Source organism: Solibacillus cecembensis (genome assembly GCF_050272495.1).
GTDB lineage: Bacteria > Bacillota > Bacilli > Bacillales_A > Planococcaceae > Solibacillus > Solibacillus cecembensis.
The window spans coordinates 1-49,776 of record NZ_JBNNMF010000028.1 but is presented as its reverse complement, the minus strand read 5'-3'; the positions used below and the strand labels follow the sequence as shown (position 1 = coordinate 49,776).

The following is a 49,776-nucleotide window of genomic DNA, read 5'->3' as shown; positions in this document are numbered from 1 at the left end:
GTCACACCCGTTCCCATACCGAACACGGAAGTTAAGCTCTTTAGCGCCGATGGTAGTTGGGGGCTTCCCCCTGTGAGAGTAGGACATCGCTAGGCGTACATAGTAATATTCCGAAGTAGCTCAGTGGTAGAGCAACCGGCTGTTAACCGGTTGGTCGTAGGTTCGAGTCCTACCTTCGGAGCCATTCTTCTTGGAGAGTTGTCCGAGAGGTCGAAGGAGCACGATTGGAAATCGTGTATGCGGGTAACACTGCATCAAGGGTTCAAATCCCTTACTCTCCGCCAGACTATAACATTTTCAATTGGCCCGTTGGTCAAGCGGTTAAGACACCGCCCTTTCACGGCGGTAACACGGGTTCGAATCCCGTACGGGTCACCATTTAATATATTTAGTATCCAGCACGGAGGATTAGCTCAGCTGGGAGAGCATCTGCCTTACAAGCAGAGGGTCGGCGGTTCGAGCCCGTCATCCTCCACCATAAAAAAATAGTATTATCGCGGGGTGGAGCAGTGGTAGCTCGTCGGGCTCATAACCCGAAGGTCACAGGTTCAAGTCCTGTCCCCGCAACCAAAATGGTCCCGTGGTGTAGCGGTTAACATGCCTGCCTGTCACGCAGGAGATCGCCGGTTCGATCCCGGTCGGGACCGCCATTTATATTTTATACATAAATATGGGTCAGTAGCTCAGTTGGTAGAGCATTAGATTGAAGCTCTAAGTGTCGGCGGTTCGATTCCGTCCTGACCCACCATATTTACTAAATTAATTTGCCGGTGTAGCTCAGTTGGTAGAGCAACTGACTTGTAATCAGTAGGTCGAGGGTTCGACTCCTTTCGCCGGCACCATTACTCGGTGGGGTAGCGAAGTGGCTAAACGCGGCGGACTGTAAATCCGCTCCTTAGGGTTCGGCGGTTCGAATCCGTCCCCCACCACCATTTTTAATCGCAGGGGCATAGTTTAAAGGTAGAACTACGGTCTCCAAAACCGTCAGTGTGGGTTCAATTCCTACTGCCCCTGCCAATTAAATAAAAAATAAACAAAATAATATAGTGGCGGTTGTGGCGAAGTGGTTAACGCACCGGATTGTGATTCCGGCATTCGTGGGTTCAATTCCCATCAGTCGCCCCATTTTTTATTTAGATTTAAGACGTAAAGTTTATAATATAGTGGCGGTTGTGGCGAAGTGGTTAACGCACCGGATTGTGATTCCGGCATTCGTGGGTTCAATTCCCATCAGTCGCCCCATTTTTTATGAAATACATATTAACTTTATTGGGGTATAGCCAAGCGGTAAGGCAACGGATTTTGATTCCGTCATGCCCTGGTTCGAATCCAGGTTCCCCAGCCATTTTTTTGCGGAAGTAGTTCAGTGGTAGAACACCACCTTGCCAAGGTGGGGGTCGCGAGTTCGAACCTCGTCTTCCGCTCCAAAAATACAAATATATATATGGCGGCATAGCCAAGTGGTAAGGCACAGGTCTGCAACACCTCTACCACCGGTTCAAATCCGGTTGCCGCCTCCATATAATTCAAATCGGATATTCCGGTTTTTTTTATTCCTTTTTTTGCTTTGCCGGTATGGCGGAATTGGCAGACGCGCGCGACTCAAAATCGCGTTCCGTGAGGAGTGTCGGTTCGACCCCGACTATCGGTATCATTAGGTTAATTTACGTTACGATTAACAAGTTAAAAAAGCTCATAAACCCTGATATGATGGGGTTTATGGGCTTTTTTCATTTCCTGAGAATACGATAGAAAACGATAAGAATTGATTTTATTTTACACAAGCTGTTATTCAAAGAGGTTTGTATACAGTGTGATCTATTAGTTAATATGAATATATCAATTTCTCTAAAAGTCCCCAATTTTGACGATTACAATTTGAAATGTTTTTTTTTCAACCTTATTTGTAATATGATTAGATTAGTAAAAAGGTGCCTGATCATAAAGTAAACCAATCGGGCTATTAAGGACTGTGTATCTCCCATTTATGCTTCTTGCTACAAATAAGTCTAGCTCGAGGGAGTTATACTACCCATTATTACGGTATAAATATTAATAATAAAAGTGATTTTTAAGGTCAAGGAAAGAGGCGCATTATGAACAAACCATCCATTTATGGATTAACATTAGATCAATTGAAGGAGTGGCTTTTAGCACATGGTCACAAACCGTCTAGAGCATTACAAGTGTGGGATTTACTTTATAGAAAACGTGTAACGGATTTTTCTGACATGAAGGAGGTAAATCCGGAATGTGTTCAATTATTGGCGGATAACTTTGTGATTCAAACATTAACACAACACATTAAGCAAGAAGCCGCAGACGGAACGGTTAAATTTTTATTTAAATTACAGGATGGTAGTTTGATCGAGACGGTCATGATGCGACATAAATATGGGTTATCTGTTTGTGTTACGACACAAGTAGGCTGTAACATTGGCTGCAGTTTCTGTGCGAGCGGATTATTAGCAAAAAGTCGCGATTTATCAGCTGGAGAAATTGTCGAACAGATTATGAATGTTCAACTTCATCTCGATCAATTAGAAAAAGACGAACTTGTAAGTCATATCGTCGTAATGGGAATTGGCGAACCATTTGATAACTTCAATAATCTATTAGATTTCTTAAATGTTGTTCTGGACCATAAGGGACTTGCGATTGCAGGTAGAAGAATTACTGTTTCGACAAGTGGAATCGTTAATAAAATTTATGAATTTACGGATGCGGCAATCCCTGTAAACTTAGCGATCTCGCTACATGCACCAAATAATGAGCTGAGAACACGTATTATGAAAATAAATCGTGCCATGCCGATTGAAAAATTAATGGCATCCCTGAAATATTATTTAGCCAAAAATAACCGTAGAATTACGATAGAATATATTTTACTGAAAGATTTAAATGATCATAAAGAGGAAGCGGAACAACTTGCTGAACTTCTCAGTGATATTAAAGACCAATTGTATGTAAACTTAATCCCGTACAACCCGGTGGATGAACATAGTCAATATCAAAGAAGTGAGCAGGAATCGGTGTTAGCTTTCTATGATACGTTAAAAAAGAATGGCGTCAATTGTAAAATTCGTCAAGAACACGGTACGGATATTGATGCAGCTTGTGGACAGCTACGAAGTAACCAGCTTAAAAAAGGTACCCAGCAGTAAGTGATAAAGTGAACAATCAATCAGTGGGGGTTTTGACACGTAGGACGTGCTAATGCCCGTTATTGCGGGATAAATTGAATACAGAACTACTTAATTTGCAATTTGGTGAATTGTGATGATAATAACAATGGCTATAAACGAAAAGTTCCTATTAATTAATTTCGGAAATTGTGGAATATCAAAAATATTAATATGCTTTTTTATAGCAATACTTACATAACGGTAGAAGCCATATAGAGCTAATATTAATGACGAAGAGTTTTAATAGAAAAAAGCATCGAATCATATGATTCGATGCTTTTTACCATTTCACTTCTTATTTCTTTTTATCAATTACTACATGTGTTAATGTATCTTCGGCAAAATCAATGTCAAATGCTTTTCCGAAGCCTACAACATAGCGTCCTTTTAATGGTGTCAGTTCAAAGAGGGAGAAATCTAATGTGCGTAATAACTGCATCATTTTCTTGCTGTGAACCGTATCGAATGCTTCAAATATTTCTTCATGTCCTTCATTACCTAAGTTTTTAGGGGCACATTGAAAGCGAGCTCGTTCTGTTGCAAAGTGGTTTTGTGTAACTGCTTCATCTGCTACAAGTAATACATCGATTATTTCGTTTTGCTCAAGAAGTTGGTGATGTTCTGCGATATGACTTACATAAACATAAAATTTATTATTTACTTGGACAAATGCTGCTGAGCTGCTAAATGGTTGACCTTCTGGTGTAACAAAGCTTAATAATATACTTTTCTTGCGTTGTAAAAATGCTTCATAGTCTGCACGGATTTGATTTAAATCAATTGTTGTTTTCATATTCATTCTCCTAACTTCTTACGGTATTTTTTAATTGAATGCGAGGGGCAGTATCCCAAACGACATGCTGTATTTCTGCCTCCATTTTATATGTGGACTGGATCATCTGTTCAGTCATTACTTCCTCAGGTGTGCCTTTTTGTACGCAGTGACCATCTTTAACAACGACAATTCGATCACTATAGCTAGATGCTTGATTAAGGTCATGAAGCACCATAACGACAGTCAAACCGGTTTCACGATTCAGCTCACGGACGAGTTCTAAAATTTCATGCTGATGGGCAATATCTAAATACGTTGTTGGCTCATCAAGTAATAAAATTTCGGGCTTTTGAGCTAAAGCCATGGCAATCCAAGCACGTTGAGATTCGCCACCAGATAGGGTAGCAATGGATTGATCTTGGTAATGGGTTAAATGTGTTTTCTCAAGTGCCCAATCGACTATAGCGTAATCTTCATCGTTTAACCGTTCAAACCACTTTTTATGTGGATAGCGACCATAGGCTACTAAATTTCGAACCGTAATATCAGAAGGGGCTTGATTACGCTGACTTAATATACACATTTTCTTTGCTATTTCTTTTGATGCTAAAGTGCGCATATTTTTTTGGTCGAACGTAATCGTACCTGAGCAATACGGAAGCATGCGGGCAACGGCTTTTAAAATAGTTGATTTACCTGAGCCATTTGGTCCAATGATCGATAAGATTTCTCCTTTTTGAACATCAAATGAAAAATTATGGACAACTTCTTTTTGCTCATAACGAATGGAAAGCTGTTCAATTTGTAACATTAAAACGCCTTCTTTCTCATTAAGTATAAAAAGTAAGGACCACCAATAATAGCCATAATAATCCCTGCTGGAATATCGAGGGGAGCAAATAAAGTTCGCCCGACTGTATCGGCCACTAATACAAGGATAGCCCCCATAGCCATACTCATTGGCAGCATATATTTATAATCTGAGCCAACTAATAAACGCGCCATATGCGGAACAATTAAACCAACAAAACCAATCATCCCGATGGCTGCTACTGAAATGGCTGCTAAAAATACAGCTAAAATAGATAGAACAATACGAATCCGTGTTACATTTTCCCCTAAATTGACGGCTACTTGGTCTCCTAGACGGATAATATTTGCTTTTCTAATAGCGAATATTGATAAAATCCACCCAATAATGGCGTATACATAAATCATTTGAAGTGCAGAATGACCCTTTGCTGCTAGGCTACCATTTAGCCATTGGACAGCTGAAGGAAGACGGTCACTATACATAATTGATAAAAAGCCAATAATCCCACCACATAAGGCATTGACTGCCACACCAGATAAAATAATGGTGATTGGGGTAATCCCAGACTTTCGCCATGCAAGTGCGTATACAATGCTTGCAGCAATAATGCCACCAACAAATGCGGCAATAGGAACGAGCTGTATATATTCTGGTTTTGCTAGCATAATAAGTAATACAAATGCAGCGGCACCACTTGTCACGCCAGTAAGGCCGGGATCTGCAAGTGGATTGCCCATAACGGCTTGTAGTAATGCGCCTGAAATTGCGATGTTGGCTCCAATTATTAGTGCTAATAAAACACGTGGAAGACGAATATCCCAAACAATTGTCGTAAAAATCCCATCTTCACGGCCATTCACAAGTGTTTTTAAAATATCTGGAATAGAAATATGTACGCTTCCAAATCCAATAGAGACAATTGTAAGTAGAAGTGCTAATACAAAGGTAATGATAACAATTGCTCGGCTTCTTGTTGACTTTATCATGAAATTTTCCTCATTCTATTGATAGAAATAATCAGCAATTGTTGTTAATGCTGTGTCGACATTCGCAATGGATGTCACCCCGAAAATACTGTAATCAAGGAGGTGGATTTTATCATTTTTATAGGCTGATAATTGTGTCCATGCACTATTTTTAGCAATTTCCTGTTTGAATTTATCTTCATTTGCTCCGTGATCACCTGAAGCTAACACAAAAATCATATCAGGATCGGCAACAACAATTTCTTCTAAATTAAGTGTTGAGTATGTTGAATCTGTTTTTAAAATAGATGTCGCGATATTTTCTGCGCCGAGACGCTCTACTAGGCTACCTAAATAAGATTTATCGTTCATTACCATAAATGAATCCGATGTACCAATTACTAACATAACAGAAGGCAGTTCTTTACCAGCAGCTTGTTTTTCTAATTCTTGCTCTTTAGCTACAATTGTTTGCATAATTTCATTCATTTCTTTTTCCTTGCCGAAATATGTACCTAAAACTTTAAAGCTTAATTTTAAGTCTTCATATGAATCAGTTGGTAAATAAGCTGTAGGTAAATTCATACCTTCTAAAGCTTTATCAAGCGATTCTTGTAATGATGCAGCACCGACAATTAATTCGGTTTGTAGATTTGAAATGACTTCTAAATCTGGAGCCATTGGTGAACCTACTCGAGTAACAGAGTCAAAATCAGTTGGAATTGGATTTGTTGAAGTCGGAACACCTACAGGAACAATGTTTAATAGGTGAAGCATTTCTGTTAAAGGAACCGAAGTTGTAACAATTTTGCCCGGTACCGTTTTAGGAAAAGCGGCTAAAGCTTCTTGGAAAGCTTTTTCGTCTACACCATCTTCAAACGTGTTTGTGCTTACATGATTTTCTTTCGTTTGTTGTTCTTGTGTATTTGATTCAGCCGATCCCACATTATCTATTTCATTTTCAGAACAGCCATAAAGGGCCAAAGTAAGTGCTGCTACCATACTGATACTTGCAAACCTTTTCATAATTACGCCTCCATTAATTGATAATGATTTTCAATATCAATTAATATTAGCAAAGACAATTGAGAATATCAATATGTAATTGAGAATTATTTTCAAAGAGTTCAATTTACGAAAGGAACTATTAGATATAATCGAGACAAAAGTAAAAACTTTTTGTGATTTACAGAATTATTGGATAGTGAAAGACAAGTTTGTGCATTATACTATTTAGAAATAAAGTGTATAATTTTCAGTGAAGCGATTATTTTTCAAGAAATTTTTGTTATAGCTTTTTGTAGCGAAATACGTAGATTTCCGATAAAATTAAGGTAGATATTAAAGGAAAAAAATAGTGAATATATATTGGAATTAAAAAAAGATTAAGCGGCGTTTTTAATACAATAACAAGTACATAAAGCAAAGAGAGAGTAGGGAAATGAATGGCAAGTGTGAATACAAATATGAAGTGGATTGAAGCGGCAAGTTATGAAGAAATGAGCAAAATGGGTGCGGCTATTTTTAAAGAGCAATTAAAGCAAGTGAAGACAAGTGTTTTTGGAATGGCAACGGGGAGTACACCTGAAGGCTTATACAAAGAGTTAGTAAAGGCGTACGAAGCTGGAGAATTATCATTTGCTGAGGCAAAGTCATTTAACTTAGATGAATATATTGGGATTACACCTGAAAATAAAGCGAGTTATCATTACTTTATGGATGAAAATTTATTCGCTCATATCGATATGAAGCGTGAAAATATTCATGTGCCAGCGGGTAGTTCAGAGGATATAGAAAAAACGGCTACAGATTATGATGCGGCAATTGCTACTGCGGGTGGTATTGATATTCAATTATTAGGAATTGGTGTGAATGGTCATATCGGATTTAATGAGCCGGGCACAGCGTTTGAGTTAGGGACAAATGTGGTCGAACTCACACAATCAACACGTGAGGCCAATCAAATTTATTTTGATTCAATTGATGATGTTCCAACACATGCAATTACGATGGGGATTCAAACAATCATGAATGCCAAAAAAGTAGTGCTTTTAATTTCAGGTGCATCAAAGCAAGAAGCGTATGAACGTTTACACAGTGGTGAGATCACAACGGACTTCCCAGCAAGCGCGTTACACAATCATAAAGATGTGACTGTCATTTATACAGGCGTAAAATAATAACAGTGAAAAAGGAGTGCCTCAATATGCACTCCTTTTCTTATTCGATTATTTAACTATGATACAATAGCCATGAAAGTAAAAGGAGGCAATCATTATGAAAATTCGTCCTGCCAGATTACAAAATGGGGATACTGTAGGGCTTGTTGCACTCAGCAGCCCTTTAAATATGGATAGTCTTGGGCAACAATTAGCATTTTTAGATGAATTAGGATTACGCTATAAGCTAGGAAATACGATACAGCCGTATGAAGGCTATTTAGCGGGTACGGATGCAGAGCGTGTACAAGATTTACATGCGATGATTCAAGATCCAGAAGTGAAGGCCATTTTTTGCGTAAAAGGTGGTTACGGCTTAGGTCGAATTATTGATAAAATTAGCTACCCATTAATTGAAGAAAATCCGAAAATTATTTGGGGCTTTTCAGATGTGACACTTCTACATACAGCGGTCAATGACTATGCAAACTTAGTAACATTCCACGGACCGATGTTAGCTCGCTCTAAAGGGGAGTTAGATACATTATCGAAAAAAATGTTCCAACAGCTTTTCACGCCGATTGAAATTCAGTATGATGAACAAATTTCACCGTTACGTACCATTGTTGAGGGCACGGTTAGAGGCGAAATGATAGGTGGTAACTTAAATCGTATTGTTAGTACGATAGGTACGAAGTTTGAACCAGATATGCGCGGGAAAATCCTTTTATTAGAAGATATTGGGGAGTCATTGGAGCAAATTGACGGGATGTTGAACCATTTGCGTTTAGCAAGAAAGCTCGAGCAAGTTGCTGGATTTGTTATTGGGAATTTTAAACTGCCCAATCCAACTGAAACAGAGGAAGATGTTATCCAATTGTTAGCGCATTATTTAAAACCGCTGAACAAACCGGCTTTAGCAGGCTTCCAAATCGGTCACTGTGAACCAAATATAGGAATCCCACTCGGTGTAGATGTCATATTAGATGCTAATGAAAAAACATTGCGCATATTACCTGGTGTAGAATAACTCTTAATTTTTCCTATTTAGCACATAAGAAAGGACCTACCTCACAGTGTGTGGTAGGTCCTTCTCAATAACGAGTGTAAAAGGAAAATCATCATCTAATTGTTGTTTGCTTTTACAATAGTTGGTCATTGGTAAAAGGTAACAGCGGTAAATGTTAAAAAGTAATTGGTTTTCTCAGCTAGTTTTGCTTGAAAGGCAAAGGATACACTCGTTATTTCTCGGTTTGGAGTCTCACCGCACCGAGTAGGAATTAATAATTATGCCTCGGCATAATTGCGTCTAGAATCGGCTTTGTGCTTAGGCCTGCACGATGCAGGTCAGTTAGCCGTTGTCGCATGGATGCGACGTACTTAGGCTAACATCCTTAAAAGAACTCTTTTCCGATTCTGTGACATCCACCGGAGGTTTAACTTTTTTCAGCAGTTGTCCAAACAACTGCTGAAAAAAGTTTAAAAATATTTGCTATCATCAAATTCAATTTCAACTTGATAGTTTTTTGCATTAATTAAGTTGGATAAACGATGCGCTTCTTTTTCAAGTTCATTTGATTGATTGCGATAGTGCGTTGGGTCAAAGAGTGCAACATTATAAAGAACTGTTTCACCAGAGCTGTGATAATAGGATTCTTTTTCAGACATCCCAAGCTGCTTGCAAAAAGCCGCTTCTGCACGTAATTGTATCGCGAGTTCAATGGCTTCTACAACAGGCATGACCTCATCTTTGAATGAAATCGTATTGTCAATGTTTGCACGATAAATAAGAGCATCTAGCTTACGAGAATCTTTTCGAATATCCTTTAGCTCTGCTTCGATCATTTCAAGCGAATATTCAGGTTTAACAGGCTGTTCCCCTTTTTCAATAATCGTATGAGACACTTGGTGAACAGAGGAAGTCAATTCTTGAATCTTTTTCGTTAAAATACTTTTTAACTTTACAGCTTCTGCTAAATTAATTGCCATCTAAATCACTCCTTAATATGTAATTGATTGGTTGTGAATGGATAGCAGAGAGACTTTAAAATCCCCGCCATTTACTTGTGTAAACATTTTACCAGCTGATGCAAGCAATTGCTCACATTCATCGGCAGATAATGAAGGACGTAAATAAAATATTTGCAGCGCATCCGTTGTTTTTTCGGTAACCGCTGTGCGACTTGAATCTACAAACGGACTGCCAAAAGCGCCTAGCTCATCTTTTGAGTAAAGAATGTTTGTTAATGCATTGTACCGACCATTCAACCCTTCATAGCCTGTATTTTCATCCCCTAGTGCGATTTCGATTTGACCTTGAATATTCGCCACATCGTAAATACCAATTGGAATTTCATATTGCAATGAAAAGAAATTATTCAAATCAACAGCCGAATGAAAAGGGGTTAAATAATTTTGCTTTGCGATACGGCGCATAAGGCTTTCCGCGGAATGACGGTAGCGGTTTGGATCTGCACCAAAAAACTTCCAAAGCTTGCGCCATTCTTGAATGCCAGGGCGTTCGGTTAATGGACTTTCTTGCAAGTCTAAAAATAAATGCTCTTGATAAAGCTGTGTGCGCCCTTTAATCATTTGAGGAGATTCTGCCACAACAATTTTGTTATAATGAATAAGACCAATTTTGAACTGGTCATTCATAGTGAATAGTGATTGATTGATTGTAATATTCATATACATCACCTGTTTAATTTATAGTTAACTAATTGTACCATTTGTAAGGAGAGAATAAAATGAAAGTCCATCAGCTTCAGGCTGAATTAATCGAATATGCAAAATCAATCGGTGTCGATAAAATAGGTTTTACAACTGCTGCTCCTTTTCATGAGCTGAAAAACCGTTTGCGCCGTCAGCAAGAGCTTGGCTTTCAGTCAGGTTTTGAGGAGTCTGATGTGGAGCTTCGTACAGAACCTTTACAATTACTGGACGGAGCAGAAAGTATAGTGGCAATTGCACTTGCATATCCTTCGCGTATGAATGATGCTCCTCAAGGAAAAAAGGGAGCGCGCAGAGGAATTTTTTGCCGCGCATCTTGGGGTGTTGATTATCATACGGCAGTACGCGAACGGCTTCAATTGATTGAGGCTTGGCTGCAAGAACGTGTGCCTACTGTGAAAACGAAATCCATGGTTGATACAGGGGAGCTTGTGGACCGTGCCGTTGCACAGCGCGCGGGAATTGGTTGGAGTGGGAAAAATTGTTCGATTATTACACCTGAATTCGGCTCCTATGTTTATTTAGGCGAAATTATGACGAACATCCCGTTTGCACCAGATACGCCGATGGAAGATGAGTGCGGGGAATGTACGCTATGTATCGATGTTTGTCCAACAGGCGCGATTGTAGCACCTGGACAGCTGAATTCCCAACGTTGCATCGCCTTTTTAACACAAACAAAAGGCTTTTTGCCGGATGAATTTCGTGCAAAAATTGGGAACCGAATATATGGTTGTGATACTTGCCAAACTGTTTGCCCGAAAAATAAAGGGAAGCTCAATTGGATTCATGATGAATTTACACCCGATCCAGAGCTAGCCAAACCTTTACTGCAGCCGTTATTAACGATTTCTAATAAAGAATTTAAAGCGAAGTTCGGTCATGTATCGGGTTCTTGGCGTGGGAAAAAACCCATTCAACGAAACGCGATTTTAGCGTTGGCTCATTTTAAGGAAGAAAATGCAGTGCCTGATTTAATTGAGCTCATGATGAAAGATACACGTCCTGTTATACGCGGTACTGCTGCGTGGGCAATCGGTAAAATTGGGTCAGAAGGTGCGAACGATGCATTACTGGCAGCTCAAATGAAAGAACAAGACGAAGAAGTGCTAGCAGAAATTGATAAAGGGCTAGCCATGTTAAAAAATGCAGAGAGAAGGATATAAGAGTGCCAAATCATATTGTTTTATATCAACCAGAAATTCCAGCAAATACAGGAAATATTGCAAGAACATGTGCCGGGACAAATACATCGCTACATTTAATCCGTCCATTAGGCTTTTCAACAGATGATAAAATGTTGAAACGTGCTGGACTCGATTACTGGGAGCATGTTAATGTCGTGTACCATGATTCATTAGAGGATTTTATTGAATATAGTAAAGACGGCGATGTTTATTTAATTGAAACGTATAGCGATGAGCCGTTTACAACACATGATTTTAGTGATGTTACACGGGATATTTACTTTATGTTCGGCAGAGAAACGACAGGATTACCAAAAGATTTCGCCGAGCAGCGTGCCAATATGTGCTTACGTATTCCACAGAGTGATCATATTCGTTCGTTGAATTTATCGAATACCGCAGCGATTGTCATTTATGAAGCATTACGTCAGCAAAATTATCCAGGGTTAAAATAAAAAGGAAAGGCATGGGTAGCAATTAATTTTGCTCCTCATGCCTTTTGTTTTAACGCATTTTATTTTCAATTGCTTGAGAGATCTTTGCTGAAATATTATCATTTTCAAATAATGTTAAGCGGATAAAACTTTCATCCATATCGAAAGCTTCAGATAAGAAACTGCCTAAACCACGGGCACGGCGATCCACTTGCAATAAAATTTCCACGGATTTTGATGATTGATTTAAGAAAATTACTTCAAGTTCGTCTAGATACCGGCGATACGTGTTATTCGTCGGTGTAAATTCAAATTCTTGTACAATCGGCGTGCGGTTGCGTAAAGAGTTTGGCGCTTGCTCATTATCTACTTTGCGAAGACGGAAACCCATATTTTGAATAGCAGATAATACGCTACTAGCCAAACGTGTAGGTTGGATATCGATAAAATCCTTATCTGTTGGGTCAACTGCATTTTTAATATCTAAGCCTGTATGGATCCAAACGCGGGATTGTCCAGTTGTCACAGGAATAGCTGCTGGTAATTCAAAAGAGAATGGGATTTCGCGTTTTTCATTTGGTTGGATTGTAAAGGGTTCATTAATTTTATAATTCATTAATACCGCATTGTCCGTAACTTTTTTATCGTTAATTTCACGCGTGAAGTTCGTATATAAAGATAAATAAATCGCATCAATTTGCTGCTCGATATTGCCCCCGACGATCTCAACAATACCTGTAATATTTTCGTTAATTGTATAGCTTGACTTATGCAGCTTGGTATCCACCGTTGTTGCGCCGATACCAACACTTGCTAAAACTTTATTAAAAAGTGACAAAAAAATTCCTCCAATCAGTCTAATTACTTTTATATACGGTGAATGGAGGAAAAAGTTTCAAAAAAATTTATTCTCCCTCAATTGTGAAAAGAATACGTAAGCCGTTTGGATCAATGGTAGAAAATGCTTGTTGTCCACCGAATTTTGGCGCGGCTTCGTAAGTTTCAACGTGATAGCCATTTGTTTCTAAGTCTTGTTTTACTTTAGCGGCAGCTTGTCCATCATTTAATACGATAGTAAATGAATTTAAGCCAACCATGTTTAATGTAGGAGCTTGTCCATTAGCACTTTGCCATGTGTTTAACCCAAAATGATGGTGATATTGACCTGTTGAAATGAATAATGCTTGAGCTCCGTAACGCGCAACAACATGATAACCTAACACATTTGTATAAAAAGCTTCAGATTTTGCAAGATTAGCTACGGATAGGTGAACGTGACCCATTACCGTATCTTTAGGGAGTCCATCCCATTGTTTATCTGCTTCTGCTAAAATTGGTTGGAAGTTGAGATGATCTGTCGTCATTTGTACGGAACCATCTACGTTCCAAGTCCACTCAGATTCATCGCGGTCCACATAAATTTCAATGCCATTTCCATCGGGATCATTTAAATATAGTGCTTCTGAAACATGATGATCAGATGCGCCAAGACGAACATTTAAATCAACAAAATGCTGAACGATGTTTCCTAAATCTTTACGAGTAGGTAATAGTAAAGCAAGGTGGTAAAGTCCCGTGAAGCCATCGCGTAAAGGCTGCGCATTTTGTACTTCTACTAAAGAAACTAAACTTATTTTGCCATCGACTGTTAAATATGCTGTATCGGTAGTTTGCTCAAGGATTTTAAAGCCAATGATTGTTGTATAATATTCGATAGAACGTGCCAAATTCGAAACTTTTAATTGGACATGTGATGTGTACATATTTGGTTTTTTATGAAAATGTTTTTGCATGAGTAGTTCTCCTTTGAATTTAGGTTGTATTTTATAACTAACTTACTTTATGTAACTAATATAATGGATAGTTATAAAAAAATCAAATATAAAATTCAAAAGTGATTTTTAACATCAAAAAGGACAATCGCAGCTTACTAGCGATTGTCCTTTCGTGAAAGCTAATCAATTATAATTAGTTTTCTTTTGAGAATGGTTTGCCATCATAACCAGCAGTGAAGATTGCAGTTAAAAATGCTACGCAAATACCCAAAATTAAAATTAATCTCATGGAAGAATCCTCCTCATGTTTATACTATTTCTCTAATCAGTATAGCTTAAACTATTTTGATTTACTACCTAATATTGTGGCAGAAATGGTTCGAAAAAGAAAAAAATGGGAACATTAATAGTAGGGAGGCGGTACTATGAAAAATCAAGATGAGATTGTAAATGGCAATATGGCGAATACATTAGAGGAATTAAAAATGCTTGGAAAACAAATGGAGCATATGCGAGATGAGCAACAATTAGAAGAACATAATCGTATACCAGATCCGCAACAATTTGATAATGAAGAGAAGACGAAAGAAAAATAAGGAAGAGCAGCGCATCGGTTTAGTAGCTAATGCGCCGCTCTTTTTATGTTAAAACCTTATCCAATCACCTAATGGGTTAATCAAAGTGGTACTTCATAATCTTTTAAGTCTTCACGCAGCTTGGCTTTTAAAAATTTCCCAACGGATGTTTTTGGAATGTCGTTTAAGAAAACGACATCATCTGGTAGCCACCATTTCGCAAAATCACTTTCAAGATGCGCGATTAACTCTTCTTTTGTTGCATGTGCATCTGCTTTTAATACAACACATGCAAGTGGACGTTCTTGCCATTTTGGATGTGGTACCGCGATAACAGCCGCTTCAAAAACAGCTGGATGAGACATGAGGGCATTTTCTAAATCTACCGAAGAAATCCACTCGCCACCGGATTTAATTAAATCTTTTGTACGATCCGTAATTTTAATATAGCCTTCTTTTGTTAGGACGGCGATATCTCCTGTATAGAGCCAGCCGTCACGGAATGCCTCATTTGTACGTTCATCTTTATAATACTCCGAAGCAATCCAAGGACCGCGAATTCGTAGTTCACCCATCGTTTGCCCATCCCATGGAACTGGACCATTTTCATTCACGACATCTGTCTCAATTAAGGTAGAAGTTAAACCTTGTGTTACACGTAAATCCAATAATTCATCTGCTGAGTAATTGTCCATTTCAGATGTTGGGTGTGACATACTTACTAACGGCGAAGTTTCAGTCATGCCGTATGCATTTACATATGGAACGCCTAATTTTTCATTAAATGCATGAATTAACCCTTTTGGTGAAGCGGAACCACCAGAAATAATTTGGCGAATAGACGATAAATCACGCGGCTGTTTTTCTTGTTCTGCAAGTACGCCAAGCCAAATTGTTGGAACACCAGCAGCGAGCGTCACTTTTTCTTGTTCCATTAAATCGAGTAGTAAGGCTGGTGTGAACATAGGTCCTGGTAGTACAAGATTTGCGCCATAGTTAATGGCAGCAAAAGGTAAGCCCCATGCATTGACATGGAACATAGGCACCACTGGTAATGCAACATCATTTTCCTTGAGCGCAAAGGATTCGGCAAGGCCAAGCGCGATACTATGGAGTACAATACTGCGATGTGTATAAATAACACCTTTAGGCATACCTGTTGTTGCAGATGTATAGCACATACCTGCTTGCGTGTATTCATCAATATCTTCAGGAAACTCGAAATTTTCATCGGCTTCTTGAAGTAGTTGTTCATAGTTATACACATTTGGGAAACTAGATGTTGGGACTTCTAAACTGTCGCCCATTATGACAATATGTTTCACCGATTTTAAGTGCGCTAAAGCAGGCTCAACTAATGGAAATAGATCTTCATCGATTAATAAAATTTCATCTTCAGCATGATTAATGATGTACACAATATGTTCCGGAGCTAAACGAATATTAATGGTGTGTAAAATAGCACCACTACATGGGATCGCAAAATAAGCTTCTAAATGACGGTGGTGATTCCAACCGAACGTACCAACCTTTGTCCCACGTGTCATGCCCAAATTTGTAAGTGCATCCGCTAAACGGCGTGTACGTTTTACGTAATCTTTGAAGGCAATACGATGTGTTGTTGTTGGACTTGTTCGCGAAATAATTTGCTTGTTTGGAAAATAACGTTCTGCACGTTTTAAAAATCCTGTCAAAACTAACTGCGTATCCATCATAGTAAACCAGCTCCTCTACCATTGTTAGTCAAATAGAAAAAGTAGTACTCATGTTGAAGAAAGAATTTTCTGTAAGTTCAATTATACTAAATTATGTATTTATTTTCTAGTAAACTACGAAAAACCGTCTAAATTTATTTTTAGACGGTTTTTAGAAATGCGCATTACTATTGAATTTAATGTGGCAAGAAAACAAGCTGAATAACGAATAAAATAGCAAATATATAAAGGAGAGGATGAACTTTTTTTCCTTGTCCTTTAACAACTTGCAGTAAAGGATAAGAAATGAAGCCAAGCGCAATCCCGGTTGAAATACTTGCTGTTAAAGGCATCGTTAAAATAACTAAAAATGCAGGGAAAGACTCTTCGAATTTATTCCATTCAATATTTTTTACGACACCAATCATTAAACTTCCGACAATAATTAGTGCAGGAGATGTAATGGCTGCAACACCAGAAATGGAAGCGACTAATGGTCCAAAAAAGGAGGCAATAAGAAAGAGTCCTGCAACCGTCAATGAAGTTAAGCCAGTTCGTCCTCCAGCAGCTACACCGGCTCCGGATTCTAAGAAAGCAGTTGTAGGGCTTGTTCCTAACATTGAACCAGCAGTTGTTGCGATTGAATCAGCGAGCAATGCTTTACGAGCGCGAGGAAGCTTGCCGTCTTTTAAAATGCCAGCTTGCTTTGCTACCCCGATCATTGTTCCAGTCGTATCAAATAAAGTTACTAAAATAAATGAGAATACAACGCCGTATAAACCGAATTGAACGACTTGACCAAATGCTTCAATCGGGTTCCAAACTAAAATCCCTTCTGGCAAATGTGGAATGGCTACAACTTTATCAATATGAAGCTGACCGGTCATAAGAGCAACAATGGACGTTGCAATCATCCCAATAAATAAAGCGCCATTCACATTTAACGCCATGAGAATAACTGTTATCGCTAACCCAAAGAGTGCAAGTAATACTGGACTGGAGCTTAAATCACCAAGAGCGACTAAATTCGACTCGTTTGCTACAACAATTTTAGCCATGCGAAGTCCGATAAATGCGATGAATAAGCCAATCCCGGCTGTAATCGCCAACTTCAAGTTTTCTGGTATAGCTGTAATTAACTTTTCACGAAAAGGAGTTAAGCTCAGTAAAATGAAAATAATCCCGGCAACAAATACAGCTGAAAATACTGTAATATAATCAATTTGCCCATTGGATGAAAGAACGACAGAGGTAAAATAAGCATTCAAGCCCATACCAGGTGCAATGGCAATGGGATAGTTTGCAAAAATGGCTAACCATACGGTACCAATGACTGCTGAAATAATAGTCGCCATAAATACTTGATCAATCGGTACGCCAGCATCCGCCAAAATAATGGGATTGACCACGATAATATAAGCCATCGTTAAAAATGTTGTTAACCCAGCAAATAATTCTGTTTTAACAGTAGTATGATTTTCCTTCAATTTAAACATAAAATCCTTCTTTCTAAAAACGAACATTAGTAAAAACATATTATATATTATTCGTATTCTACCCGAAAAGCAAATTTTTATGCTTATTTCTTATAGATGGAATAAAAGGTTATAATGGAAATATTCTAATAGTTGGGGGATTTAAATGAATTTACAATCGACACGCACACTTACTAATGGTGTGGAAATGCCACTTGTAGGGTTAGGCGTATTTAAAATGACAGACAAGGAAGAAACGTTACAAGCGATTTCAACGGCACTTCAATTAGGTTATCGTGCAATTGATACGGCAGCACTTTACTACAATGAAGAAGAAGTAGGAGAGGCGATTCGTCATTCAGGTGTAGCACGTGAAGAAATTTTTGTAACGACGAAAGTATGGAATAGCGACCAAGGCTATGACAATACGCTCCGAGCATTTGAAACATCGTTAAAGAAGCTTAATATGGATTATGTCGATCTTTATTTAACACATTGGCCTGTTTTGGATAAGCTTGAAGATACGTATCGTGCGATTGTGCGTTTGTATGATGAAAAATTAATTCGTGTACCAGGCGTTTCAAACCACCATGAACATCATTTGCAAACATTATTAAACAATGCAAATGTAGCGCCAATGGTCAACCAAATTGAGCTGCACCCTTATTTAAATCAAGCGCCATTACGTGCGTTTTGTAAGGAACAAAATATTGCAGTAACGGCATGGTCACCACTAGGGCGCGGTAATGTGCTGAACGATGCAACAATCCAAGCAATTGCTAAGCAGTATGAAGTGACACCAGCGCAAGTAATTTTACGTTGGCATTTACAACAGGATGTCATTATCATTCCAAAATCGGTAACACCTTCGCGCATTAAGGAAAATGCAGAGCTATTCCATTTTGAATTATCTAATGAAACGATGGCACAATTAGATGCGCTTAATCGCAACGAACGATTTGGTCAAGATCCAGATAACTTTAAATTTGATTTCTAATCGAAAATAAAAAGAGGGAATCGCATAATAATTAGCGATTCCCTTTTTCCATAATCAGTTATGCGTCTTTTACAACAATAAGTTTATTTAAAAACGGATGGTCGAATTCTAGTTGGATAGCATGAAGCTCATAACCACCATAGTTTGTTTCACGTGCGCCGTACATAATGTCGCCAACAATTGGGTGACCTAAATGCGCCATATGCACACGAATTTGATGCGTGCGGCCTGTTTCTAATACTAAGTGAACAACGCAAGTGCCTTTATAGCGATTGATTACCTCATAGTGCGTAACGGCGTGCTGTCCACTATCTGAAACGACACGGCGAGAGCTATGATGACGGTCTTTACCAATTGCTGCATTAATCTTTCCGCTGTCAGAACGAATATTGCCTTGTACTTCAGCAGCGTAAGTTCGAGTTATAACTTTTTCTTCAATCATACGGTCAAAAATGGATTTTGCAATCGGGTGCTTAGCAATAAGTAGCAACCCTTTCGTACCTTGATCTAAACGGTGTACGTGCTCGGCATATTGCCCGCCTTGATCTTGAATATGCTTCATCACATGGTTCATACATGTGTTCCAGTCTGATTCCTCATTCGGGTGTGTCGCCATTCCTTTAGGTTTAGAAACGATTAAGCAATGCTCATCTTCATAGCGAATCGTAACATCACAGCTGTCAGTTGGCATATAGTTTGATGTAGGCATTTCAAATGCGAAATTTAAAATTGTGCCTTCTTTTAAAGGGTCTTTCCATAGTACTGGTTCCCCATTAACTGTTACAGCTTTCGCCATGCGCAGTTCATGCACAATTTTCTTTCCTAAGCGCCAATTCGAGCGTAGTAAATCTTCTACCGTAAGTCCTTCTTGTACAACTTCATATGTGAACATATTTTTCCTCCAAATGAAAAATCGTGCTCGGTCAAGAACACGATTTTTCTAGTTTTCTTATTTTAATACAGTATCATTGAAAAATTGTTTTGTCGTTTCATCTGGTGCATCACCTGTTGAACGGGCATATTCTTTACCATCTTCAAAGTAAATTAATGTAGGTGTTGCTTCAAGTGCATATTTTTCCCATTGTTCTGGGTACTCAAGTACGTTTAATTGATTTACTTTTACATCTAATTCTTCTGCGATTTTCATTAGTTTCGGTGTATAGTTTTTGCAGTGTGAACATTCCGGACTAAAGAAGTAGCCCACAACCCCTTCACCAGACTCAATTTTTTTAGCTAATTCATCCGGTAAAATAATATTTTGATAGTTTTTATCGCTTAATTGATCAATTGTAGATTGTTTTAAATCTTTTGTTCCGTATGGATTGTCTTTTAATTTTTCTTCGTTTGACATATTTGTTAGGACAATAATGGCAACGAATAAAATAACGATAATCCCACCGAATAGGGCTAATTTTTTCATTTTATTTTTCCTCCTTGATTACTTTTAACATGTAAAAACTAAGTGCTGCGATTAATACGAAAGCAGTTAGTGCTAAAAACGGAATGGTAATAAAGCCAAGCCAGTTAATATAATAACCTGTACATGGTACTTGTCCACATGATGGTGCACTATCTTGCAAGAACGTGATTTTTTGTATGCCGTAGTGATATAAAGACGTTGCAGCGCCGATACATGCAAATACAGCAGTTGTTAATGCGATTTTAGCATTTTTTTGTATGATCGCAATGGTAGAAACAAGGACAATTGGGTACATAATAATGCGTTGATACCAGCAAAGTTCACAAGGTACGTAGCTTCGAATTTCAGAAAAATACAGAGAGCCAAGTGTAGCCGTTAGTGCAACAACCCAAATCATTAGTAGGGCATTTTCTAGTTTTTTTGTCATAAACAGACTCCTAATATTCAATTTAACCCTATTTTATTATAGTTTGAATTCGAAAAGAAGTAAATTGTTAAGATTAGTGGATAGAACTAACAGAGAAAATAATTTACTAATCCCCAACATTCATTCAAAAGTATGAGGAAGAAAGCGATGCATCAGAGAAATGCTCAATGTTATGATAAAGGAAATAGAATAAAGGGCGGAATTCGAAGTGAATAATGAACATTCAAATATTACTATTTTAAAAGAAATTGCAGAATTATTAAATGATGAAACAGAAATGGTTCCGATGTTAAAGGGTGCATTATCCAAATTTTTAAATGGCACGAAATTTGATACAGGCTGGATTTTTTTTATCGATGGTAAAGGGAAACCTGATCTGATTGTGAAGCAAAACTTACCGGATGCCTTAGCATTTAATGAGTGCCAGCATTTAAAACGAGGCGGTTGCTGGTGTGTTTCGCGCTACCGTACTAATAAGTTGGACAAAGCTTCGAATATTATCGAATGTCAACGAATTGAAGCTGCGATTGAAGCAGATGTAGGAGACAACAATAATATTACACATCATGCAACGGTGACATTGCAATCTGGACAAGAACGTTTTGGATTATTGAATGTCGCTTCTCGCAATACCGTTCGTTTTTCGGAAGAGGATTTAGATTTACTTGAATCGGTTGCATTTCAAATGGGTTCGGCAATCAAACGAATTTATTTAACAAATGAACAGCAAGAAATTGCCCTTGTGCAGGAGCGAAATCGCCTCGCACGTGACTTACATGACTCTGTTAATCAGCTCCTCTTTTCGGTTACGTTAACTGCAAGAGCAGGCATTGAGATGAGTGAACAAGTTGAAATTAAAGAAACATTTAAAGATATTCAACAATTGACACAAGAGGCGCTAACAGAAATGCGCGCATTGATTTGGCAATTACGTCCGAGAGGGTTAGAAAGCGGATTAATCGAAGCCATTAAAATTTATGCAGAAATGCTCGGTCTTCAACTTTCTGTAAATGTGTCAGGCGTTATACAATTTCCGTCACGAATAGAAGAAACGCTATTTCGCATTACACAGGAGGCGCTGAATAATATTCGTCGTCATGCCGGTGTGAAGTCAGCACAGCTTTATGTAACGGTTACAGCAACGGATGTATTACTTGTCGTGAAAGATAAAGGGCGCGGTTTTTATATGGAAGCCCACAATGAAATACCATCACTTGGACTACAGTCAATTAAAGATCGTGCCAATGCAGTTGGTGGCACAGCAGATTGGGTGAGTGAAATTGGCAAGGGGACGGAGCTTTTAATCCGTTTACCATACTAGGGGGAGCATATTATGATTCGAGTGTTAATTGCAGATGATCATCACGTTGTTCGCAGAGGACTTCTCTTTTTTTTAAAAACACAAAAGGATATTGAAGTGATTGGTGAAGCAAAAAATGGTCTAGAGGCAGTGGAGCTTGTTGAACAATTGAAGCCAGACATCGTATTAATGGATTTGGTTATGCCAGAAATGGATGGTATTCAAGCAACGAAGCGTATTAAAAAGAAATGGCCAAAAATAGAAGTGCTAATGCTGACGAGTTTTTCGGATAAAGATCATGTTTTACCAGCGATGGAGGCGGGGGCATCAGGTTATCAATTAAAGGACATCGAGCCAGATGATTTAGTTGAGTCTATTCGTCAAATTATGCGCGGGGAAAACACTTGGCATCCAGAAGCATCAACGCAGCTAGAAGAAGGGTTACGCGAGGATGAAAATAAACCACATGTTTTAAATCCGTTAACGCCGCGCGAGCAAGATGTTTTAGCTGAATTGACAAAGGGCAAAAGTAATCGAGAAATTGCCTCTGCACTTTATGTCACAGAGAAAACGGTTAAAACGCATATCTCCAACATTTTCACAAAGCTTCAAGTACAAGACCGCACACAGGCCGCGCTTTATGCAGTAAAGCATAATTTAACCGCATCTAGTGAAGGATGAAATGTTCATAATAAACAAAAATGCCCAATTGAAAGTTCAATGGGCATTTTTGTTGTGAAAATTTAGAAGTGGTAATCTTCCTCAGTAGCCTGCTTCAGGTCATGAGGCTCAATATGGACGAGCACCATACAATAAGGGTTGAAAAGTTTGACGGTATGTTCAATTTTTTCTGTAATATCATGACTTTCTCGAACATTTAAATCAGGATTCACGGTTACGGTCACATCAATAAAACTCATATTGCCATGAGAGCGTCCTTTTAAATCGACGAGAGAGATGACTTCTTCAACATTTTCGATAAGTTTCCATAATGTTTCCGCTTCATCAATATCAAATGCATCAGTCAAAGTTTGAACAGCTTCCCAAAAAATTTCGACTGCTGTTTTAATAATAATGATGCCGACAATTAACGCTGTAATTTTATCAAGAATCGGTACGCCGAAAATAGCACCGAATATCCCGATTGCTGCACCAATACTGACAAGTGCGTCGGATCGATTATCGTAAGCGGCAGCCTTGACAGCGGAACTTTTAATACGATTAGCTAATGCCAAATTATAACGATACACACCATACATAATGATCGCACTAAAAATAGCGACAAAAGCTGTTAGAAGAGAAGGGACTTCATGTGTTGGATTCCATAAGTTTTTAATCGTGCTCGTAATTACTTGTAAACCTACGACCATCATTATAAATGAGGCGACAAGAGAAGCAACTGTTTCTGCACGTAAATGTCCGTATGGGTGATTGGAATCGGGTGGCTTTTGAGAAATTCTTAAACCGACTAGGACCGCAATTGATGCGATAATATCCGTTGTATTATTTAAACCATCGGCCATCAGCGCGGATGAGGTACCGATATAGCCGACAATTAATTTCATCGTACTTAAAAAAATATAAGTGGCAATCGAAAGCCAAGCTCCTTTTTCACCAGCGCGTAAGTTTGTATACAGCTCCACAATGTTTCCTCCTAGCAAAACTTCTTTTCAACATAAAACGACACCCCTTTAGATGAAAAGGAGTGTCGAAAATTATTTGTTTTGTTCTTCTTCAATCAATAAATCAGATTTTGATAGCTTTGATACTTCTAAATAAAGAATATGATGACCGTCTAATTCTTTAACGGTAAATTGGTAACCTTGTTCTTCCAGTGTTTCACCTTCGACAACATCAAAGCGTTGTGTCATGAACCAACCACCAATTGTATCAATATCATCATCTTCAATATCAATCCCTAAAATATCGTTTACTTCTTGTAATAACATTTTAGAATCAAAAATATAGTGATTTTCGGCAATTTCTTGTACTTCGGGAATTTCATCTTCGTCAAACTCGTCCTGGATATCTCCAATGATTTCTTCGATAATGTCTTCAATTGTTACTAAACCAGAAGTCCCGCCGTATTCATCCATTAAAATTGCCATATGGATGCGTTCACTTTGAATTTTTAATAATAGATCACTAATCGGAATTGTTTCGATGACACGAATAACGGGCTGCATATATTCTTCTACTTTTTTGTCGCCATTTGTAGAATCTTTAATGTATGCCGTTAGTAAATGCTTCATGTTTACAAGCCCGATAACATGGTCTTTATCCCCATCTGTGATAGGGTAGCGCGTATATTGTTCAATTCCCATCAATTCGAAAACTTCACGTATTGTTTGATTTCGTTCAATACTAATAATCTCAGTTCGAGGTACCATAATTTCCTTTGCAATCCGGTCAGAAAATTCAAAAATACTGTTTACATATTCGTATTCTGAATGATTGATTTCTCCACCTTTAAAGCTGTCTGATAAAATCATGCGAAGCTCTTCTTCCGAGTGGGCTTCTTCACTTTCAGAAACCATCTTCAAGCCGAATAGTCCAGATAATGCGCGTGCTGAACCATTTAACGTACGAATAAATGGATACATAATATTGTGGAACAAAATTAATGCACCTGAAAGCTTTAATGTAACAGCTTCTGCTTTTTGAATTGCAAGAGTTTTCGGTGCTAACTCCCCTACGACAACATGTACAAATGTTACAAGTGAGAAGGCAATAATAAATGAAAGAACAGATGTAATATTACCGCTTAAATTAAATAGTTCAAAGATGGGGTGAAGAATGATTTCAAATGTCGGTTCTCCAAGCCACCCTAGTCCTAGTGCGGTAATGGTAATTCCAAGTTGACAAGCTGATAAATACTCATCTAAATTTGCAATTACTTTTTTAGCACGTATTGCCTGTTTGTTACCATCAGCAACGAGCTGATCAATTCTTGTTGTTCTTACTTTAACTATTGCAAACTCGGTTGCAACAAAAAATGCCGTAGCGGCAATTAAGATAGCAAATGCTATCAACCTAATGGTTAGTTCGATACCTATGTCTACGTCCAAATATATTCTCTACTCGCGGCGCAAATGAGCGTGGCAAATAAAGAGTACACCTCCTAAGATTAAAAATTTGTAATACTACAATGATAAAATATATTTGGAAAAAAAACAAATTATGTATTCAACTTTAGTAAAGCTTATTTATATTTTGTGTAAAATAACGTGATTAGTCTCGCACAATTCGACAATATTTATACAAATGTTATGAAATTTTGTCGTTGAATAATCGGTTTATTTGAAATATTGAATTATTATTTCGGATATGATATTGTGAAAAAGTAGAAAATAGTAAAGAAATCTTTGGGAAAGGCATTAACAAATAAAATGCCAGCACAATTGCCAATCCCATTTAGCAGGTTCCTTTGTTATTCACTTGAACGCGCATAAAAAAAGGGAGCACCTCACTACTTGAGATGTTCCCTTTTTTACTGTACAAAAGAAGAAAATAATGTTCGGTCAGTTAATAGATTCGCATTTATTCATAAACGTGAAATAGCATTAGTTCATGAATCATCTTTTCCACAGACGCTAATTGTTCCTCACTTGGCGTAGGTCCAATAAATTGAATGCCACCATCTTTATAATATTCGGCATTGTATCGTTGCTGTTGAAAAAAGAATTGGATAGACCAACCGGGAATTTGACTATTTTTGAATAACGGTTTATAGCTAAAATGTTGTATCATGAAACTTCCCTCCCTATTTAATCGTACAAGAAAGGGATACATAGTTGCAATAGTTCAAATATAAATCAACATCTAGATGCGATTATGCAAGGTTTAGTAAATAACGCAGTATAAATTATTAAGAAAGAAAGAGTGAGGTAGATGGGTCATTTTATTTCGTTGCTATTGTTATTAGGTGTTGTGGGGGCCGTTGTTGGCGCTGCTACAAACTATATGGCCATAAAGATGCTGTTTCGTCCGTACAAACCGATCTATTTTAAAAAATGGCGTTTACCATTAACACCAGGGCTTATTCCAAAGCGCCGTGAAGATTTAGCGGTACAGCTTGGCAAAACCGTTTCGGAGTATTTATTAACACCAGAAACAATTAAAAAGAAGTTTTTATCAAAAGAAATACGAGAAAATGTGTTAACCTTTGCTCAAAATAAAGTGGAACAGGAAATTTTCACGAATGATAAAACATTAAATGATTGGTTAAAAATTGTTGGCTTTGAGCATTTACCAAAAACAGCGGAAGGTAAATTGGATGTCCTTATTTTCAATCAAATTGAATCAGTCAAGCATACATTATCTTCAAAGGCGATTCGTGAGCTTTTGCCTGCTGATTTAGAGCCTGTTCTTGATCGCAAAATTGAGGAAGCAGTTACACAAATTTTGGATAAGGGTGAAGATTATTTTTTATCACCTGAAGGAACGCTGACGATAAAAAATATGCTCGATGATTTTTTATCATCTAAAGGCTCATTCGGTGGCATGGTGCAAATGTTTTTAGGAGACTCCCATTCACTTGTTGATAAAGTACAACGAGAGCTTGTGAAGTTTTTACAAGCACCTGGCACGAATGCGCTGCTCGTTCGTATTTTTACAGCAGAATGGGAAAAAATTAAAAATCGTGCAGCGATGGACTTTATGAAAGATGTAAACTTTGATACGATTGTTACGAGCATTCAAGATTATGCAAAACGTGAGCTAGCACTTGAATCCCGCCTAGATAAGACAATTGAAGACTACTGGCCAGATGGAAAAGAGTGGGCAACAGATGATTTGCTCCCAAAAGTTATAGATAAAGTATTTCTTGCAGCAGAAGGTAAAATTGAAGACGTATTAAAACGTTTGAACTTAGCTGGAGTTGTGCGTGAACAGGTTGATTCGTTCCCAATTGCAAAGCTGGAGGAGCTCGTGTTAGGCATTATTAGCAAAGAGCTTAAGCTAATTACTTGGCTTGGTGGTATTATTGGTGGTCTTGTCGGAATTATTCAAGCGATTATTGTCTTTTTGACGAATTAAAATGAAGAGAGTAGGATTAATCAAATGGTAAATATTTATGATGATATTAATAAACTGGAAGCAACTTTCCGTAAGACAACGGAATTTGAAAAACTAAAAGTAGCTGTAGAAGCGGTTCGTGAAGATGAGGCAGCAACGGCACTATTTACAAACTTCCGCGATGTGCAAATGAAGTTACAACAAAAGCAAGCAACAGGCGAAGAGATTTCTGAAGAGGAATATGTTTTCCTGCAAAAAACTGCTCAATTGGCACAGCAAGATTTAAAGATTTTAGCGATGTTAGAAGCTGAAATGGCATTAAGCACAGTGATTGAAGAAATAAATCGCATTATTACACAACCAATCCAGTCACTTTACGACGGACTATAAAAAAGAGGGTTCACACAATGGTGTGAGCCCTTTTTGATGGAGATAACTATTTTTGTGTGCGAACACTTGCTGATTGAAATAAATTTAGTTTGTGGTTGGGGAAATTTTATTGAACTTATATAGCATAAGCATTCAATGTCAAATTCACATTATTTTTGATACAATAAGAAGGATTTAAAGAAATGAAAGTAGTGAATATAAATGAAAGCAATTCATATAAAAGAACAATTGAAAGAGGATTGGCATAGAGTCTTCAACCATATCGCCAATCTTTTTTATGAAGATTCTGTTATTCAATTTGAGCATGAAGGTTCAGACATGTCATTGCAATTTGACCATTCAACGGATGCCCAACATACGATTCGGACATCGGCAAAGCTTGAAGTAGACGGACAAATGTATACCAGTCAATATGCCATTGATTACTCAACAGAGGGAACAGAAAAAGAGCGAAATATTCGTATGAAGCGTGCTCTTTCACACGTTATGTTAGATGTGTTGGAGCAATATTCAGGCATGACGCAACAGTGGGGGATTTTAACGGGGATACGTCCAACAAAGCTGTATCACAAATACCGAAAATCTGGCTTGGATCATGCACAAATTGCGACGGTTTTAAAAGAGGATTTTCGAATTTCGGATCAAAAAATCGGGCTAATGGAAGCCATTGTTGAACGCCAACTAAAGGTCATTCCAGATTTAGATGAAATCGGTCAAGAAATTTCTATCTACATCGGTGTGCCATTTTGTCCGACGATGTGTGCCTACTGTACGTTCCCAGCGTATGCGATTCAATCCAATCGGAAAGCGGGGCGCGTAGATAAATTTATTGATGGCTTGCATATTGAACTACGTGAAATGGGCAAGTGGCTAACAGAAAAGAATATGCGTATTACGTCCATTTATTGGGGGGGAGGAACACCTACATCAATCGAGGCACATGAAATGGATGCCCTTTATAAAACGATGTTCGAAGCTTTCCCGAATCCTGACTCGATTCGCGAAATCACAGTTGAGGCAGGTCGTCCAGATACGATTACACCGGAGAAAATTGAAGTACTGAAAAAATGGGGCATAGACCGCATTTCAGTAAATCCTCAAAGCTATACGCAAGAAACATTAAAGGCAATCGGACGCCATCATACAGTAGAAGAAACCGTTGAAAAGTTTTGGTTGTCTCGTAATTCTGGGATGAATAATATAAATATGGATTTAATTATTGGCTTACCAAATGAAGGTATTGAGGAGTTTCAGCATTCACTAGAAGAATCGGCTAAAATGCAGCCAGAAAGTTTAACTGTGCATACATTAAGCTTTAAACGTGCTTCTGAAATGACACGAAATAAAGATAAGTACCGCGTAGCTGACCGAGATACTGTCGGTAAAATGATGGAGATGGCGACAAATTGGACTGCTGAAAATGGCTATGTTCCATATTATTTATATCGTCAAAAAAACATCTTAGGCAATCTTGAAAACGTTGGTTATTGTAAACCGGGCGAAGAATCGATTTATAATATTGTTATTATGGAGGAAGTGCAAACGATTTTAGGTATTGGTTGTGGTGCTTCATCGAAATTTATTCATCCAGAGACGGGGAAAATTACGCAATTCCATAATCCAAAGGACCCTGCTGCTTATATTATGACATTTGAAGAAGCCATCGCGAAAAAAATAGCGATTTTAGATGAGATTTACTCTAGCTAAAAATATCAAATATGCGATTTAGGCAGTTTCAAACTCGCATATTTGACCCTTGCTATCATAGTCACGTTGGAGGTTTTTTATGAAAAGAGCGTTAATAGTAATTGGATTGATTACTATACTTTTTGGAACACTCATTTACTCTAATAAACTGTATTATCCATCACTTCCAATCGAAAATATGAGCAAAAAAGAAGTGATAAAAAAATTAAACGGCACGGATCAAGAAATCGTTCCATTAACGAATGAGAATGACAAACAATGGTTTATTATAAGTGAACGAAATATATCCGAAGCCGATGAAATGATTAAGGAAATGGTTATTCAAAATGGCTGGACTATCACACAAAAAGAAGGCAGCGGACTGTTTTTTGAAAAACAAGGGGAAAATTTGATTGTAACTACACAAAAGTGGACGGGGAATTATGTGTTAGTGGAAATCCCAGACCCATTTGGCGAATAAAAGGTTTGTCCGCTATTGTGAGACAAGCCTTTTTTAGTGAAGCGACCCGGGTAATAGAATAAAAAGAAAAGGATTTATTAAAAATGAAAAAAATTGTAGCAGTACTTGTAGCCGTTTTACTTTTAGTAGCAGGTTGTACGGAAACACCACAAACGAACGAGCAACCAAAACCATTTACAGGAAAAGAAATGCTTGTTCATTTTATTGATGTTGGTCAAGGGGATTCTATTTTTATCGAGTCACCGAACGGAAAGACGATGTTAGTGGATGCTGGTGTAAAGGGCGCGGGTAAAACCGTTGTTGATTATTTAACAGCACACGGCGTACAAAAATTAGATTATGTCGTAGCAACGCATCCAGATGCCGATCATATTGGTGGACTCATTCCAGTATTAAATTCAATTTCGGTTGAACACTTTATTGATTCTGGAAAAATCCATACGTCCAATACATATGAAGAAATGTTAACGTTAATCCATAATAAAAATATTCCGTTTAACGTTCCACAGACGGGCGATCAACTGGAATTAGATTCAGAAGTAACGGTGGAAGTTTTAAGTGCAGATGAAAATGCTACCGACAATAATGAGGCATCCATTGTGCTGCGAGTGGCCTATGGAAATATTTCATTTCTGTTAACGGGAGATGCCGGTATTGATATGGAAAAGGCGATGTTAGCAAATGGTCTTGATGTAGAGGCGACGATATTAAAGGCGGGGCATCACGGTTCGAATACGAGTAGCTCTCAGACATTCGTTAATGCGGTTTCGCCATTAGCAACGATTTTAAGCTATGGACAAAATAATAAATACGGTCATCCACATGCGGAAGTGATTGATGCGCTGCAAAATGTCGGAAGTGAAATTTATAGTACAGCAGAAGCTGGGACGATTGTTGTGAACACAGATGGAGAAACATTTAAAATCGACCAATCTGAATGGACAGGTATCGGTGCAACAAGTGCGATCCCAACACCAACACCGACTTCAAAGGTTGGTCATGTAGAATTAATAAGTAAAGATCTTCAATTAGAAGTTGTTGTCGTGAAAAACACGGGTAAAGAAGCGGTAAATATGCAAGGATGGCAGCTTGTTTCTGTAGAAGGGGATCAAGTATTTGATTTCCCAAATATCGAGTTAGCTCCAGCAACATCCATTTCGATTACGAGTGGACCAGATGCAAAAACGGGTGACAATGAATTACAATGGACGAAAAGACAAATTTGGTTAAATACAGGAGATGCAGCCCAATTACTGAATGCGAAGGGAGAAGTTGTGAGTGAGCTACCATAAATATACGCTTGACCGATTTGATGGAGACTATGCCGTTTTTTTAAAGCGCCCAGAGGAAACCGAACAATTGCTCATCCAACGTACAGAAATTTTAGTAGCAATACAAGAGGGGGATATTGTAAGCATTCAAGAAGATAAGGGGAAATATCTAATTGAAGTATTACAAGAAGATATCAACGCTCAAAAAGACCGTATCCAGCAATTAATGAAACAGCTACGCGACCAATCAAAATAACTGACCTATAATAATTTGAGGAACATTTAGAAAAGTCGAAATGTCATGCGATGAAGTTATATTATTATGGTAAAATAAGTACTAGAAAATATTAATTTTAGGAGCTAGTAAAAATGACTATTAAAACGATAATTTTTGATTTAGATGATACGTTATTATGGGATCAAAAGTCTGTAAAAACAGCTTTTGAAAAAACATGCGACTATGCAAGTGAAGTACATAGCGTGGACCCTGTGAAGTTTGAAGAGGCAGTGCGTGTAGCAGCAAGAGCATTATATGAAGGTTACGAAACATTTGATTATACGGTATTAATTGGTATTAACCCATTTGAAGGTTTATGGGGAACTTTTGATGATCCGACACCACAATTTCAGCAGATGAAAGATATTGTTCCGCAATATCGAGCACAAGCTTGGACAAACGGACTCGCTGCTCTAGGTATTGATGATGCTGCATTTGGTATGGAGCTAGGGGAACGCTTTGTAGCAGAGCGTAAAAAAGCACCATTCTTTTATGAAGATACATTTGCTGTGTTGGATGCGTTAAAAGGGAAATATAAATTAGTGTTATTAACAAACGGTGCACCGAGCTTACAAAATTTAAAATTAGAAATTACGCCAGAAATAGTCCCATACTTTGACCATATTATTATTTCAGGTGATTTTGGTAAAGGTAAACCAGATGCATCAATTTTTGAATTTGTGATGGAAAAAGCGCAAGTAACAAAAGATGATGGAATTATGGTTGGCGATAATTTAATGACAGATATTTTAGGTTCTTCTCGTGTAGGTATGCGCAATGTTTGGATTAACCGTGAAAATAAATCACAAGATCCTCATGTGATTCCGACGTATGAAGTAACTTCACTAACAGAGTTATTAAAGCTTGTTGAACAGCTGTAATATTGAAGTAAAAGGAACGTATCAGCTCTATATGATACGTTCTTTTTTTGTTGGACCCACATAAATAGATTTAATATGGTGAATTTTCTAATTATTTATAGTATAATATTTATATTCTCTGAAAAAAGGAGTATGGAGCTATGGATAAAATTCAACTTTGTGTATGTGAAAATTGCGGGCGTTCAAATCAATCCGTAACCGTTAAAAATCATACAATTCATCAGCATGTAGCGCGACTTTGTCCGACATGTACGCATATTTTATCTTTACCAACAAATGAAGGGCGTTTCCTACAACTTGTCCGAACGAAAAATAAACAAACATCCAATACAGAAATGCAAAAAATACATCAAAAATTATCCATGTTTTTAGCAGTAGGCGGTCTGTTTGTAACAATAATCGCTGCCGCGGTAGTTACGCAAAGTATGGAGACGTATGCTTTTACTGACTTATACGTTAATGAATCTAAAGCGAATAGCTATTTATCATTCGCTTATATAAATGAAGAGTTTTCTGCTGAATAAAGATAAAACGCCATTTACTTGAGCATTAAAAAGTAAATGGCGTTTTAAATTATGTGGATTTGTAGCAAGTTGCCGTTATGAAAAGGGTGAAAAATTAAAGCAATCCATCACTTCTCCAATAATTCCGAAACAGTAACGAATTCATAGCCTTGCTGTGATAAGTATGCAAGCACAGAATCCAGTGAATCCGCAGTTGTTTGGTGAATATCATGCATTAAAACAATGCTATCCCTTTTGGCATTTGTTTTGACGATTTGTAATGTTTTGCTAGGGTCATGGTGCTTCCAATCGAGCGTATCAATTGACCACATAATATTCGGGACTTCTAGTAAGCCTGTAATCGTTTTATTATAAGCTCCATAAGGTGGGCGAAATACAGTCGTCGGTTGATCAATGGCTGCTTCTACTGCATTGTCTGTTAATTGAATTTGACTGTTTATTTGCTTCACAGTGAGCGCTGTTAATTTCTTATGTTCATAGGTATGGTTGCCAATTTCATGTCCGGCATCTGAAACTTTTTTGACGACACCTGGATACTTTTTAACATTTTTCCCGACAACAAAAAATGTCGCTTTAGCATCGTATTTATTTAATATTTGAATGATTTGCGGTGTGACTTTTGGATGAGGGCCATCATCAAAAGTTAAAGCAATTTGCTTCTTACCTAAGTTGTTGCTAGGTTTCGGATCTGTAGTGCTAGTATTTTTAGGAGCTTCTTTTAATCCAATAACGGGAACATAACCTGATACTGTTTGACTCGTTATAAATGCCCAGCCATTAAATATCGATAGCATCGTAACTTCAGTGCTTTTTGGTAAAGTACCAATCGTATCACTTGAAGAACTCGCTTTATAGTGAACGGTTAATCCGGTAGGTTCTTTCACGATCCTTTGTTTTTTTATTGGTGTTGTCAGTGCAATTGTAGTGACAAAACCAGATAAATCACCGATACGAACAAATGACCAGCCTGCTGCATCAGTCGTATAAACTTCTACGATATGATTCGAGGGTAAATTGCCAATAATTTCACCTTGAGCATCATTTATTAGTCTAACATTTGGTTCGAATTTAGCGCTTGTTAGCATGTATTGAACAGGAGCTGCTTGTAAAGAACCGCTCGGAACATAGCCGGTATAAAAGGTGGAGTTAATTTTAGCCCAACCGTTTGACTCAGATAGGACCGTAACCACACTATTTTTAGCTAATGTAATTACTTCTTGTTGTAAGCCTTCATCAAAGACAACAGTGTCAGAATTTGTCATTTTAATGGCACTTATTGATTCAGCTTGAGCTTGAGTAAATAGTTGAGGGAACGTAACGCATGCTGTGACAAGTACCGTCAACAGTAAAAACACTTGAAGCTTCTTCATAAACAACCCGCCCTTAAGTAATATAATACTAGTATACAATTCCTTTCAATAAACACAAATCAATAATCTGAAAACACTTAATAATAACAATATGTAAGGTGGAGGATCAGTATGAAACTGTTAGAATGAATAAAAAAATCACCATTTAACAAAAAGTCAAATGGTGAATTCTTATTTTATTAAAGTGTAATTGCTTTTACTTCATCGATATTTTCAAGTTGAGCAACATAAACTAAATCTTCTGTAGTTACAGCATTATCAACGACAAGCATCATAACAGCTGATCCACCTACGTGGTCACGGCCTACTTGCATTGTCGCGATATTAATTTCCTTTTCAGCTAATTTTGTAGCTACACGACCGATAGAACCAGGCTTATCTTGGTTTTTAATGTAAAGAAGGTTACCATTTGGAACAACGTCAACAACAAAACCTTCTACTTTAACAATACGTGCGCCAAGACCATTTAATAATGTACCAGCAACAGTATGCTTCTCTGTTTCTGTTACGATTTCAACTGTAATTAAGTTCGTGAAACCTTTCGCAGTTGTCGTTTTATGTTCATTAATTTTCATACCGATACGTTCAGCTAAATAACGAGCGTTTACATCATTTACATGTGTACCGTGGTTTGTAGATAATAAGCCTTTAATCGCGTTCGCAGTTAATGGACGAACATCAAAGTTAGCTACTTCACCAGCGTAAGAAATATTTAATTCTTTAATGCTTTCTTCTGTCACTTGGATTAGGAATTTACCTAATTTTTCAGCTAAAGCAAAGAATGGCTCTACTTGTGCAAGCTTTTCTTTTGGAATTGAAGGCATGTTTACTGGGTTTGTCACTGTACCTGTTTTAAAGAATTTAATAATATCGTTAGAAACGTCCACTGCAACTGACTCTTGTGCTTCAACAGTAGATGCGCCTAAGTGTGGTGTTGCAATAACTTGTGGCAATGTCAATAATTTATGATCAGTTGCTGGCTCTTGAATGAATACGTCAAGTGCAGCACCAGCTACTTTACCTTCAACGATTGCATCATATAAATCATCCTCGTTAATAATTCCACCACGTGCACAGTTAATAATGCGAACGCCATCTTTCATAATCGCAAAGCGCTCTTTGTTAATGATATTACGTGTTTCAGGTAGTAATGGTGTATGCACTGTAATGAATTCAGCAGCTGCACAAACTTCATCAACTGTTCCTTTTGTGATGCCAAGTTCTTTCGCGCGTTCTTCTGTTAGGAATGGGTCGTATGCAATAACGTTCATACGTTGGCCTTTCGCACGGTAAGCAACTTCAGCACCGATACGTCCCATACCGATTACACCAATTGTTTTATTTTTTAATTCCACACCTACATACGATTTACGATCCCATTTACCGTTTTTAAGTGTGTTAAATGCTTGTGGAATGAAACGAGCAAGTGATGTCATCATCGCAATTGTATGCTCTGCAGCAGAGTTTGTATTGCCGTCTGGCGCATTTACAACGATAATTCCGTGCTCAGTAGCAGCAGTTAAATCGATGTTATCAACACCAACACCTGCACGACCGATTAGCTTTAAATTTTTAGCTGCTTCGATAATTTCACGCGTAACTGTCGTTTGAGAACGAACAAGTAATACGTCCACATCTGCAATTTTAGAAATTAATTGTTCCGGCGTTAAACCTGTATCGATAATAATGTTTAAATCTAATTCAGTTTCTTGGCGAAGTGGGAAAATCCCATCCTCACTTAGTGGATCTGCGATAAATACATTAATTGTTTTCGTTGCTGTTTCTTTTAATTTTGTTACCATAATAAATTTCTCTCCCTTTAACTGTTTTAATTTTAGGCCTGCACGATGCAGGTCACGAAGGCGTTGTCACAAGACTGACGTTTTTAGCCTTTGTTCCTTTTGTTTAACTACCTTAGAGTGAAAGTTTTGCAAAATAAAAAAAGCCCTCCACCCCTTACATGTTACTGTAAGGGGCGAAAGGCTATCGTAAACATAGTATCGCGGTACCACCCTAATTCGTTGCCATAATAGTATAAAAAAATTATGTGCAACCTTATCTATATGCGTAACGGGCATGGGCCGGAATAACCTACTGAACTGTTCAGCTATTCTATTCAAGAGTGGAACATTGTCGTCGTATACACTGGTTCACACCACCCACCAGCTCTCTTTGCTATACGTAACGAAAAGTATGTCTCTATCACAATAGTTGTTCGTATTTAAATTTGATACTATCATAATACCGATTGTTCACCTTTGTCAACAGTGAATCACGAATTAATTAATGTAAAACCGTTTATTCAGCAGTAACATCCCTTTAAACCGAACTTTAATTTAGTTTTATACATAAAATGTTCGTGTTATTTTAATTTTAATGTAAGCGTTATCGTTGTTGATACATCAACATTTGATTGAATATACAGAAAGCTGTGTTTTGACTTTTTGAAATTTTATATTCGGTTTCGCTATTTTGTCATAATTTTCTTCTAATTTTATAAATATGCTAATTCATGAAGGGGAAATTAAAAATTGCACGAATGTGTATAACAATGCTTTCGGAAAAGGAGAGAGAACGGATGAAGTATGATGTCATAGTAGTTGGAGCAGGGTTGGCAGGATTGACAGCTACATGTCAACTCATTGATGCAGGTAAAAAGGTATTACTAGTCGATCAAGAGACGGAGAATTCCATTGGCGGACAAGCATTTTGGTCATTCGGTGGATTATTTTTAGTGGACTCACCTGAGCAACGGAGAATGGGCATTAAAGATAGCAAGGAGCTCGCGTGGCAAGATTGGATGGGTTCAGCAGGCTTTGACCGGCTAGAGGACGAGGATAGCTGGGCGTATAAATGGGCAAGAGCTTACGTAGATTTTGCTGCTGAAGAGAAATATGATTGGTTGAAATCGCAAGGCATCCAGTTTTTCCCGGTAGTTGGTTGGGCTGAGCGTGGCGGTGCTTTAGCAGGGGGACATGGGAATTCTGTTCCTCGTTTTCATATTGTTTGGGGAACGGGTCCAGCACTCGTTGAACCGTTTGCAGAGAAGGTATTGAAAGCTGCATCAAATGGGCGAGTGGACTATATGCCTCGGCATCAAGTAACGGAGCTGATCATCGATGGAAATGCCATTACAGGGGTGCGAGGAAATGTTTTAGAAACGAGCGTGATTCGACGTGGGGAAGAAAGCTCTCGTGAAGCGATTGGTGCATTTGAGTACTACGGGGATGCGGTCATTATTGCGAGTGGAGGCATTGGCGCAAATGTAGAGCTTGTAAAGAAAAACTGGCCTTCTCGATTAGGAAAACCACCTAAAACGATGATTTCGGGTGTCCCTGCGTATGTAGATGGACGTATGTTACAAATTGCAGAACAGGCTGGTGGACGCGTAGTAAACCGTGATCGAATGTGGCATTACACAGAAGGTTTACGCAACTGGGATCCAATTTGGAAAAACCATGGAATACGAATTTTACCTGGACCGTCTTCCATGTGGTTTGATGCAACAGGAAAACGCTTTTCTTCACCAAATTTTCCAGGGTTTGATACGTTAAGTACATTAGAGGCGATTCAAAAGACAGGCTATGACTATTCATGGTTCATTTTAACGGAGAAAATGATTGAAAAGGAATTTGCGCTATCGGGTTCAGAGCAAAATCCAGATTTAACGAATAAAAGCATTTATCAAATTTTAAAACGTATATTACCAGGGCCTCCAGCACCCGTTCAAGCGTTCAAGGATAATGGGGAAGATTTTGTCGTAGCACATGGCGTAAAGGACCTTGTAGAAGGAATGAATCGTTTAGTCGGGAATCAATTATTGGATTTTATGCATATTAAAGAGCAAATTTTAGCTCGTGATCGAGAAATTGAGAACAAATTTTCGAAAGATGCACAGGTGACGGCCATTCATGGTGCACGCAATTATTTGGGGGATAAATTAATTCGTGCAGCAAAGCCTCATAAAATGTTAGACCCAACAGCAGGACCGCTCATTGCTGTGCGATTAAATATTTTAACGAGAAAAACATTAGGTGGCTTGCAAACGGATTTGAATGGACAAGTATTAAATGACTATGGCAAGCCAATTCCAGGCTTATTTGCAGCAGGAGAAGTGAGTGGTTTTGGCGGTGGAGGAGTTCATGGTTATCGCTCATTAGAAGGAACTTTCGTAGGTGGCTGTTTATTTACAGGATTACAAGTTGGAAAATATTTGAGTAAATAAAGGATTTTTCAATTTCTGTGTCGAAATGAATGAGTATTCATAATAAAGGGGTGTATGTTAATGAGTTACGAAACAATTAAACTTGAAGTAGCAGATCGAAAAGCAACATTATCGTTAAATCGTCCACATGCAATGAATGCTATGGATTTTACAATGATGCGAGAACTAGCGGATTGTTTTGAATCGCTACATAGCGAAAAAGATGTACAAATCCTTGTTATTAAAGGGGAAGGCAAGGTCTTTTCGGCAGGCGGAGACGTAAAAATGATGGTGTCGTCAGAGGACTTTTCAGATTTTGGCTCGATTATGGGTACGATTACAAGACTTGTAAAAGCGTACTATACGTTACCGATGATTACGATTGCACAAATTCATGGTGCAGCGGCGGGGCTTGGTTTGAGCCTAGCTTTAGGGAGCGATATTATCGTAGCAGAGCAACCGAGTAAAATAGCGATGAACTTTATTGGCATTGGCTTAATTCCAGACGGAGCGGGTCATTTCTTTATGAAAGAACGTTTAGGTACGGTGCAAGCAAAGCAAATGATTTGGGAAGGCAAAGTGCATAATGGAGAAGAGGCACTTGCACTCGGTTTAATTGACCATAATGTGGCAGAGGGAATTGCAGCAGTTGCGGTTGATCAGCTCGTTGGTAAACTATTAGCATCACCGATTTTAGCGATGATTGAAACTAAGAAAGTTTTACATCAGGCGAATTTATCAGAGCTTGAGTTCATTTTACAAGGTGAAGCACAAGGACAGACAAAAATGCGTCAAACTGAGGATCATCTTGAAGGGATTAAAGCTTTTGTTGAAAAACGAACACCTATGTTTTTAGGGAAATAAAATCAAAAAAAAAGTATCTCGCTAAATAGACGAGATACTTTTATTTTACAGTTGTCTGTAATTCGTTTAAACGTGGAATAAAATTAACTTGCCTGTTGAATTAACTAAACGATGCGCCTTTTCAGAAATGCCATTATCGTCAATTTGTTTCTGTCCTTCAATTTTTGCAGTTTCATCGTTTGCAAAAGTCCATACTTCATCAAATAAAGTTTCTCCAGTTTTTTCAAATGCAGTAAAACGATAATTTTCCATGTAAACCACCCTTTTTAAGCAAGATAAGATTAATTATACACGAAATTATTAGATAATTCACGAAGTAATATACAAGATTTAGTAAATAAATAGAATTTAAGGCATGTTTATGTACGGAGTTGTAACCTTTTTTATCGTAAACTAAACATAAAGCATGTTACAATAAATAGTAATAGAGTATAAAGGAGTGATTGCTTGTGAATGGAATTACAAAACTCCAGCCTGGTGAACAAGTGGACCAATTTTTATTAATTAAAGAGGCAAAAAAAGGAGTCACGACTGTTGGAAAGCCATTTATGTCTCTTGTTTTGCAAGATCGCAGTGGAGATATCGAGGCCAAACTTTGGGATATAAATGAAGAGCATGAAAATTTATACCGCGCACAAATCATCGTAAAAGTAGGCGGAGAAATTCACGATTACCGTGGGAAAAATCAACTTAGAATTAAACAAATTCGTCCTGTACGAGAAGATGAAGGGGTTCAAATTAGTGATTTATTACCAACATCAGCTGTACCAAAAGAGGAATTATACGAGCAGTTAACACAATTCTTCTTCCAAATTCAAAACCCAAATATTTCACGTATTACACGTCATATTATGAAAAAGCATTACGACAGTTTAATCATTTTCCCTGCTGCAACTAAAAATCATCATGATTATGCATCAGGTTTACTTGATCATGTTGTTTCAATGCTAAAATTAAGTAGCGCAATTTGTGACCTATATCCAACATTGAATCGTGATTTATTATATGCGGGTGTCATTTTACATGATATTGGTAAAGTAATAGAGTTATCAGGACCTGTGGGCACTGCCTACACAGTGGAAGGAAACTTATTAGGGCATATTTCGATTATGGTCAATGAGATTGGACTTACGGCAACTGAGCTGAAAATTGAAGGTGAAGAAGTGATGTTACTTCAACATTTAGTGTTATCTCACCATGGTAAAGAAGAATGGGGTAGCCCGAAAAAGCCAATGATTCAAGAAGCGGAAATTTTACATTATATTGATAATATTGATGCGAAAATGAATATGCTAACGCGTGCACTTGATAAAGCGAAGCCAGGCGAATTTACAGAGCGTCTATTCCCATTAGATAACCGTTCGTTTTATAAGCCTACGATTTAATCGACAAGAGAAAAGGACATCCACGATTTTACTATGTGGATGTCCTTTTCATATTTGGTGATTATTGATTGTCCTGTTGGAATTTTACCATGAAGTCTGCTAATGCTTGGCAAGTTTCTACTGGTACAGAATTGTATGCAGATGCGCGGCAGCCGCCTACTGAACGGTGACCATTTAAGCCAACAAAACCTGCTTCTTTTGCTTCAGCTAAGAATTTTTTTTCTAAAGCTTCATCTGCTACGCGGAATGTAATGTTCATCAATGAACGAGAATCTTCCGTTGCATGACCATAATAGAAGCCATTTGACTGATCGATTGCATCGTAAATTAATTTTGCTTTTTCTTCATTGCGTTTTTCGATCGTATCTACGCCACCTTGTTCTTCAACCCATTTCAATACTTCACCAAGCATATAAATACCGAATGTTGGTGGTGTATTGTATAAAGAATTGTTTGCAACATGTGTATCGTATTTTAACATTGTTGGGATGTTCGGATTTGCTTTTTCTAGGAAGTCTTTACGGATGATCACAACAGTGACACCAGAAGGACCTAGATTTTTTTGAGCGCCCGCATAAATCATCGCGAAATTCGAAATGTCTACTTTTTTAGATAAAATATCAGAAGACATATCAGCGATTAATGGCACATCACCCGTTGTCGGGAATGTTTTCCACTGCGTACCGAAAATCGTGTTGTTTGAAGTTAAGTGAACATATGCTGCATTTTGCTCTACTTGGATTTCTTCAACTGTTGGAATGTTTTTATAGTTATTTGCTTTAGTACTTGCAGCTTCAACGGGTGTACCGAAAAATTTAGCTTCTTTAAAAGCTTTTTCTGACCAAGCACCTGTTTGAATATAACTTGCTTTTTGGTCTTGCGCTAGGAAGTTCATAGGAATCATCGTAAATTGAAGGCTTGCTCCACCTTGTAGGAATAGCACTTCATAGTTTTCTGGAATGTCATAAAGTTTGCGTAAGCGAGCAATTGCCTCGTTATGAACCGCTTCAAATGTAGCACTACGGTGGCTTAACTCCATTACAGACATACCTGTTTCTTTAAAATCAACAAGTTCCGCCTGTGCTTTTTGTAATACTTCAAGTGGTAATGCTGATGGACCTGCATTAAAGTTATATGCGCGATTTGATGTTACTGTCATTGGAAACACTCCTTGTGTAATTAATAAATACTACCTTGATATTATACTCTTTTCATGAATATGTGGGAAAATTCACGAAATTCTTTTTAGAAAGCACATAAAAGAGAATAATGAATGTTAAGTATACGAATTTCTGAACAAATATACAATAAAACGTTCGTGTTTTAATGAAAAACAATACGCTAAATTTTATAAATAATTCAAAAAATGGCGAAAAGGTGAATATTCATATATTTCACACTGGAAATGAGGTACATACATTCCATGATTATATTGTTATAATCTTGATGAATACATCGTAATAATGAGGTGGTCTACTAATGACTGAAACTTTCCACGCTATTGCAACGATAGCTGAGAAAAAAGCACAAACGGTTCGTACGTCAAAGTTCGGTTTTTTAATGCTCGCATTTTATGGGGGACTATTTATTGGATTTGGCATTATCACATTTATTGTCATTGGAGGATTGTTATCACCGACCAATGTACCGAGTATGAAAATTATTCAAGGGTTAGCATTTGGTGTAGCGCTTTGTATGGTGACGCTTAGTGGGGCGGATTTATTTACAGGAAATAATTTGGTTATGTCCATTGGAACGTTAGAAAAAAGGACAAGCGTATTAGATTTAATCAATGTATGGACATATAGTTATGTTGGCAATTTTATCGGTTCTATTATTTGTGCGTGGCTATTTTTTATGTCGGGTATGGCAATAGGGGAGACCGCCAATTTTGTTGAAAAAGTTACAACGGCAAAAATGTCAGCACCTGCGATGGAGCTGTTCTTTCGAGGAATTTTATGTAATGCCCTCGTTTGTGTAGCCGTATGGTGCACGTATCGCTTAAAAAGTGAAGCTGCTAAAATTATGATTATCTTTTGCTGTATTTTCCCGTTTATTATGTCGGGCTTTGAACATAGCATCGCCAATATGACTTTGTTTTCATTAGCGTTTATGATCCCACATGGGGAGGCAATTACCTTTAGCGGTGCGCTGCATAATTTAGTGCCGGTTACTGCGGGGAATATTGTCGGAGGTGCGGTTGTTTTAGGATTAGGGTTATGGCTAACGGAGCAAGGGAAGCGTAATGTAGATTAAAAATGGCTCAATTATACTAAGTTTTGAGCGAAAAAGGTACATTAAGAAGCATCGACTTGTTATTGCTTTGTAAGTATGACAGTATAGAGGAAATATTGACTGGAGGTTAGGATTATGGAGAAACTACCAAGTTGCCCGAGTTGTGGCTCAGAATATACGTATGAAGATGGACAAATGTTCGTTTGTCCTGAATGTGCACATGAATGGTCACAAACGGAAGAAGCTGTTGAAGAAGGGCTAGTCGTTCGTGATGCTAATGGGAATTTATTAGTAGATGGTGATAACGTAACGGTTATTAAAGATTTAAAAGTAAAAGGTAGTTCATCTACGCTAAAAATTGGCACACGTGTAAAGGGAATTCGCTTAGTTGAAGGCGATCATAACATAGATTGTAAAATTGATGGTTTCGGTGCGATGAAGTTAAAATCGGAATTCGTTAAGAAGAACTAAAAAAGAATAAAAGACAGCCATGGTTTTTTTATTGACCAAAGGCTGTCTTTTTTTATGACTAATTATTTTGTTTCAATGCCAGAAAATGCATTTTTTAAGTCCGCGTCGTTCACTTTAATTTCCGCTTCTTTAAGTAATTGTGCTACTTTTGTATCCCAGTCGCCTTTAGAAGCTGCAATTGATTCACGGATTTCTTCTTTTTTATCTTCTAAAGTTCCGAAATCTTTCACATCGCGCTTCTCTGTTACTTGGATAATGTGGAAGCCGTTAACCGTTTGAACGGGCTCACTAATTTTATTTACTTCAAGTGCATATGCAGCGTCATTGAATTCAGGAACCATCATTCCAACTGTAAACCAGCCTAAATCGCCGCCTTTTTCAGCTGAACCTGGATCTTTTGAGTATTCTTTTGCTACTGCAGCAAAATCTTCACCCGCGTTAATTTTTTTAGCAACTTCTTTTGCTGTTGCTTCATCTTCAACTAAAATATGACGAGCATTTAATTCTTGTTTAGCTTGGTCATAATAAGCTTGAATTTCTTTATCTGTTACTTCAACATCCGCTATTGCCTTTTTTTGTAAAAGACTGAAGCGGATATTTGTTTTTAAGCCTTCCTCAGTTAAGTTAGCTTGTGCTAAAGCTGCTTCTAAGCCTTCGCCAAGTTGTTCTTTAACAGTTTTGAACTCTTCTTCAATTTCTTCTTTAGTTACTTTATATTTATCATTTAAAATTTTCTCAATTACTACTTGTTGTAATAATTGATCACCAGCGATTTCTTTAATTTGATTGTAAAAGTCTTCTTGAGTAATGTCGCCAACATTTGTTGAGACAACTACCTCATCGCCAGGATTACTACAAGCTGCTAAACCGATTGAAGCAGCTAATGTTAATGCAAAAAGTGATTTTTTCATTTTTTCTTACGCTCCTAACTTTCTATGAATGCATTAGTTACTATAACATAAACGATTAAAAAACAAAATGGTTCCATACAAGTAATAGCCTAAGTTTTACCAAGCAATGTGCATACGATAGATGATAGATAGGGGGTGACGTGATGGGTGGCGGAGGCTATAATGGTTCAGGTTCAGGCTTTGCACTATTAGTCGTATTGTTCATTTTATTGATTATCGTAGGTGCAGCGTTTATTTACTAATTAAAAATGGATTGACATAGTAAATGATGGTTCTACAATTTAAAAAAATTGAGGAATAACCATTTTAATTGACATTGGTAAATGAGAGATGCAAAAAAGGTGCTCACTATAGCGTGTGCACCTTTTTTATTATTATACGGCCATTAAAACTTCTACATATAGACAAATCAATAAAATCGTAATGAGTACATTGATCGTACGGAATATTTTCGGCTGCTTTTCTTCAGGAATATCTTTTTGAATACAAAGAGCAGCTGTCATCCGATTAATTTGGAATAAGTATAAAATCGAAAATAGAATGACAATTAGTAATAGCAAATTTACTCCTCCCCCTTACAACCTTAAATTTAAAGATGTGTATGAATTCCCCTTTATAAATTTAAGGGGACAAGAATTTCATAGCCTCTAGGTGTTTCCTCGATTATAGCATTCTTTGGCGCGGACATTAAATGTTTAACATATAAAATATCCATTAAACAAATGCTACAATGAAAAGCCAATAAAAAACTAAAATAATGGGCGTATTGCGGAACGTACAAGCCGCCAATTATAAGAGCAGTGTTAATTAACATAAACGGTGTGAGCAATGTAAATAAATACATTTTTTTAGAAATACTCTGTTGCAACTGCATATGAATAATCGGAATGAAAATGTATCGTATTTTAAAGTGAAAAACAACCGATTTTCGGTATTTAAATAAAGCGAAATAATGAAGTGCTTTATGAATTGGGTAAATAAAAGGAATGGCTATTATAAGCAACCATAAATAATGCGCTTCATGACGCGCGATAAATTGAAAGCTCAATGCAATATAAGAAAAGCAAAATACTAAAACAAAAACAATGCAAGCTAATAAATAGAGCCTTGTAGTACCATAATCACGTTCAATATTAATTGTTTTCCAACAGTGCACGAGTATCCTCCTAAGTGTATTGCATAATGAAATGTATGAAAAGTAAATCGTATGTGTATGTTTTTCTATCATACTACATAAATTAGAGACAGTCGTACAAATATATCTTTATGCAAAAAAAAGAGTGTATCTAGACACTCTTTTTTAATATTTAATCAATTATGCTTCGGCATAATTGCGTCCGGAATCGGCTTTGTGCTGGCACAAAAAAAGCCTTTCCGATTCCGTGACATCCGCCGGGGGCAACTTCTTTCAGCGACTGTTTGGACGGTCGCTGAAAGAAGTTAGATTGGAGTAGTATGTTTTGCTTCTTTAAAGGTATCTTTAAAATCTTGGAAGGATCGTTCGAAAATTTCGATAAAATCCTCGCCGTAAATATTACGGATAACCGCCATGACATCTAAAAACTCAGGAAATCTTCCGTAAAGTTCTTTTAATGGTAGAGAGCCTTCTAGAATTGAATGCTCCGTATCATGGTAATGTTCATACATTCGTAAAATCAACTCAGAGCCTTGTGGTGTAAGTTCTACGTAAGTATTGCGCTTATCATCATCACGTTTTGAAAACGTTAATAAACCACGCTCTTCTAATTTTTTTGAAAAGTTGAAAGCAGTCGATACATGCATGACACCGAATTTTGCAACATCAGAAATGGAAGCACCTTTTAAATGATACGAAATCCATAAAATATGATGTTCATTAATATTTAAATCATATGGCTTAATCCATGTTTGCCAATCTTTTTCAACAGCTTTCCAAAGAGCTTTAGATAACTGTGCAATTCGTTGGCTAAATAACATAGCCTCTTTCTGTGTGTATAATTCATCAGACAAAGCAATCACCTTCTTCTTCCCATTGTATGTTTTGAAAATATTATAGCAATAAAAGAATAAAGTTTAAAGTTAGAAAAATTAAATAATTGGTAATTGACTGATAAATAATAAAAAAAGATATTTTAGGGACTTAATTTCCGATAAAAGTAAAATACTGAGTTACTTTTTACCTATCACTTTCAATCGCTTTACTGTTCTTCATTTCTAGCTGAAGGGATATTTTTCTCGATTTCACTAATAGAATTCTGTAACTTCTCAATTTCTTGTTTTAATGTTAACGCTTCTGGTTCAATTTCTTGTTTAAACTGAGACAAGCTTACCTTTAAGTCATTTATTATACTAGGCATGTTATTTTGTGCTACTGAAGAGAGTGCAGATATCGATTGTTTCACATTGCCGATTTCAGAAGTCAAATCTGTCAGTTTTGATTTGGCGCTTGCTAAATTTGTTGTGATATTTTGGCGAAGCTGCGTACCAGATTGGGGAGTAGATAACAAAATCGCAGCTGCACCTCCTACTAATCCAGCAGATAAGCCAATTAAAAATGTTTTTGTCTTCATTTCGTCTCGTCCTTTCCTAAAAAATATGTACATGAAGTCTTTTCCATAATCTACTTATATTAAACCATGAAATGAACAAATGAAAAAGAAGCTACGTAGCTATTAATTGATAGCTACGTAGCTTCGATGATTATGCTTGTGACAAAGAAGTTTGAAAGTTTGAACGCTTTACTAACTTTTGGATGATCGGATAAATGATGATAAACGCCACAGCATTGAATGCAACTGCAGGTAATACAACACTTGATAATAAAATCAAGAAAGGTGCACCTACATCTGTCCCCATTGCAAATAATGCAACAGATAAGAAAATAATACCTGAAATTAACGTACCAATTGCGACTGAAATCGTTGTTACGACCATATTTGCAGTTAGCTTTTTAAGCGCTAATACAATGGCTAAAAATACAAATGCAGTGATAAACTTATCAATAACATTTGGCAGGAATCCGGCAGGGAAAGTAGTAAATAATCCTGATAGAACACCAGAAGTTAATCCTAATAGGAAAGTTTCCTTAAAAGTCGGGAAAAGTAAAATCCCAATAAACATCATAGTTAAAATGAAATCTGGTTTCATTCCTTGTACGATACCTGGGATCACAATATATAGTGCTGTCCCAATTCCAATTAAAAGCGCCATTAAAACTAAATTTTTTGTATTCATCTGTCTCGTCTCCTCTAACTTTTCTAAGCTAATTTGGTTCTCCTAATGTGCACTCATTGCCATTAGCGAAAACTTATTCATGATTGTAATCAAAAACTAGGAAAATTGCAATCTTAATAAATTAGCAATTTTATAAACTCGCTTTAATTTGCCCTGCAATTTCTGTTAAAATTTCAGTAGGGAATTCGTCTTGTCTACTATTCCAAGCTACTTGTAAACCATCTTTTTCATCATAACGAGGAATAAGATGCAAATGGTAATGGAATACGGTTTGTCCAGCTGCAGCACCATTGTTATTAACAGTATTCATGCCTACCGGATTAAACGCTGTTTTAATCGCATTGGCCACTTTTGGTGCCGCTGCATATAAATTACGTGCCACATCTTCCGGCATTTCAAATAAATCTCTGCAATGCGTTTTAGGGATTAATAATGTGTGACCTTTCGTTAATGGCATAATATCCATAAACGCAAATACATGCTCATCTTCATACACTTTTAAGCTTGGAATTTGACCGTCAATAATTTTACAAAATAGGCAATCACTCATCATGCTCGACTCCTTTTAAGAAAGATTTTCTCTATTTTACCATATGTGAACTGAATATTTGTGGCTTTTTTGATAAACTAGATTATATAAAGAGGAGTGACGACTGTGACAATTTTACACGTACAAAATGTAACAGGTGGCTATACGCGAAAGCCTGTAATTCAAGATTTATCTTTTGAAATGAATAAAGGGGAATTGGTTGGATTAATCGGGTTAAACGGAGCGGGGAAAAGTACGACGATTAAACATATTATCGGAACATTATTGCCGCGAGCAGGCGAAATTCGCTTAAACGGTGTGACGCTTAAGGAAAATATGGATCAGTACCGCACAAGTTTTACGTATATTCCTGAAACGCCCGTATTGTATGAGGAGTTAACTTTAAAAGAACACTTGGAATTGACGGCAATGGCTTACGGTTTAGATGAAAAGACGTTAGCAGAACGTTCTGAGGTGCTGCTGAAAGAGTTTCGCATGGAAAAACGTTTAAATTGGTTCCCATCGCATTTTTCAAAAGGAATGCGTCAAAAAGTGATGATTATGTGTGCGTTTTTAGTCAATCCGAGCCTATATATTATTGACGAACCATTTGTCGGACTTGATCCGCTTGGTATTCAATCATTGTTGGATCAAATGGATGCAAAAAAACGTGCAGGGGCTGCTATTTTAATGTCGACGCATATTTTATCGACAGCCGAAAAGCATTGTGACCGCATTATTTTACTTCATGAGGGGCGTGTTCGTGCACAAGGAACGATGGACGATTTACGTAAAGCATTCCAAATGCCTGCTGCAACCCTTGATGACTTATATATTGCGATGACGAAGGAGCAGGACAATGAACAGCATGCATAGTGTTTGGGCGAAGCGGTTTGAGCATTATATAGGCGAAATCATGAAGTATATGCGTTTCGTATTTACGGGGCATATTGCGATTGTTTTTGTCTTTATTATTGGCGCGGGAGGCTATCAATATAGCGAATGGCTAAAAGTAGTGCAAAATGATTTCCCTGCGGAGTGGTTGGTAGCAATACTTGTCGGTTGTTTACTTACGCTTAGCCGCCCGACAACATTATTAAAAGAACCAGACCAAGTGTATTTATTACCACTTGAATCACAAATGCCGCAGTATTTTAAAAAGGCAAAAAATTGGACGTTTTGGTCACAATTATTAGTGCCAGCCGTTGTGTATATCGTAATGATTCCATTATTAAAAGAAGTTACGGAACTTACTACGAAGCAAATTTGGCTAGGTGTATTATTTGTTGCCATATTGAAGTTTATAAATGTGCGAAGTGAATTTGCATTTCGTTATGTGAACCGTGGACAGGCTATTTTGATGGACCGATTTGTTCGTGCTATTGTCTCCATTTTAGCAATCCAAACTGTATTAACAGATGGTGTTTTTGCCATTGTATTTTTAATAATGCTTGTATATTATGTCGTGACATTGCACAAAAAGATGAAAAATCAACCTGTACCTTATGAACATTTTATTAATCTAGAGCAAAATAGGATGCTGAGTTTTTATCGTTTTGCGAATTACTTTACGGAAGTACCGCACTTAAAAGGTTCTATTAAACGCAGAGCATGGCTAGATATCGCCTATAAATGGATTCCGTATAAAAAGGAAAACACGCAGGCATATCTTGTGTTCCGTACATTTATTCGAACGGATGACCATTTTTATTTATGGCTTCGTTTGACTGCTATTTCAGCGGTTATTGCGATGTTTGTCAACATTCCATTTGTCACGTGGATTGTCGCTGGGGCGTTAGCATTTGCGACGACTTTGCAATTGAAGTATGCGCTGTTATCAGCAGGGGAATTCCGTATGGATATGCTGTATCCAATCCCGAGGGAAACGCGAAAGCAAGCGGTTACGAATTTAGTACGATTACTTGCGATGAAACAGGCAATTATTGTGACGATTTGTGCAATCATGCAGCCACAATTTTTTATTATCCCAGTTGTTATTGTATTAGTAAGCGAACTGACAATCAGATTATCAAAATAAAAGAAGGGCTGTTAGCGAAAGGGACTGACCCCCGTATATAAGACAGAGGTCAAAAAAGTATTTATCCAACCAGTTGTCGGTATTGAACCGGCGACTGGTTGTTTAATTTCGCTTG

The 49,776-nt window shown here is 37.5% G+C and carries 52 protein-coding genes, 16 tRNA genes, 1 rRNA gene and 1 other annotated feature; of the genes, 42 read left to right on the top strand and 27 right to left on the bottom strand.

What is annotated here, in order from left to right; translation table 11 throughout:
* The 18 genes from rrf to rlmN form a co-directional block, all read left to right on the top strand.
* Positions 1–95: ribosomal RNA gene (gene rrf / locus ACQKIH_RS19605) — 5S ribosomal RNA — on the top strand; the annotation flags it as partial.
* A gap of 14 nt (positions 96–109) precedes the next feature.
* Positions 110–184, top strand: a tRNA-Asn gene (locus ACQKIH_RS19600).
* 8 nt (positions 185–192) lie between these two features.
* A tRNA-Ser gene (locus tag ACQKIH_RS19595) sits at positions 193–284 on the top strand.
* A gap of 19 nt (positions 285–303) precedes the next feature.
* Positions 304–378 (top strand) — tRNA-Glu (locus ACQKIH_RS19590).
* 24 nt (positions 379–402) lie between these two features.
* Positions 403–478: transfer RNA gene (locus ACQKIH_RS19585), tRNA-Val, on the top strand.
* Between the two features lie 17 nt (positions 479–495).
* Positions 496–570 (top strand) — tRNA-Met (locus ACQKIH_RS19580).
* Positions 571–574: 4 nt separating this feature from the next.
* Positions 575–650: transfer RNA gene (locus ACQKIH_RS19575), tRNA-Asp, on the top strand.
* A 22-nt stretch (positions 651–672) separates the two neighbouring features.
* Positions 673–748, top strand: a tRNA-Phe gene (locus tag ACQKIH_RS19570).
* 18 nt (positions 749–766) lie between these two features.
* Positions 767–842 (top strand) — tRNA-Thr (locus tag ACQKIH_RS19565).
* A 6-nt stretch (positions 843–848) separates the two neighbouring features.
* Positions 849–932, top strand: a tRNA-Tyr gene (locus ACQKIH_RS19560).
* 11 nt (positions 933–943) lie between these two features.
* Positions 944–1,017 (top strand) — tRNA-Trp (locus ACQKIH_RS19555).
* A 32-nt stretch (positions 1,018–1,049) separates the two neighbouring features.
* Positions 1,050–1,125 (top strand) — tRNA-His (locus tag ACQKIH_RS19550).
* A gap of 41 nt (positions 1,126–1,166) precedes the next feature.
* Positions 1,167–1,242 (top strand) — tRNA-His (locus ACQKIH_RS19545).
* A gap of 28 nt (positions 1,243–1,270) precedes the next feature.
* Positions 1,271–1,345 (top strand) — tRNA-Gln (locus ACQKIH_RS19540).
* A gap of 7 nt (positions 1,346–1,352) precedes the next feature.
* Positions 1,353–1,427: transfer RNA gene (locus ACQKIH_RS19535), tRNA-Gly, on the top strand.
* Between the two features lie 19 nt (positions 1,428–1,446).
* Positions 1,447–1,520, top strand: a tRNA-Cys gene (locus ACQKIH_RS19530).
* 49 nt (positions 1,521–1,569) lie between these two features.
* A tRNA-Leu gene (locus tag ACQKIH_RS19525) sits at positions 1,570–1,651 on the top strand.
* 445 nt (positions 1,652–2,096) lie between these two features.
* Positions 2,097–3,164 (top strand): dual-specificity RNA methyltransferase RlmN, encoded by a 1,068-nt coding sequence (gene rlmN, locus ACQKIH_RS19520; RefSeq protein WP_427768332.1) that lies wholly within the window; start codon positions 2,097–2,099, stop codon positions 3,162–3,164.
* A 316-nt stretch (positions 3,165–3,480) separates the two neighbouring features.
* Here the strand turns inward: rlmN and ACQKIH_RS19515 are convergent, their stop codons facing one another.
* From ACQKIH_RS19515 to ACQKIH_RS19500, 4 genes are read right to left on the bottom strand one after another with little or no spacing between them, the layout of a single operon-like run.
* Positions 3,481–3,978 carry a pyridoxamine 5'-phosphate oxidase family protein gene (locus tag ACQKIH_RS19515; RefSeq protein WP_427768331.1) on the bottom strand — a complete coding sequence of 166 codons (498 nt, stop codon included), beginning with the start codon at positions 3,976–3,978 and terminating at the stop codon, positions 3,481–3,483.
* 10 nt (positions 3,979–3,988) lie between these two features.
* Positions 3,989–4,771, bottom strand: a complete 783-nt coding sequence (locus tag ACQKIH_RS19510) for an ABC transporter ATP-binding protein (protein WP_427768329.1) — start codon at positions 4,769–4,771, stop codon at positions 3,989–3,991.
* Positions 4,771–5,760 carry a FecCD family ABC transporter permease gene (locus tag ACQKIH_RS19505; protein WP_057987159.1) on the bottom strand — a complete coding sequence of 330 codons (990 nt, stop codon included), beginning with the start codon at positions 5,758–5,760 and terminating at the stop codon, positions 4,771–4,773. Before ACQKIH_RS19505 ends, ACQKIH_RS19510 begins: the two co-directional genes overlap by 1 nt.
* Positions 5,761–5,775: 15 nt before the next feature.
* Positions 5,776–6,765: an ABC transporter substrate-binding protein gene (locus ACQKIH_RS19500; protein WP_057987161.1), complete on the bottom strand. Its 990-nt coding sequence runs from the start codon at positions 6,763–6,765 to the stop codon at positions 5,776–5,778.
* Between the two features lie 440 nt (positions 6,766–7,205).
* On the opposite strand from ACQKIH_RS19500, the gene nagB reads away from it, so the two are divergent.
* Positions 7,206–7,919 (top strand): glucosamine-6-phosphate deaminase, encoded by a 714-nt coding sequence (gene nagB / locus ACQKIH_RS19495; protein ID WP_057987388.1) that lies wholly within the window; start codon positions 7,206–7,208, stop codon positions 7,917–7,919.
* Between the two features lie 97 nt (positions 7,920–8,016).
* On the top strand, positions 8,017–8,928 hold the full coding sequence (locus ACQKIH_RS19490) for a S66 peptidase family protein (protein ID WP_427768328.1): 912 nt from the start codon (positions 8,017–8,019) through the stop codon (positions 8,926–8,928).
* 449 nt (positions 8,929–9,377) lie between these two features.
* Here the strand turns inward: ACQKIH_RS19490 and ACQKIH_RS19485 are convergent, their stop codons facing one another.
* Together ACQKIH_RS19485 and ACQKIH_RS19480 are read right to left on the bottom strand one after the other, a co-directional pair.
* Positions 9,378–9,887, bottom strand: coding sequence for a hypothetical protein (locus ACQKIH_RS19485; RefSeq protein ID WP_057987165.1), 510 nt, complete (start codon positions 9,885–9,887; stop codon positions 9,378–9,380).
* A gap of 12 nt (positions 9,888–9,899) precedes the next feature.
* Positions 9,900–10,589: a B3/B4 domain-containing protein gene (locus ACQKIH_RS19480; protein WP_427768326.1), complete on the bottom strand. Its 690-nt coding sequence runs from the start codon at positions 10,587–10,589 to the stop codon at positions 9,900–9,902.
* Positions 10,590–10,648: 59 nt separating this feature from the next.
* On the opposite strand from ACQKIH_RS19480, the gene queG reads away from it, so the two are divergent.
* Positions 10,649–11,797 (top strand): tRNA epoxyqueuosine(34) reductase QueG, encoded by a 1,149-nt coding sequence (gene queG / locus ACQKIH_RS19475; RefSeq protein ID WP_057987169.1) that lies wholly within the window; start codon positions 10,649–10,651, stop codon positions 11,795–11,797.
* Positions 11,798–11,799: 2 nt separating this feature from the next.
* On the top strand, positions 11,800–12,273 hold the full coding sequence (gene trmL, locus ACQKIH_RS19470) for a tRNA (uridine(34)/cytosine(34)/5-carboxymethylaminomethyluridine(34)-2'-O)-methyltransferase TrmL (RefSeq protein ID WP_057987170.1): 474 nt from the start codon (positions 11,800–11,802) through the stop codon (positions 12,271–12,273).
* Positions 12,274–12,322: 49 nt separating this feature from the next.
* Here trmL and ACQKIH_RS19465 read toward each other — a convergent pair whose 3' ends face one another.
* Both ACQKIH_RS19465 and ACQKIH_RS19460 read right to left on the bottom strand, forming a co-directional pair.
* Entirely contained in the window at positions 12,323–13,090 is a 768-nt protein-coding gene (locus ACQKIH_RS19465; protein ID WP_427768325.1) for a sporulation protein, read from the bottom strand.
* A gap of 67 nt (positions 13,091–13,157) precedes the next feature.
* On the bottom strand, positions 13,158–14,045 hold the full coding sequence (locus ACQKIH_RS19460; protein WP_427768324.1) for a VOC family protein: 888 nt from the start codon (positions 14,043–14,045) through the stop codon (positions 13,158–13,160).
* 407 nt (positions 14,046–14,452) lie between these two features.
* Between ACQKIH_RS19460 and ACQKIH_RS19455 the strand changes: the two genes are divergently transcribed.
* Positions 14,453–14,623 (top strand): multidrug ABC transporter ATPase, encoded by a 171-nt coding sequence (locus tag ACQKIH_RS19455; RefSeq protein ID WP_427768323.1) that lies wholly within the window; start codon positions 14,453–14,455, stop codon positions 14,621–14,623.
* Positions 14,624–14,703: 80 nt separating this feature from the next.
* On the opposite strand, the gene ACQKIH_RS19450 is transcribed toward ACQKIH_RS19455, so the two are convergent.
* Both ACQKIH_RS19450 and ACQKIH_RS19445 read right to left on the bottom strand, forming a co-directional pair.
* Positions 14,704–16,317: a long-chain fatty acid--CoA ligase gene (locus tag ACQKIH_RS19450; RefSeq protein ID WP_427768322.1), complete on the bottom strand. Its 1,614-nt coding sequence runs from the start codon at positions 16,315–16,317 to the stop codon at positions 14,704–14,706.
* A gap of 176 nt (positions 16,318–16,493) precedes the next feature.
* Positions 16,494–17,792, bottom strand: a complete 1,299-nt coding sequence (locus tag ACQKIH_RS19445) for an NCS2 family permease (protein ID WP_427768321.1) — start codon at positions 17,790–17,792, stop codon at positions 16,494–16,496.
* Positions 17,793–17,937: 145 nt separating this feature from the next.
* Between ACQKIH_RS19445 and ACQKIH_RS19440 the strand changes: the two genes are divergently transcribed.
* Positions 17,938–18,768, top strand: coding sequence for an aldo/keto reductase (locus ACQKIH_RS19440; protein WP_427768320.1), 831 nt, complete (start codon positions 17,938–17,940; stop codon positions 18,766–18,768).
* 58 nt (positions 18,769–18,826) lie between these two features.
* Here the strand turns inward: ACQKIH_RS19440 and ACQKIH_RS19435 are convergent, their stop codons facing one another.
* From ACQKIH_RS19435 to ACQKIH_RS19425, 3 genes are read right to left on the bottom strand one after another with little or no spacing between them, the layout of a single operon-like run.
* Positions 18,827–19,660 (bottom strand): RluA family pseudouridine synthase, encoded by an 834-nt coding sequence (locus ACQKIH_RS19435; RefSeq protein WP_427768319.1) that lies wholly within the window; start codon positions 19,658–19,660, stop codon positions 18,827–18,829.
* Positions 19,661–19,717: 57 nt separating this feature from the next.
* Positions 19,718–20,188 (bottom strand): thioredoxin family protein, encoded by a 471-nt coding sequence (locus ACQKIH_RS19430; RefSeq protein ID WP_057987186.1) that lies wholly within the window; start codon positions 20,186–20,188, stop codon positions 19,718–19,720.
* A gap of 1 nt (position 20,189) precedes the next feature.
* Complete coding sequence (locus ACQKIH_RS19425) at positions 20,190–20,615, bottom strand: disulfide oxidoreductase (RefSeq protein WP_057987188.1); 426 nt, start codon at positions 20,613–20,615, stop codon at positions 20,190–20,192.
* Between the two features lie 208 nt (positions 20,616–20,823).
* On the opposite strand from ACQKIH_RS19425, the gene ACQKIH_RS19420 reads away from it, so the two are divergent.
* Positions 20,824–21,936, top strand: coding sequence for a GAF domain-containing sensor histidine kinase (locus tag ACQKIH_RS19420; protein ID WP_427768318.1), 1,113 nt, complete (start codon positions 20,824–20,826; stop codon positions 21,934–21,936).
* A 12-nt stretch (positions 21,937–21,948) separates the two neighbouring features.
* Positions 21,949–22,596, top strand: a complete 648-nt coding sequence (locus tag ACQKIH_RS19415; RefSeq protein WP_057987192.1) for a response regulator transcription factor — start codon at positions 21,949–21,951, stop codon at positions 22,594–22,596.
* 62 nt (positions 22,597–22,658) lie between these two features.
* On the opposite strand, the gene ACQKIH_RS19410 is transcribed toward ACQKIH_RS19415, so the two are convergent.
* The 3 genes from ACQKIH_RS19410 to ACQKIH_RS19400 form a co-directional block, all read right to left on the bottom strand.
* Complete coding sequence (locus ACQKIH_RS19410) at positions 22,659–23,558, bottom strand: cation diffusion facilitator family transporter (RefSeq protein WP_427768317.1); 900 nt, start codon at positions 23,556–23,558, stop codon at positions 22,659–22,661.
* Positions 23,559–23,630: 72 nt separating this feature from the next.
* Entirely contained in the window at positions 23,631–24,947 is a 1,317-nt protein-coding gene (locus ACQKIH_RS19405) for a hemolysin family protein (RefSeq protein ID WP_201785004.1), read from the bottom strand.
* Between the two features lie 508 nt (positions 24,948–25,455).
* Positions 25,456–25,665: a YheE family protein gene (locus tag ACQKIH_RS19400; RefSeq protein WP_057987198.1), complete on the bottom strand. Its 210-nt coding sequence runs from the start codon at positions 25,663–25,665 to the stop codon at positions 25,456–25,458.
* A gap of 141 nt (positions 25,666–25,806) precedes the next feature.
* Here ACQKIH_RS19400 and ACQKIH_RS19395 point away from each other — a divergent pair, with 141 nt between their 5' ends.
* The 8 genes from ACQKIH_RS19395 (at position 25,807) to ACQKIH_RS19360 (ending at position 32,441) form a co-directional block, all read left to right on the top strand.
* Positions 25,807–26,952, top strand: a complete 1,146-nt coding sequence (locus ACQKIH_RS19395; protein WP_057987200.1) for a DUF445 domain-containing protein — start codon at positions 25,807–25,809, stop codon at positions 26,950–26,952.
* Positions 26,953–26,976: 24 nt separating this feature from the next.
* Positions 26,977–27,321 carry a YlbF/YmcA family competence regulator gene (locus tag ACQKIH_RS19390; RefSeq protein ID WP_057987202.1) on the top strand — a complete coding sequence of 115 codons (345 nt, stop codon included), beginning with the start codon at positions 26,977–26,979 and terminating at the stop codon, positions 27,319–27,321.
* A gap of 201 nt (positions 27,322–27,522) precedes the next feature.
* Entirely contained in the window at positions 27,523–29,028 is a 1,506-nt protein-coding gene (locus ACQKIH_RS19385; protein ID WP_427768316.1) for a coproporphyrinogen III oxidase, read from the top strand.
* 79 nt (positions 29,029–29,107) lie between these two features.
* Positions 29,108–29,488, top strand: a complete 381-nt coding sequence (locus tag ACQKIH_RS19380) for a hypothetical protein (protein WP_427768315.1) — start codon at positions 29,108–29,110, stop codon at positions 29,486–29,488.
* A gap of 83 nt (positions 29,489–29,571) precedes the next feature.
* Positions 29,572–30,780: an MBL fold metallo-hydrolase gene (locus ACQKIH_RS19375; RefSeq protein WP_427768314.1), complete on the top strand. Its 1,209-nt coding sequence runs from the start codon at positions 29,572–29,574 to the stop codon at positions 30,778–30,780.
* Complete coding sequence (locus ACQKIH_RS19370; RefSeq protein ID WP_057987210.1) at positions 30,767–31,015, top strand: DUF3006 domain-containing protein; 249 nt, start codon at positions 30,767–30,769, stop codon at positions 31,013–31,015. Before ACQKIH_RS19375 ends, ACQKIH_RS19370 begins: the two co-directional genes overlap by 14 nt.
* A gap of 113 nt (positions 31,016–31,128) precedes the next feature.
* The gene (locus ACQKIH_RS19365) at positions 31,129–31,917 is read left to right on the top strand and encodes an HAD family hydrolase (RefSeq protein WP_057987212.1); all 789 of its coding nucleotides are present in this window, start codon (positions 31,129–31,131) and stop codon (positions 31,915–31,917) included.
* A 140-nt stretch (positions 31,918–32,057) separates the two neighbouring features.
* Positions 32,058–32,441: a DNA polymerase III subunit delta gene (locus tag ACQKIH_RS19360; protein WP_427768313.1), complete on the top strand. Its 384-nt coding sequence runs from the start codon at positions 32,058–32,060 to the stop codon at positions 32,439–32,441.
* Positions 32,442–32,548: 107 nt separating this feature from the next.
* On the opposite strand, the gene ACQKIH_RS19355 is transcribed toward ACQKIH_RS19360, so the two are convergent.
* Together ACQKIH_RS19355 and serA are read right to left on the bottom strand one after the other, a co-directional pair.
* Positions 32,549–33,811, bottom strand: a complete 1,263-nt coding sequence (locus ACQKIH_RS19355) for a polysaccharide deacetylase family protein (protein ID WP_427768311.1) — start codon at positions 33,809–33,811, stop codon at positions 32,549–32,551.
* A gap of 179 nt (positions 33,812–33,990) precedes the next feature.
* Entirely contained in the window at positions 33,991–35,613 is a 1,623-nt protein-coding gene (gene serA, locus ACQKIH_RS19350; protein ID WP_057987217.1) for a phosphoglycerate dehydrogenase, read from the bottom strand.
* A gap of 166 nt (positions 35,614–35,779) precedes the next feature.
* Positions 35,780–36,026 (bottom strand) — a binding site (T-box leader).
* 363 nt (positions 36,027–36,389) lie between these two features.
* Here serA and ACQKIH_RS19345 point away from each other — a divergent pair.
* Together ACQKIH_RS19345 and ACQKIH_RS19340 are read left to right on the top strand one after the other, a co-directional pair.
* On the top strand, positions 36,390–38,036 hold the full coding sequence (locus ACQKIH_RS19345) for an FAD-binding dehydrogenase (protein ID WP_427768309.1): 1,647 nt from the start codon (positions 36,390–36,392) through the stop codon (positions 38,034–38,036).
* A 60-nt stretch (positions 38,037–38,096) separates the two neighbouring features.
* Positions 38,097–38,879, top strand: a complete 783-nt coding sequence (locus ACQKIH_RS19340; protein WP_427768308.1) for an enoyl-CoA hydratase — start codon at positions 38,097–38,099, stop codon at positions 38,877–38,879.
* A gap of 66 nt (positions 38,880–38,945) precedes the next feature.
* Here ACQKIH_RS19340 and ACQKIH_RS19335 read toward each other — a convergent pair whose 3' ends face one another.
* Positions 38,946–39,131, bottom strand: a complete 186-nt coding sequence (locus tag ACQKIH_RS19335) for a YhzD family protein (protein ID WP_057987223.1) — start codon at positions 39,129–39,131, stop codon at positions 38,946–38,948.
* 197 nt (positions 39,132–39,328) lie between these two features.
* Between ACQKIH_RS19335 and yhaM the strand changes: the two genes are divergently transcribed.
* Entirely contained in the window at positions 39,329–40,264 is a 936-nt protein-coding gene (gene yhaM / locus ACQKIH_RS19330) for a 3'-5' exoribonuclease YhaM (RefSeq protein WP_057987225.1), read from the top strand.
* 61 nt (positions 40,265–40,325) lie between these two features.
* Here yhaM and serC read toward each other — a convergent pair whose 3' ends face one another.
* On the bottom strand, positions 40,326–41,423 hold the full coding sequence (gene serC / locus ACQKIH_RS19325) for a 3-phosphoserine/phosphohydroxythreonine transaminase (protein ID WP_427768307.1): 1,098 nt from the start codon (positions 41,421–41,423) through the stop codon (positions 40,326–40,328).
* A 320-nt stretch (positions 41,424–41,743) separates the two neighbouring features.
* On the opposite strand from serC, the gene ACQKIH_RS19320 reads away from it, so the two are divergent.
* Positions 41,744–42,520 carry a formate/nitrite transporter family protein gene (locus ACQKIH_RS19320; RefSeq protein WP_427768306.1) on the top strand — a complete coding sequence of 259 codons (777 nt, stop codon included), beginning with the start codon at positions 41,744–41,746 and terminating at the stop codon, positions 42,518–42,520.
* A gap of 114 nt (positions 42,521–42,634) precedes the next feature.
* On the top strand, positions 42,635–42,970 hold the full coding sequence (locus ACQKIH_RS19315) for a zinc ribbon domain-containing protein YjdM (protein WP_057987230.1): 336 nt from the start codon (positions 42,635–42,637) through the stop codon (positions 42,968–42,970).
* 62 nt (positions 42,971–43,032) lie between these two features.
* Here the strand turns inward: ACQKIH_RS19315 and ACQKIH_RS19310 are convergent, their stop codons facing one another.
* On the bottom strand, positions 43,033–43,881 hold the full coding sequence (locus ACQKIH_RS19310) for a peptidylprolyl isomerase (protein WP_427768305.1): 849 nt from the start codon (positions 43,879–43,881) through the stop codon (positions 43,033–43,035).
* A 143-nt stretch (positions 43,882–44,024) separates the two neighbouring features.
* Between ACQKIH_RS19310 and ACQKIH_RS19305 the strand changes: the two genes are divergently transcribed.
* On the top strand, positions 44,025–44,123 hold the full coding sequence (locus ACQKIH_RS19305; RefSeq protein WP_083493702.1) for a YjcZ family sporulation protein: 99 nt from the start codon (positions 44,025–44,027) through the stop codon (positions 44,121–44,123).
* A gap of 132 nt (positions 44,124–44,255) precedes the next feature.
* Here ACQKIH_RS19305 and ACQKIH_RS19300 read toward each other — a convergent pair whose 3' ends face one another.
* The 6 genes from ACQKIH_RS19300 to ACQKIH_RS19275 form a co-directional block, all read right to left on the bottom strand.
* Positions 44,256–44,441, bottom strand: a complete 186-nt coding sequence (locus ACQKIH_RS19300; RefSeq protein ID WP_057987234.1) for a hypothetical protein — start codon at positions 44,439–44,441, stop codon at positions 44,256–44,258.
* Positions 44,442–44,494: 53 nt separating this feature from the next.
* Entirely contained in the window at positions 44,495–45,037 is a 543-nt protein-coding gene (locus ACQKIH_RS19295) for a DUF3267 domain-containing protein (RefSeq protein WP_057987236.1), read from the bottom strand.
* Positions 45,038–45,321: 284 nt separating this feature from the next.
* A complete protein-coding gene (locus ACQKIH_RS19290) occupies positions 45,322–45,876 on the bottom strand; it encodes an HTH-type transcriptional regulator Hpr (protein WP_201785005.1) in 555 nt (184 codons plus the stop codon).
* A gap of 182 nt (positions 45,877–46,058) precedes the next feature.
* Positions 46,059–46,430: a YtxH domain-containing protein gene (locus ACQKIH_RS19285; RefSeq protein ID WP_427768304.1), complete on the bottom strand. Its 372-nt coding sequence runs from the start codon at positions 46,428–46,430 to the stop codon at positions 46,059–46,061.
* A 130-nt stretch (positions 46,431–46,560) separates the two neighbouring features.
* The gene (locus tag ACQKIH_RS19280; RefSeq protein WP_427768303.1) at positions 46,561–47,094 is read right to left on the bottom strand and encodes a tryptophan transporter; all 534 of its coding nucleotides are present in this window, start codon (positions 47,092–47,094) and stop codon (positions 46,561–46,563) included.
* A 130-nt stretch (positions 47,095–47,224) separates the two neighbouring features.
* Positions 47,225–47,644 carry an HIT family protein gene (locus tag ACQKIH_RS19275; protein ID WP_427768302.1) on the bottom strand — a complete coding sequence of 140 codons (420 nt, stop codon included), beginning with the start codon at positions 47,642–47,644 and terminating at the stop codon, positions 47,225–47,227.
* A gap of 105 nt (positions 47,645–47,749) precedes the next feature.
* On the opposite strand from ACQKIH_RS19275, the gene ACQKIH_RS19270 reads away from it, so the two are divergent.
* Complete coding sequence (locus ACQKIH_RS19270; RefSeq protein WP_057987246.1) at positions 47,750–48,499, top strand: ABC transporter ATP-binding protein; 750 nt, start codon at positions 47,750–47,752, stop codon at positions 48,497–48,499.
* A complete protein-coding gene (locus ACQKIH_RS19265; protein ID WP_427768301.1) occupies positions 48,483–49,661 on the top strand; it encodes an ABC transporter permease in 1,179 nt (392 codons plus the stop codon). Before ACQKIH_RS19270 ends, ACQKIH_RS19265 begins: the two co-directional genes overlap by 17 nt.
* The last annotated feature ends 115 nt before the right edge of the window (positions 49,662–49,776 follow it).

What these genes read in the sequence shown, in the direction of transcription:
- rlmN (WP_427768332.1), top strand. Translation starts at nt 2,097, where the DNA reads ATGAACAAACCATCCATTTATGGATTAACATTAGATCAATTGAAGGAG.
- ACQKIH_RS19515 (WP_427768331.1), bottom strand. Translation starts at nt 3,978, where the DNA reads ATGAAAACAACAATTGATTTAAATCAAATCCGTGCAGACTATGAAGCA.
- ACQKIH_RS19510 (WP_427768329.1), bottom strand. Translation starts at nt 4,771, where the DNA reads ATGTTACAAATTGAACAGCTTTCCATTCGTTATGAGCAAAAAGAAGTT.
- ACQKIH_RS19505 (WP_057987159.1), bottom strand. Translation starts at nt 5,760, where the DNA reads ATGATAAAGTCAACAAGAAGCCGAGCAATTGTTATCATTACCTTTGTA.
- ACQKIH_RS19500 (WP_057987161.1), bottom strand. Translation starts at nt 6,765, where the DNA reads ATGAAAAGGTTTGCAAGTATCAGTATGGTAGCAGCACTTACTTTGGCC.
- nagB (WP_057987388.1), top strand. Translation starts at nt 7,206, where the DNA reads ATGAAGTGGATTGAAGCGGCAAGTTATGAAGAAATGAGCAAAATGGGT.
- ACQKIH_RS19490 (WP_427768328.1), top strand. Translation starts at nt 8,017, where the DNA reads ATGAAAATTCGTCCTGCCAGATTACAAAATGGGGATACTGTAGGGCTT.
- ACQKIH_RS19485 (WP_057987165.1), bottom strand. Translation starts at nt 9,887, where the DNA reads ATGGCAATTAATTTAGCAGAAGCTGTAAAGTTAAAAAGTATTTTAACG.
- ACQKIH_RS19480 (WP_427768326.1), bottom strand. Translation starts at nt 10,589, where the DNA reads ATGAATATTACAATCAATCAATCACTATTCACTATGAATGACCAGTTC.
- queG (WP_057987169.1), top strand. Translation starts at nt 10,649, where the DNA reads ATGAAAGTCCATCAGCTTCAGGCTGAATTAATCGAATATGCAAAATCA.
- ACQKIH_RS19460 (WP_427768324.1), bottom strand. Translation starts at nt 14,045, where the DNA reads ATGCAAAAACATTTTCATAAAAAACCAAATATGTACACATCACATGTC.
- ACQKIH_RS19455 (WP_427768323.1), top strand. Translation starts at nt 14,453, where the DNA reads ATGAAAAATCAAGATGAGATTGTAAATGGCAATATGGCGAATACATTA.
- ACQKIH_RS19450 (WP_427768322.1), bottom strand. Translation starts at nt 16,317, where the DNA reads ATGATGGATACGCAGTTAGTTTTGACAGGATTTTTAAAACGTGCAGAA.
- ACQKIH_RS19445 (WP_427768321.1), bottom strand. Translation starts at nt 17,792, where the DNA reads ATGTTTAAATTGAAGGAAAATCATACTACTGTTAAAACAGAATTATTT.
- ACQKIH_RS19440 (WP_427768320.1), top strand. Translation starts at nt 17,938, where the DNA reads ATGAATTTACAATCGACACGCACACTTACTAATGGTGTGGAAATGCCA.
- ACQKIH_RS19435 (WP_427768319.1), bottom strand. Translation starts at nt 19,660, where the DNA reads ATGTTCACATATGAAGTTGTACAAGAAGGACTTACGGTAGAAGATTTA.
- ACQKIH_RS19430 (WP_057987186.1), bottom strand. Translation starts at nt 20,188, where the DNA reads ATGAAAAAATTAGCCCTATTCGGTGGGATTATCGTTATTTTATTCGTT.
- ACQKIH_RS19425 (WP_057987188.1), bottom strand. Translation starts at nt 20,615, where the DNA reads ATGACAAAAAAACTAGAAAATGCCCTACTAATGATTTGGGTTGTTGCA.
- ACQKIH_RS19415 (WP_057987192.1), top strand. Translation starts at nt 21,949, where the DNA reads ATGATTCGAGTGTTAATTGCAGATGATCATCACGTTGTTCGCAGAGGA.
- ACQKIH_RS19400 (WP_057987198.1), bottom strand. Translation starts at nt 25,665, where the DNA reads ATGATACAACATTTTAGCTATAAACCGTTATTCAAAAATAGTCAAATT.
- ACQKIH_RS19395 (WP_057987200.1), top strand. Translation starts at nt 25,807, where the DNA reads ATGGGTCATTTTATTTCGTTGCTATTGTTATTAGGTGTTGTGGGGGCC.
- ACQKIH_RS19390 (WP_057987202.1), top strand. Translation starts at nt 26,977, where the DNA reads ATGGTAAATATTTATGATGATATTAATAAACTGGAAGCAACTTTCCGT.
- ACQKIH_RS19385 (WP_427768316.1), top strand. Translation starts at nt 27,523, where the DNA reads ATGAAAGCAATTCATATAAAAGAACAATTGAAAGAGGATTGGCATAGA.
- ACQKIH_RS19380 (WP_427768315.1), top strand. Translation starts at nt 29,108, where the DNA reads ATGAAAAGAGCGTTAATAGTAATTGGATTGATTACTATACTTTTTGGA.
- ACQKIH_RS19375 (WP_427768314.1), top strand. Translation starts at nt 29,572, where the DNA reads ATGAAAAAAATTGTAGCAGTACTTGTAGCCGTTTTACTTTTAGTAGCA.
- ACQKIH_RS19365 (WP_057987212.1), top strand. Translation starts at nt 31,129, where the DNA reads ATGACTATTAAAACGATAATTTTTGATTTAGATGATACGTTATTATGG.
- ACQKIH_RS19360 (WP_427768313.1), top strand. Translation starts at nt 32,058, where the DNA reads ATGGATAAAATTCAACTTTGTGTATGTGAAAATTGCGGGCGTTCAAAT.
- ACQKIH_RS19355 (WP_427768311.1), bottom strand. Translation starts at nt 33,811, where the DNA reads ATGAAGAAGCTTCAAGTGTTTTTACTGTTGACGGTACTTGTCACAGCA.
- serA (WP_057987217.1), bottom strand. Translation starts at nt 35,613, where the DNA reads ATGGTAACAAAATTAAAAGAAACAGCAACGAAAACAATTAATGTATTT.
- ACQKIH_RS19345 (WP_427768309.1), top strand. Translation starts at nt 36,390, where the DNA reads ATGAAGTATGATGTCATAGTAGTTGGAGCAGGGTTGGCAGGATTGACA.
- ACQKIH_RS19340 (WP_427768308.1), top strand. Translation starts at nt 38,097, where the DNA reads ATGAGTTACGAAACAATTAAACTTGAAGTAGCAGATCGAAAAGCAACA.
- ACQKIH_RS19335 (WP_057987223.1), bottom strand. Translation starts at nt 39,131, where the DNA reads ATGGAAAATTATCGTTTTACTGCATTTGAAAAAACTGGAGAAACTTTA.
- serC (WP_427768307.1), bottom strand. Translation starts at nt 41,423, where the DNA reads ATGACAGTAACATCAAATCGCGCATATAACTTTAATGCAGGTCCATCA.
- ACQKIH_RS19320 (WP_427768306.1), top strand. Translation starts at nt 41,744, where the DNA reads ATGACTGAAACTTTCCACGCTATTGCAACGATAGCTGAGAAAAAAGCA.
- ACQKIH_RS19315 (WP_057987230.1), top strand. Translation starts at nt 42,635, where the DNA reads ATGGAGAAACTACCAAGTTGCCCGAGTTGTGGCTCAGAATATACGTAT.
- ACQKIH_RS19310 (WP_427768305.1), bottom strand. Translation starts at nt 43,881, where the DNA reads ATGAAAAAATCACTTTTTGCATTAACATTAGCTGCTTCAATCGGTTTA.
- ACQKIH_RS19305 (WP_083493702.1), top strand. Translation starts at nt 44,025, where the DNA reads ATGGGTGGCGGAGGCTATAATGGTTCAGGTTCAGGCTTTGCACTATTA.
- ACQKIH_RS19285 (WP_427768304.1), bottom strand. Translation starts at nt 46,430, where the DNA reads ATGAAGACAAAAACATTTTTAATTGGCTTATCTGCTGGATTAGTAGGA.
- ACQKIH_RS19280 (WP_427768303.1), bottom strand. Translation starts at nt 47,094, where the DNA reads ATGAATACAAAAAATTTAGTTTTAATGGCGCTTTTAATTGGAATTGGG.
- ACQKIH_RS19275 (WP_427768302.1), bottom strand. Translation starts at nt 47,644, where the DNA reads ATGAGTGATTGCCTATTTTGTAAAATTATTGACGGTCAAATTCCAAGC.
- ACQKIH_RS19265 (WP_427768301.1), top strand. Translation starts at nt 48,483, where the DNA reads ATGAACAGCATGCATAGTGTTTGGGCGAAGCGGTTTGAGCATTATATA.